The 54,689-nt window shown below is 73.2% G+C and carries 55 protein-coding genes and 1 riboswitch (2 of these 56 cut by a window edge); of the genes, 26 read left to right on the top strand and 29 right to left on the bottom strand.

The genetic code is table 11. The features are described 5' to 3' along the window. Positions 1-363 carry the final stretch of a S8 family serine peptidase gene (locus tag FHS39_RS10430; RefSeq protein WP_184348606.1) on the top strand. It extends 1,188 nt beyond the left edge of the window, so 363 of the gene's 1,551 nt are visible here — the last part of the coding sequence; its start codon lies beyond the left edge, outside the window; the stop codon is at positions 361-363. On the opposite strand, the gene FHS39_RS10425 is transcribed toward FHS39_RS10430, so the two are convergent. Both FHS39_RS10425 and FHS39_RS10420 read right to left on the bottom strand, forming a co-directional pair. Further along, positions 318-1,031, bottom strand: a complete 714-nt coding sequence (locus FHS39_RS10425; protein WP_184348605.1) for a lysoplasmalogenase family protein — start codon at positions 1,029-1,031, stop codon at positions 318-320. The two genes, FHS39_RS10430 and FHS39_RS10425, sit on opposite strands and share 46 nt — an antisense overlap. Then, a complete protein-coding gene (locus FHS39_RS10420) occupies positions 1,028-1,909 on the bottom strand; it encodes a sterol desaturase family protein (RefSeq protein ID WP_184348603.1) in 882 nt (293 codons plus the stop codon). Before FHS39_RS10420 ends, FHS39_RS10425 begins: the two co-directional genes overlap by 4 nt. Before the next feature lie 198 nt (positions 1,910-2,107). Here FHS39_RS10420 and FHS39_RS10415 point away from each other — a divergent pair, with 198 nt between their 5' ends. From FHS39_RS10415 to FHS39_RS10400, 4 genes are all read left to right on the top strand, one after another. Then, complete coding sequence (locus tag FHS39_RS10415) at positions 2,108-4,780, top strand: MXAN_6230/SCO0854 family RING domain-containing protein (protein WP_184348601.1); 2,673 nt, start codon at positions 2,108-2,110, stop codon at positions 4,778-4,780. A 154-nt stretch (positions 4,781-4,934) separates the two neighbouring features. After that, the gene (locus tag FHS39_RS10410) at positions 4,935-5,942 is read left to right on the top strand and encodes a DEDDh family exonuclease (RefSeq protein ID WP_184348599.1); all 1,008 of its coding nucleotides are present in this window, start codon (positions 4,935-4,937) and stop codon (positions 5,940-5,942) included. Positions 5,943-5,997: 55 nt separating this feature from the next. Next, positions 5,998-6,807 (top strand): SURF1 family cytochrome oxidase biogenesis protein, encoded by an 810-nt coding sequence (locus tag FHS39_RS10405; protein ID WP_184348597.1) that lies wholly within the window; start codon positions 5,998-6,000, stop codon positions 6,805-6,807. Between the two features lie 91 nt (positions 6,808-6,898). Next, a complete protein-coding gene (locus FHS39_RS10400) occupies positions 6,899-7,654 on the top strand; it encodes an SDR family oxidoreductase (protein WP_045933238.1) in 756 nt (251 codons plus the stop codon). 9 nt (positions 7,655-7,663) lie between these two features. Here the strand turns inward: FHS39_RS10400 and amaP are convergent, their stop codons facing one another. From amaP to FHS39_RS10375, 5 genes are read right to left on the bottom strand one after another with little or no spacing between them, the layout of a single operon-like run. Beyond that, a complete protein-coding gene (amaP, locus tag FHS39_RS10395; protein ID WP_184348595.1) occupies positions 7,664-8,260 on the bottom strand; it encodes an alkaline shock response membrane anchor protein AmaP in 597 nt (198 codons plus the stop codon). 15 nt (positions 8,261-8,275) lie between these two features. Next, positions 8,276-8,899 carry a DUF6286 domain-containing protein gene (locus FHS39_RS10390; RefSeq protein ID WP_184348585.1) on the bottom strand — a complete coding sequence of 208 codons (624 nt, stop codon included), beginning with the start codon at positions 8,897-8,899 and terminating at the stop codon, positions 8,276-8,278. Further along, positions 8,896-9,309, bottom strand: coding sequence for an Asp23/Gls24 family envelope stress response protein (locus tag FHS39_RS10385; protein ID WP_221462500.1), 414 nt, complete (start codon positions 9,307-9,309; stop codon positions 8,896-8,898). Before FHS39_RS10385 ends, FHS39_RS10390 begins: the two co-directional genes overlap by 4 nt. Beyond that, positions 9,254-9,445 carry a hypothetical protein gene (locus FHS39_RS10380; RefSeq protein ID WP_184348583.1) on the bottom strand — a complete coding sequence of 64 codons (192 nt, stop codon included), beginning with the start codon at positions 9,443-9,445 and terminating at the stop codon, positions 9,254-9,256. Before FHS39_RS10380 ends, FHS39_RS10385 begins: the two co-directional genes overlap by 56 nt. A gap of 11 nt (positions 9,446-9,456) precedes the next feature. Next, complete coding sequence (locus FHS39_RS10375; RefSeq protein ID WP_045933233.1) at positions 9,457-9,912, bottom strand: Asp23/Gls24 family envelope stress response protein; 456 nt, start codon at positions 9,910-9,912, stop codon at positions 9,457-9,459. A gap of 82 nt (positions 9,913-9,994) precedes the next feature. Between FHS39_RS10375 and FHS39_RS10370 the strand changes: the two genes are divergently transcribed. Next, the gene (locus FHS39_RS10370) at positions 9,995-10,555 is read left to right on the top strand and encodes a nucleopolyhedrovirus P10 family protein (RefSeq protein ID WP_343069474.1); all 561 of its coding nucleotides are present in this window, start codon (positions 9,995-9,997) and stop codon (positions 10,553-10,555) included. A 65-nt stretch (positions 10,556-10,620) separates the two neighbouring features. Here FHS39_RS10370 and FHS39_RS10365 read toward each other — a convergent pair whose 3' ends face one another. The 3 genes from FHS39_RS10365 to FHS39_RS10355 all read right to left on the bottom strand — a co-directional run bounded on the left by FHS39_RS10365 (position 10,621) and on the right by FHS39_RS10355 (position 13,720). Continuing rightward, a complete protein-coding gene (locus FHS39_RS10365; RefSeq protein ID WP_184348579.1) occupies positions 10,621-11,418 on the bottom strand; it encodes an enoyl-CoA hydratase/isomerase family protein in 798 nt (265 codons plus the stop codon). A 124-nt stretch (positions 11,419-11,542) separates the two neighbouring features. Continuing rightward, positions 11,543-11,764 carry a helix-turn-helix domain-containing protein gene (locus FHS39_RS10360; protein WP_030366669.1) on the bottom strand — a complete coding sequence of 74 codons (222 nt, stop codon included), beginning with the start codon at positions 11,762-11,764 and terminating at the stop codon, positions 11,543-11,545. A gap of 357 nt (positions 11,765-12,121) precedes the next feature. Further along, positions 12,122-13,720, bottom strand: a complete 1,599-nt coding sequence (locus FHS39_RS10355) for an ATP-binding cassette domain-containing protein (protein WP_184348577.1) — start codon at positions 13,718-13,720, stop codon at positions 12,122-12,124. Positions 13,721-13,943: 223 nt separating this feature from the next. On the opposite strand from FHS39_RS10355, the gene FHS39_RS10350 reads away from it, so the two are divergent. Beyond that, positions 13,944-14,378 (top strand): VOC family protein, encoded by a 435-nt coding sequence (locus FHS39_RS10350; protein ID WP_184348575.1) that lies wholly within the window; start codon positions 13,944-13,946, stop codon positions 14,376-14,378. A gap of 19 nt (positions 14,379-14,397) precedes the next feature. Here the strand turns inward: FHS39_RS10350 and FHS39_RS10345 are convergent, their stop codons facing one another. From FHS39_RS10345 to FHS39_RS10335, 3 genes are all read right to left on the bottom strand, one after another. Continuing rightward, a complete protein-coding gene (locus FHS39_RS10345) occupies positions 14,398-15,810 on the bottom strand; it encodes a hypothetical protein (protein WP_184348573.1) in 1,413 nt (470 codons plus the stop codon). A gap of 122 nt (positions 15,811-15,932) precedes the next feature. Further along, positions 15,933-17,057, bottom strand: a complete 1,125-nt coding sequence (locus FHS39_RS10340) for an alpha/beta hydrolase (protein WP_184348571.1) — start codon at positions 17,055-17,057, stop codon at positions 15,933-15,935. Between the two features lie 61 nt (positions 17,058-17,118). Beyond that, a complete protein-coding gene (locus FHS39_RS10335) occupies positions 17,119-17,754 on the bottom strand; it encodes a class II aldolase/adducin family protein (RefSeq protein WP_246470098.1) in 636 nt (211 codons plus the stop codon). A gap of 163 nt (positions 17,755-17,917) precedes the next feature. On the opposite strand from FHS39_RS10335, the gene FHS39_RS10330 reads away from it, so the two are divergent. From FHS39_RS10330 to cobC, 9 genes are all read left to right on the top strand, one after another. Further along, positions 17,918-19,150, top strand: a complete 1,233-nt coding sequence (locus tag FHS39_RS10330) for an inorganic phosphate transporter (RefSeq protein ID WP_184348568.1) — start codon at positions 17,918-17,920, stop codon at positions 19,148-19,150. A gap of 13 nt (positions 19,151-19,163) precedes the next feature. Then, entirely contained in the window at positions 19,164-19,406 is a 243-nt protein-coding gene (locus tag FHS39_RS10325) for a hypothetical protein (RefSeq protein ID WP_184348566.1), read from the top strand. 140 nt (positions 19,407-19,546) lie between these two features. Further along, positions 19,547-19,680: riboswitch (cobalamin riboswitch) on the top strand. A gap of 140 nt (positions 19,681-19,820) precedes the next feature. Next, complete coding sequence (locus FHS39_RS10320; protein WP_184348564.1) at positions 19,821-20,798, top strand: cobalamin biosynthesis protein; 978 nt, start codon at positions 19,821-19,823, stop codon at positions 20,796-20,798. A gap of 29 nt (positions 20,799-20,827) precedes the next feature. Further along, on the top strand, positions 20,828-22,336 hold the full coding sequence (locus FHS39_RS10315; RefSeq protein ID WP_184348870.1) for a cobyric acid synthase: 1,509 nt from the start codon (positions 20,828-20,830) through the stop codon (positions 22,334-22,336). A 166-nt stretch (positions 22,337-22,502) separates the two neighbouring features. Beyond that, positions 22,503-24,587, top strand: a complete 2,085-nt coding sequence (locus FHS39_RS10310; RefSeq protein WP_184348562.1) for a putative cobaltochelatase — start codon at positions 22,503-22,505, stop codon at positions 24,585-24,587. Next, positions 24,587-25,186: a cob(I)yrinic acid a,c-diamide adenosyltransferase gene (gene cobO, locus FHS39_RS10305; RefSeq protein ID WP_184348560.1), complete on the top strand. Its 600-nt coding sequence runs from the start codon at positions 24,587-24,589 to the stop codon at positions 25,184-25,186. The genes FHS39_RS10310 and cobO overlap by 1 nt, the downstream gene beginning before the upstream one ends. Then, positions 25,183-26,586 (top strand): cobyrinic acid a,c-diamide synthase CobB, encoded by a 1,404-nt coding sequence (locus FHS39_RS10300; protein ID WP_184348558.1) that lies wholly within the window; start codon positions 25,183-25,185, stop codon positions 26,584-26,586. The genes cobO and FHS39_RS10300 overlap by 4 nt, the downstream gene beginning before the upstream one ends. Continuing rightward, positions 26,583-26,963, top strand: a complete 381-nt coding sequence (locus FHS39_RS10295) for a cobalamin biosynthesis protein (RefSeq protein WP_184348876.1) — start codon at positions 26,583-26,585, stop codon at positions 26,961-26,963. Before FHS39_RS10300 ends, FHS39_RS10295 begins: the two co-directional genes overlap by 4 nt. A gap of 34 nt (positions 26,964-26,997) precedes the next feature. Beyond that, positions 26,998-28,050: an Rv2231c family histidinol phosphate aminotransferase CobC gene (gene cobC / locus FHS39_RS10290; RefSeq protein ID WP_045932612.1), complete on the top strand. Its 1,053-nt coding sequence runs from the start codon at positions 26,998-27,000 to the stop codon at positions 28,048-28,050. 36 nt (positions 28,051-28,086) lie between these two features. Here cobC and FHS39_RS10285 read toward each other — a convergent pair whose 3' ends face one another. The 3 genes from FHS39_RS10285 to FHS39_RS10275 all read right to left on the bottom strand — a co-directional run bounded on the left by FHS39_RS10285 (position 28,087) and on the right by FHS39_RS10275 (position 31,461). Further along, the gene (locus FHS39_RS10285) at positions 28,087-29,010 is read right to left on the bottom strand and encodes an SCO1860 family LAETG-anchored protein (protein ID WP_184348868.1); all 924 of its coding nucleotides are present in this window, start codon (positions 29,008-29,010) and stop codon (positions 28,087-28,089) included. A 247-nt stretch (positions 29,011-29,257) separates the two neighbouring features. Further along, complete coding sequence (locus FHS39_RS10280; protein WP_184348556.1) at positions 29,258-30,358, bottom strand: amidohydrolase family protein; 1,101 nt, start codon at positions 30,356-30,358, stop codon at positions 29,258-29,260. Positions 30,359-30,381: 23 nt separating this feature from the next. After that, positions 30,382-31,461, bottom strand: coding sequence for an aminotransferase class V-fold PLP-dependent enzyme (locus FHS39_RS10275; RefSeq protein WP_184348547.1), 1,080 nt, complete (start codon positions 31,459-31,461; stop codon positions 30,382-30,384). Between the two features lie 58 nt (positions 31,462-31,519). Here FHS39_RS10275 and FHS39_RS10270 point away from each other — a divergent pair, with 58 nt between their 5' ends. From FHS39_RS10270 to FHS39_RS10255, 4 genes are all read left to right on the top strand, one after another. Further along, on the top strand, positions 31,520-32,173 hold the full coding sequence (locus tag FHS39_RS10270) for a class I SAM-dependent methyltransferase (protein ID WP_184348545.1): 654 nt from the start codon (positions 31,520-31,522) through the stop codon (positions 32,171-32,173). 298 nt (positions 32,174-32,471) lie between these two features. Further along, positions 32,472-33,731, top strand: a complete 1,260-nt coding sequence (locus tag FHS39_RS10265) for a sensor histidine kinase (protein WP_343069472.1) — start codon at positions 32,472-32,474, stop codon at positions 33,729-33,731. After that, positions 33,728-34,396 carry a response regulator transcription factor gene (locus tag FHS39_RS10260; protein ID WP_184348543.1) on the top strand — a complete coding sequence of 223 codons (669 nt, stop codon included), beginning with the start codon at positions 33,728-33,730 and terminating at the stop codon, positions 34,394-34,396. The genes FHS39_RS10265 and FHS39_RS10260 overlap by 4 nt, the downstream gene beginning before the upstream one ends. A gap of 96 nt (positions 34,397-34,492) precedes the next feature. Beyond that, the gene (locus tag FHS39_RS10255; RefSeq protein ID WP_184348864.1) at positions 34,493-35,698 is read left to right on the top strand and encodes a TerD family protein; all 1,206 of its coding nucleotides are present in this window, start codon (positions 34,493-34,495) and stop codon (positions 35,696-35,698) included. 65 nt (positions 35,699-35,763) lie between these two features. Here the strand turns inward: FHS39_RS10255 and FHS39_RS10250 are convergent, their stop codons facing one another. After that, positions 35,764-37,260, bottom strand: coding sequence for a hypothetical protein (locus FHS39_RS10250; RefSeq protein ID WP_184348541.1), 1,497 nt, complete (start codon positions 37,258-37,260; stop codon positions 35,764-35,766). A 247-nt stretch (positions 37,261-37,507) separates the two neighbouring features. Between FHS39_RS10250 and FHS39_RS10245 the strand changes: the two genes are divergently transcribed. Both FHS39_RS10245 and dapA read left to right on the top strand, forming a co-directional pair. After that, positions 37,508-39,379, top strand: a complete 1,872-nt coding sequence (locus FHS39_RS10245) for an endonuclease/exonuclease/phosphatase family protein (RefSeq protein ID WP_184348539.1) — start codon at positions 37,508-37,510, stop codon at positions 39,377-39,379. Positions 39,380-39,489: 110 nt separating this feature from the next. After that, positions 39,490-40,380, top strand: coding sequence for a 4-hydroxy-tetrahydrodipicolinate synthase (gene dapA, locus FHS39_RS10240; protein ID WP_184348537.1), 891 nt, complete (start codon positions 39,490-39,492; stop codon positions 40,378-40,380). Between the two features lie 45 nt (positions 40,381-40,425). On the opposite strand, the gene dapD is transcribed toward dapA, so the two are convergent. After that, positions 40,426-41,415 (bottom strand): 2,3,4,5-tetrahydropyridine-2,6-dicarboxylate N-succinyltransferase, encoded by a 990-nt coding sequence (gene dapD / locus FHS39_RS10235; RefSeq protein WP_184348535.1) that lies wholly within the window; start codon positions 41,413-41,415, stop codon positions 40,426-40,428. Positions 41,416-41,579: 164 nt separating this feature from the next. Between dapD and FHS39_RS10230 the strand changes: the two genes are divergently transcribed. Next, positions 41,580-42,827 carry a S8 family peptidase gene (locus FHS39_RS10230; RefSeq protein ID WP_184348533.1) on the top strand — a complete coding sequence of 416 codons (1,248 nt, stop codon included), beginning with the start codon at positions 41,580-41,582 and terminating at the stop codon, positions 42,825-42,827. A gap of 102 nt (positions 42,828-42,929) precedes the next feature. On the opposite strand, the gene FHS39_RS10225 is transcribed toward FHS39_RS10230, so the two are convergent. The 8 genes from FHS39_RS10225 to FHS39_RS10190 form a co-directional block, all read right to left on the bottom strand. After that, complete coding sequence (locus FHS39_RS10225; protein WP_045932602.1) at positions 42,930-43,268, bottom strand: metal-sulfur cluster assembly factor; 339 nt, start codon at positions 43,266-43,268, stop codon at positions 42,930-42,932. Beyond that, positions 43,265-43,720 (bottom strand): Fe-S cluster assembly sulfur transfer protein SufU, encoded by a 456-nt coding sequence (gene sufU / locus FHS39_RS10220; protein WP_078847704.1) that lies wholly within the window; start codon positions 43,718-43,720, stop codon positions 43,265-43,267. Before sufU ends, FHS39_RS10225 begins: the two co-directional genes overlap by 4 nt. 12 nt (positions 43,721-43,732) lie before the next feature. Then, positions 43,733-44,986, bottom strand: a complete 1,254-nt coding sequence (locus tag FHS39_RS10215) for a cysteine desulfurase (protein WP_045932616.1) — start codon at positions 44,984-44,986, stop codon at positions 43,733-43,735. 2 nt (positions 44,987-44,988) lie between these two features. Beyond that, complete coding sequence (sufC, locus tag FHS39_RS10210; protein WP_045932604.1) at positions 44,989-45,756, bottom strand: Fe-S cluster assembly ATPase SufC; 768 nt, start codon at positions 45,754-45,756, stop codon at positions 44,989-44,991. A 7-nt stretch (positions 45,757-45,763) separates the two neighbouring features. After that, positions 45,764-46,090 carry a non-heme iron oxygenase ferredoxin subunit gene (locus tag FHS39_RS10205; protein ID WP_045932605.1) on the bottom strand — a complete coding sequence of 109 codons (327 nt, stop codon included), beginning with the start codon at positions 46,088-46,090 and terminating at the stop codon, positions 45,764-45,766. Continuing rightward, positions 46,087-47,268 carry a Fe-S cluster assembly protein SufD gene (gene sufD, locus FHS39_RS10200; protein ID WP_184348531.1) on the bottom strand — a complete coding sequence of 394 codons (1,182 nt, stop codon included), beginning with the start codon at positions 47,266-47,268 and terminating at the stop codon, positions 46,087-46,089. The genes FHS39_RS10205 and sufD overlap by 4 nt, the downstream gene beginning before the upstream one ends. Positions 47,269-47,333: 65 nt before the next feature. Beyond that, positions 47,334-48,755 carry a Fe-S cluster assembly protein SufB gene (gene sufB, locus FHS39_RS10195; RefSeq protein WP_045932607.1) on the bottom strand — a complete coding sequence of 474 codons (1,422 nt, stop codon included), beginning with the start codon at positions 48,753-48,755 and terminating at the stop codon, positions 47,334-47,336. Next, entirely contained in the window at positions 48,752-49,534 is a 783-nt protein-coding gene (locus FHS39_RS10190; RefSeq protein ID WP_184348528.1) for an ArsR family transcriptional regulator, read from the bottom strand. The genes sufB and FHS39_RS10190 overlap by 4 nt, the downstream gene beginning before the upstream one ends. Before the next feature lie 138 nt (positions 49,535-49,672). On the opposite strand from FHS39_RS10190, the gene FHS39_RS10185 reads away from it, so the two are divergent. From FHS39_RS10185 to FHS39_RS10175, 3 genes are all read left to right on the top strand, one after another. Next, positions 49,673-50,635 carry an ABC transporter ATP-binding protein gene (locus tag FHS39_RS10185; RefSeq protein ID WP_184348526.1) on the top strand — a complete coding sequence of 321 codons (963 nt, stop codon included), beginning with the start codon at positions 49,673-49,675 and terminating at the stop codon, positions 50,633-50,635. Continuing rightward, positions 50,632-51,399, top strand: coding sequence for an ABC transporter permease (locus tag FHS39_RS10180; protein WP_184348524.1), 768 nt, complete (start codon positions 50,632-50,634; stop codon positions 51,397-51,399). Before FHS39_RS10185 ends, FHS39_RS10180 begins: the two co-directional genes overlap by 4 nt. Before the next feature lie 74 nt (positions 51,400-51,473). Next, complete coding sequence (locus tag FHS39_RS10175) at positions 51,474-52,472, top strand: COX15/CtaA family protein (RefSeq protein WP_184348522.1); 999 nt, start codon at positions 51,474-51,476, stop codon at positions 52,470-52,472. On the opposite strand, the gene FHS39_RS10170 is transcribed toward FHS39_RS10175, so the two are convergent. From FHS39_RS10170 to FHS39_RS10160, 3 genes are all read right to left on the bottom strand, one after another. After that, complete coding sequence (locus FHS39_RS10170) at positions 52,445-53,491, bottom strand: amidohydrolase (RefSeq protein ID WP_184348520.1); 1,047 nt, start codon at positions 53,489-53,491, stop codon at positions 52,445-52,447. The genes FHS39_RS10175 and FHS39_RS10170 overlap by 28 nt on opposite strands. Positions 53,492-53,566: 75 nt before the next feature. After that, a complete protein-coding gene (locus FHS39_RS10165; RefSeq protein WP_184348519.1) occupies positions 53,567-53,890 on the bottom strand; it encodes a hypothetical protein in 324 nt (107 codons plus the stop codon). 104 nt (positions 53,891-53,994) lie between these two features. Next, positions 53,995-54,689: the 3' portion of a heme o synthase gene (locus FHS39_RS10160; RefSeq protein WP_184348517.1), read on the bottom strand. 253 nt of this gene lie beyond the right edge of the window; only the last 695 of its 948 coding nucleotides appear in the window; its start codon lies off the right edge, out of view — the gene reads right to left on this strand; its stop codon occupies positions 53,995-53,997.

Raw genomic sequence — 54,689 nt, 5'->3', positions numbered from 1 at the left:
CTGAACGCGGTCGACGTCGCGGCCCCCGGCGGCGACAGCATGCAGGTCCCCGACCTGCCCGCCAAGGACGGACGCATCCTCTCCACGATGCCGGGCGGGGACTACGCCTACCTGCAGGGCACCTCGATGGCCGGCCCGCACGTGGCGGGCGTGGCGGCACTGCTGAAGAGCGCCCACCCCAAGTCGAGCCCGCAGGAGATCCAGTGGCTCCTCAAGGCCCAGGCGAAGAACCCGGGCTGCCCCACGGCCGCGTACGACCCTGACGGCAAGGGCACCTGGAAGGCCGCCTGCACCGGCACCCGGCACGTCAACAGCTTCTACGGCTTCGGCATCGTCGACGCCTTGGCAGCGGTCCGGGACTGAGTCTGCTGTTTACGGGCCACGAGGGGGCCGGACGGCACTGCCGCGGCCCCTTCGCGGCACCGTAGCAACCCGGCGGCCAGCAGGCACTGGGCGGCGGTGTAGGTGAGCATCACCCAGAACTGCGGCCGCGGTGCCTGCGGCCACCCGGCGAGGCCGCCGGCGAGGAGCGAGTCGGACAGCAGGAAGAGCACCCCGCCCGCGGCCGCCAGGGCACCGGCCCGGGTGGCGCCGAGCGCCATGGCCGTCAGCAGCAGGCTGTACAGCGCCACCGGCACCCGCATCCCCGGCTCCAGGTCCGGCCAGAGCAGCACGACCGTGCCCAGCCAGGCCGCCGCGTACACCCCCGCCCAGCGGTGGGTGTACGCGGCGGCACGGCCGTGCCGGGCGAAGAGCGCCAGGTAGCAGATGTGACCCGCGGCGAACGCCCCCATGCCCAGCAGGAAGGCGGTGTCCCCGCCGACCTGGAGCAGCGTGTCGCCCGCGCATCCGAGGAGCAGCGCGACGGCGAGCAGCCGGGGCGCGCCGCGGACCAGCACGCACACGGCGAGCAGCGGCATCAGCACGGGCTTGGTCACGTGCACGACGGCCGGGGCGGCGGCGAGGATCGCTCCGAGGTGGACGCCCGCCACCGCGGCGAAAGCGGCCGGGAGCGCACGCGCCCCTTTCACGCGACCCGCTCGGGGACGGCGGCGGGCGCACCGGCCGCCTGCTGGTTCCGCCCTGGCTGCCAGCCCGGCCCGCGGAAGATCCGTCCGGCCCGCTCCCGCCAGCTTGCGGCCGCCTTCAGGTCACGGGCGATGGCGGCGTATTCGTGGGTGGCGACCTGCAGCGGGTTGTAGGTGTCGATGTTCTTCGTCAGCCCGTAGACGGGCCGCTCGCCCTCGGGGACGAAGGACCCGAAGAGCCGGTCCCAGACGATCAGGATGCCGCCGAAGTTGCGGTCCAGGTAGCCGCCCTGCGAGGCGTGGTGCACCCGGTGGTGGGAGGGGGTGTTGAGCACGTACTCGAAGGGCCGGGGCAGCTTGCCGACCCGCTCGGTGTGCACCCAGAACTGGTAGACGAGGTTCGTCCCCGAGCAGAAGGCCACCGCCGCCGGGTGCACCCCGAGCAGGATCATCGGCACGTAGAACGGCCATACGGTCCACGTGGTCCAGGGCTGGCGCAGCGCGGTGGTGAAGTTGAACTTGCGGCTGGAGTGGTGCACCACGTGGCAGGCCCACAGGATCCGCACGACGTGGTGCCCGCGGTGCGACCAGTAGTAGCAGAAGTCCTGGGCGAGCAGCATCAGCGGCAGCGTCCACCACAGCACGGGCACGCGCAGCGGCGTGAGCTCGTAGAGGGCGGTGTAGACGGCGACGATGGGTATCTTCCACAGCGCGTCGAAGACCAGGCTGCCCAGCCCCATGCCGACGCTGGTCGCCGCGTCCTTGGCCGCGTACCCCTCGGCCTCGTCGTCGGGGTGCAGCCGGTAGCTCACCACCTCCACCACGGTGAGCAGGACGAAGGCGGGCACGGACCACAACACGACATCGGGAAGGTGCGGCATGGCGGCACCATAAGCGGGCCACGGGGGCGGCCGCTAGGGGTTGTTACCCTCGGGTACCGAACTGTGTTACCTCGGGTTCCGCGACGGCGGTGCCGGCGGTGCCCGGAGGGCGGTTAATTCGCTCGCGGCCTTGATCGGGCGCTCGTTAGGATCCCCGTGCGGGGGCGGCTCCGCGGCGTGCTTCCTTCTCCCCTTCCGATGAGTCCAGTGCGCCCACTCTCCGCCCCCGTTCGCTTTTCTCCAGGGGGATTCTTCGTGCCGACTCTGCATGCCGTGCTGCTCCGCCGCGCCCGGACCGTCTACGTGGACCACGAGCCCGCGACGGGCTCCGCCCCGTCCGAGCCGCGGGTCGCAGCCGGACTGGCCGCGCTGGAGGCGGAGTTGATGGACCGCGGGCACGCGCTGACCGGTCCGCTGCGGGCGGCGCTGGGTGCGGCGGGCGCCGGGGCGCTCGCGGACAGCGGCCGGAGCCTGCTGCGGGCCGTCGACGCCCAACTCGGCGCGGACCGCACGCACATGCCGCTCTTCCAGGGGTTCCCGCACTCTGTGCCGGACGACACCTTCGCGCTCTATGTGGACCGCGTCTTCGCCCTGCTGCTGCAGGAGCCGGAGCAGCCGTGCGTGCTCTGCGCCGAGGTGGGCAGCGTGCGGCCGGTCTCCCCGTGCGCGCATCTGGTGTGCGGTAGGTGCTGGGACGGCGCGGACTACACCGGCTGCCCGCTGTGCCACCGCCGCATCGACCGTACGGACCCCTTCCTGCGGCCCGCCGGGGACGGGCCCGCCGCGCCCGCGGCGGCGCGCGGGCCGCTGCGGCTGCTCGTCCTCGGCACCTCGCGGACCGCCGACGCCGCCGCGGAGCTGGCGGGCCTGCTGGCCCGGCGCACGCCGCTGTCGCCGCAGGACCGCGAGGACGTCCGGGTGCTCGTCGCGCACGCCGCGCCCGGGGGCCTCGGCTGGCTGCCCGACGACGTGCCGGTGCGCGAGACCAAGGCGCTGGTGCTGGGCACGCTGCTGCGCGAGGGCGGCCCGGTGACGGCTTCGGCGGTGCGCCACCGGCTGCCGGCCACGCTGACGACCGCCACGGACGTGCTGCGGCTGCTGTACGCGCACTCGGGCGGCGAGGGCGACCTGCTGGAGCTGCCGCGGCTGCGCAGTGTGCCGCGCGCGCTGCGCCGCGAACTGCTCGCCGTGCTCGACGCGTTCGACGTCTCCTCACTTGTCGAGGACCTGCTGCGCCACCCGCGCGCGGCCAAGCGCGCCGCCGAGGTCCTGCACCCCTTCGAGGGGCACGCCCGGCATCCGCGCGCGGCGCTCGCCTTCGCCGCGCTGCGCGGCACGGACGTGTCGGAGTGCGGGGCGGGGTCGCTCGGCGAGGCGCTGCTGCGCACGGCGGCGGAGCATCCGCACGCGGTGGTGGTGCGCAAGGGTACGAGCGCCGTGCGGATCGTGGCGCGGACGTGGGGCGCGCGCGTGGAAGAGGCCCTGCGCACGGGTGACCTGGGTGCCGCGACGGCCCTGCTGCGGCAGCGGCCCGGCGAGCTGGTGCGGCGGCTGGACCATCTGCTGCGGCGGTACGGGAGCGAGGCGCTGCCGCCGGAGCTGGCCGAGGCACTGGAGCGCGGGCTGCCCGAGGTGGGGCCGGGGCCGCTGCTGTCCGCGCTGGGGGAGCTGCGCGGCCGCCATCTGCGGTCGCCGCGGCGGGTGTTCTTCCCGCGCGGTCAGGTGGCGCACGCGTATGCCGTGCCGGACGAGCGTGCACCGCTTCCGGCGCCGCTCGTGGCGCGGGTGTGCGCGCTGCTGGAGGCGGAGGTGCTGCGGCGGCTCGGTGGCGCGTCCGGTTACGAGCTCGCGGTGCTCGATCCGGCGCTGGCCAGGCTTGCCGTGCCGTTCGCCGAGCGCACGGCGGCCGCCTCCCTGGTCTCCGTGCCGCGCGGCAGCGAGCTGCCGCTGCCGGAGGGATGGCTGCTGCGGCTCTTCCTGCACTGGGTGGAGCCGGAGGGCACCCGGGTGGACCTGGACCTGTCGGTGGCCTTCTTCGACGACGACTGGAACCGGGTCGGCCACTGCGACTACACCACCCTCCGGCACAGCGGGGACGCCGCCGTGCACTCCGGCGACCTCACGTCCGCCCCGGCCCCGCTCGGCGCCACCGAGTACGTGGACCTGGACCTGGCCGCGCTGATGGCGGGCGGGGCGCGGTTCGCCGTGCCGGTGGTCTTCAGCTTCGACAACATCCCGTTCGAGGAGCTGCCGGATGCCTTCGCGGGCTTCATGGCCCTGCCCGACTCCGGGGCGCGTGACTCCGCGTACCACCCGGGGGCCGTGCGGCAGCGCTTCGACCTGTCGGGGCAGTCGCGGATCTGCGTGCCGATGGTGATCGACCTGGCCGACTGCCGTGCGCTGTGGACGGACGTCCACCTTCCGAGTGATACGGGGCTGCACAGCGTGGGCCGGCACGGCGGCGGTCTGGGCCGCCTGGGCCGGGAGCTGTGGGACTGCTTCACCGGCGGCTCCCGCCTGACCCTGTGGGACGTCGCCTGCTGGCACGCGGCGGCCCGGGCCGGGGAGAGCGCGGTGCTCCGGCCGGACGGGCTGTGGTTCTACCGGCGCCGGGAAGGCGAGGACACGGCCGCCTTCGCGGCGCGGCTGCGCGGGCTCCTGGAGCCCGACCGCCGGGAGGAGGCCGAGGACACGGCGGCCGCGGCGGCCCGGGCGGCGGAGGGCAGGCACGTCTTCCTGGCGCTCGTCGACGGCGACGTCTGCCCGCGGGAGGCGACCGGCGCGGTCTACCGCCTCTTCCCCGGCGCCGTCGACGCCTGCACGGGCACGGCCCGCGTCACGGCGGGCGGCCTCTTGGCGGACCTGGCCTGACCGGGCGGCGGCGTAATTCCGATCTGTCCCACTATGCCCCAGTCTCATCCCGGGTCAGGGCCCCCCTTCCGGGCGGCCGGATCCCGGTCCGCGCCGGGGTCGCCGTACCGGCCGGATCCCGCGTTGTCAGCGGGGGCCCGTAAGCTCTGTGACCATGCTCGAAGACCGCACCGCAGCCGCATCGCCCGCCCCGTGGCCGGCCGCGTATCCCCAGGGATACGCGGTCGTCGACGTGGAGACCACGGGACTGGCCCGCGACGACCGCATAGTGTCGGCTGCCGTCTATCAGCTGGACGCCCGGGGCCGCGTGGAGGATCAGTGGTACACACTGGTCAACCCCGAGCGCGACCCCGGTCCGGTGTGGATCCACGGGCTCACCTCCGAAGTCCTCGACGGCGCCCCGCTGTTCGGGGAGATCGCCGGGGAGTTCGCCCAGCGGCTCGACGGCCGGGTGCTCGTCGCGCACAACGCCGCCTTCGACTGGTCGATGATCGCGCGCGAGTACGCGCGGGCCCGGGCCGACGTACCCGTGCGCCAACGGCTGTGCACCATCGCGCTCTCCAAGGACCTGGGGCTTCCGCTGCCCAACCACAAGCTGGAGTCGCTGGCCGCGCACTACGGCGTCGTGCAGCAGCGCGCCCACCACGCGCTCGACGACGCGCGGGTGCTGGCCGAAGCCTTCCGGCCGAGCCTGCACCTGGCGGCCGAGGCGGGGCTGCGGCTGCCGCTGCTGGCCTGCCAGCCGCTGACGGAGTGGTCCGACGGGCCGTCGCCCGCCCGTTCGGCCGGGATCGGTTATCAGCCGTCCTCCTCCTACCGGCCCGCCACCTGGCGGCCCAGCCGGAAGCGGCCCGCCTGCCCGTATCCCAACCCCGGGCGCTACGCGCCGGGCGGCCAGCTCGTCCAGGGCATGCGGGTGGCGTTCTCCGGCGACACCTCCATCGACCGCGAGCTGCTGGAGGACCGCGCCATCGACGCCGGGCTGCACATCGCCACGAGCGTCTCGCGCCTGACCAGCCTGCTGGTCACCAATGACCCCGACTCCCCCACCTCCAAGACCGCCAAGGCCCGCTCCTTCGGCACACCGGTGGTCGACGAGGCGGCCTTCGTCCAGCTGCTGTCCCATGTCACCCCGGCGCCAACCGGAGCAAACAGGGCATAGCGGAACGGCTCCACCCGATGGTCCGGGGGCGAAACCCACCAGGTACCGTCAAAGCGTGTACCGCTTCCTGTTGTCCCGGCAGTGGGTGATCACCACGATCGTGGCGCTCGCCCTCATCCCGGTGATGATCAAACTGGGCTTCTGGCAGCTGCATCGCCACGAGAGCCGGGTCGCGCGCAACGACCGGATCGGCCACAGCCTTGCCGCCACCCCGGTCCCCGTGTCCGAGCTCACCCGGCCGGGCCGTCCCGTGCCGGGCGAGGACGTCTGGCGCCGGGTCACCGCCAGCGGTACGTACGACACCAAGGGCGAGGTCGTGGTCCGGATGCGGACCGACGACGAAGGCAAGCCGGGCTACTGGGTGCTCACCCCGCTGGTGCTCGACGACGGCAAGGCCGTGCTCGTCAACCGCGGCTGGATCCCGGCCAACGGCGCCCAGACGCAGTTCCCGGACGTGCCCGCCGCCCCTTCCGGCAAGGTCACCATCACCGGCCGCCTCAAGGCGGACGAGCAGCCGGGCGAAGGCGTCAAAGACACCAAGGGCCTGCCGCCGCGCCAGATCATGCTCATCAACAGCGAGCGCCAGGCCGCCCAGCTGCACCGCCCGCTGCTCGGCGGCTACGTCGAGCTCGCCGAGGCGGTCGGCAAGGACCAGCCGCAGACCGTCGCGCCCCCGGACCACTCCAGCATCGGCCCGCACATGGCCTATGCGATCCAGTGGTGGCTGTTCTCGGCCTTCGTGCCCGTCGGCTGGTTCATCCTGGTCCGCCGCGAGCGCCGCGACCGCGCGGCGGCCGCCTCTGCGGAGGCATCGGAGACCGAGACCGCCTCTGCAGAGGCAGCAGAGGCCGGGACCCACGCCTGACCGGCCGCACCAAGGAGAACCGCGTCCTGTTCGATCGGTCCGGTGGGCACGGCCCTTCTGCTCGACGGTGTGCGCACGGCAGACTGAACCCATGGATCTTGGGCTGAAGGACCGGGTGTACGTACTGACCGGCGCGAGCCGCGGGCTGGGCAACGCCACCGCGCGCGAACTGGCCGCCGACGGCGCCCGGGTGGTCATCTCCGGGCGGGACGAGAAGTCGGCGCAGGCCGCGGCCGCGGAGCTCGGCGAGGGCGCCGTGGGGATCGCCGTCGACAACGCCGACCCGACCACGGGCGACCGGCTCATCGCCGCCGCGCGCGAACGCTTCGGCCGCTTCGACGGCATCCTCATCAGCGTCGGCGGACCGCCGCCCGGCTCGGCCGCCGAGAACAACGACAGCCAGTGGCGGGCGGCCTTCGAGTCCGTCTTCCTGGGCGCGGTCCGCCTGGCCCGTACCGCGGCGGCCGAGCTCTCCGACGGCGGGGTGATCGGCTTCGTCCTCTCCAGCTCCGTCCACGAGCCGGTCCCGGGGCTGACGATCTCCAACGGGCTGCGGCCGGGGCTGGCCGGGTTCGCCAAGTCGCTGTCGCTGGAGGTCGCGCCGCGCGGCATCCGCGTGGTCGGGCTGCTGCCCGCGCGCATCGACACCGACCGGGTGCGCGAGCTCGACGCGCTCTCCGGCGACGACGCCGCGGCGCGGGCCCGCCACTCGGCCCGGATCCCGCTGGGCCGGTACGGCACGCCGCAGGAGTTCGGCAAGGCGGCCGCGTTCCTGCTCTCCCCCGCCGCCTCCTACCTGACGGGCGTCATGCTGCCCGTGGACGGCGGCGCCCGGCACGGCTTCTGACCCCGGCGGCTACTCCACGCGCTCCGCGCGGTGGCGCACCGCGCGGAGCCGGACCTCCACCGGAAGGCTGTCCAGCCCCGTCGAGACCATGGCCCGCGACAGCACCTCGGCGCGCAGCCGGTGCAGCGCCGAGGCCGGGGCCGCATGCGGGGCGAGGGTCAGGCCGAAGCGCGCCTGCGGGGCCGTGCGCCGCCCGCCGAGCGTGACCCGGGCGTGGTCCACGCCCTCCAGCGCGCCCGACTCGGCCGCCAGCGCCTCCTCCAGCGCCCGCCCACGCACCACGGCCGCCTCGCCGTCGCCGGTGTCGACGACCACCTCGCCCAGCCGTCGCCGCCGCAGCTGCGCGAGCAGCCACCACAGCGCCAGCAGCACGGCCACGGCGAGCACCGCGATCACCACGGGCCACCACCAGGCGCGCCCGCGGTACCTGCGACGGTCCGCGGCCGACAGCAGGACGCCATGCGGCCCGTCGAACGGCCACGCCGACGACAGCGAGAAGCCCCAGCGCCGCTGCAGGTCCAGCGAGCCGACCAGCACCGCGGCGCCCAGCACCACCAGCACCACCCCGGCCAGCCCCACCAGTACCCGGTTGACGGTCCTCAACACCCCGCGCTCACCTCGTCACTTCTTCGCCGGCCGGCTGACGTGCACCGACAGCCGGGGCTGCCGGGCCAGCCCCAACTCCCGTACGCTCTCGGCCAATGCGGCGCCGACATCCCTGCGCACGTCGTCCAGATCACGGAAGTGCGACTGCGCCCGGACCCGGATGCGCCGGCGGCCGACATCGGCCCGCACCGACTGCACGCCCGGCACCTCCATCGCCCGGTCGCGCAGCACCAGCGCCGCCGCCCTGCGGTCGAGCCCGGCCCGGACGCCCGGTTCGTCGCGCCGCATGGGCAGCACCCCGCGCAGCCCGGGGGTGAGCGCCAGCGCGATCAGCCAGACGCCGGCCAGCACCGCGACCACCGCACCGGTGATCACCCACGGGTCGCCGAGGGAACGGGTGGCCAGCTCATGGGCGAGGCCGCGCCGCCAGTGCATGGCGGGCCGGCCCGCGCGAACGGCGGCGACGTCGTAGACGAACACCCCCACGAGGCCGAGCACGACCGCGGCGACGAGCACGGCGGGCAGGCGGCGGCCCGACCAGAAACGGCGGGCGTGCACGGGCCCGGCCGGGTCGGGTGCGGATCCCTCCGGCAGGTTCTCCGGCGGTGTCTTCTCCAGAGAGACCGGGCCGCCGCTCATCGCACCCGCTCCCCGCCCGTGCGGTCCATGTGCGGCGAGTGCAGCCGCTCCACCGAGATCACCACCTCCGGTACGTCCATACCGGCCAGCCCGTGGACCCGCTCGACGATCCGGCTGCGCACGGCCCGGCAGCGGGCCCCGATGTCGACGGGGTAGGCCAGCTCCAGCGAGACGCGTACCCGCGCCGCACCCTCGTGCACGGCGACAGTGGCGTGCGGGGGCTCGATGTCCTCCGCACGGGCGCCGTCCAGCGCCTCGCGCGCCGCCTGCGAGGCGATCTTCGCCACGACGCGGTCGGCGATGCGGGTCGCGCCGCGCTCTCCCGGCTCCACCGCTCGGCGGCCCCCCACCGCGCTACTTCCCGCGTCCGTCGCGCTCGCGCGGGCGGAAGAAGGCGCCCGGCTCCACATCGCCGTCGAGGAACCGGCCCGCCACGAAACCGAGGGCGCCCAACGCCGCCACCAGCAGGAATGCCCCGAACCCACCGAAGTACCCGGCGAATCCGAGCGCCATGCCGGCCCACAGACCGACCACGGCCATGCTCATGAGTGCGCTCCTCACTGGAGCCTGGGCTCCGGCTCTTCCTCTTCCTCGTCCGGCAGCTTCACGTCGCTCACCGCGATGTTGACCTCGACGACTTCGAGGCCGGTCATGCGTTCCACCGCCGCAATGACGTTTTCCCGCACGGCGCGGGCCACATCCGCGATCGCCACTCCGTAATCGACGACGATTTCGAGGTCGAGTGCGGTCTGTACCTCGCCGACCTCCGCCTTCACCCCGCGGCTGACGGCCTTGCCGCCGCCCGGGACGCGGTCGCGCACCGCGCCGAAGGTCCGGGAGAGGCCGCTGCCCATGGCGTGGACACCGACCACGTCCCTCGCCGCCAGGCCGGCGATCTTCTCCACCACACCGTCGGCGATGGTGGTGCGGCCTCGGTCGCCGGGCGCGACCTTGGGGTCCTTGGAGTGGTGGGTCGAGTGGGTCTGGTTGGTCGGGCTTGCGGTGTCGGTCATCTCGGTCGCCTCTCTTCCAGTCCTTTTGCCACCTTAGGCGGCGTTACGGGCCGCCGCCGCCCGGATGGGGCAGGCTGGGCATGTGGCGGCTGAAGACCAGGACCGATGGGCAGAGGCGGTACGGCGGCAGCTGGCGGCGGGGCGGGTGCTCCTGCTCGGCGGCCCGTCCGACGAGGGTCTGTGGATCACGGAGGCGGCGGTCGCGGCGGCGCTGCGGCGGTCCGCTTCCGCGGCCGGGCTGGGCGTACGCCTCGGGGACGTGCGGATCGTCGAGACCGGGCACATCGAGGCCGGGTTCGCGGCACCGCCCGGTCCGCCCCTGCGGGAGCTCGCGGAGCGGCTCCGGGGCGTGCTGTGGGAGACGGCCGAGGGGGTGGGACTGAGGGTGTCCGGGGTGGATCTGCAGGTGACGGAGCTGCTGGACGCGCGGGCACCGGGGGTGGCGGCGGGGGACGCTCCGATTCCGGGCCCGCCGCCCGCCGGCCTCCCCGTGCCGGGGGTGGCCGAGGTGGCCACGGTGCTGGGCGGGCGGTATGCGGGCTGGAAGCAGATCGCCGTCGCGGCGGGTCACCGGGCGGTGGACGTGGCGCGGGCGGTGCGCGCGGCGACGTCGATGGACGTGCTGGTCACCGAGGCGGGCTGATCCGGCGAGCTCACCGGGCGGACCGAATCGAGCCCGCCCGGTGAGATCAAGGGGACAGGGCCCGGCTACTCCCCGAGCCCCGCCAGATCCCGCAAGCGCCGCGCCTGCGCCGCGCGCTCGGCGATGCGCTGCTCCTCGTACGTACGCTCCACTGCACCCCGCAGCAGCGCCTTCGTCTCCACGACGGCATCGCGCGGCGCGGCCAGCAGCGCCGCCGTCAAGTCCTCGACCGCCGCGCCCAGTTCCGCCGCGGGAACGACCAGGTTGGCCAGGCCCACCCGCTCGGCCTCCTCGGCGCCGACGAACCGGCCCGTGGCGCAGATTTCCAGGGCGCGGGCGTAGCCCACGAGCGAGACCAGGGGGTGGGTGCCACCCAGGTCCGGCACCAGGCCCAGGCTGGTCTCGCGCATCGCGAACTGCGCGTCGTCCGCGCACACGCGCACGTCGCAACCGAGCGCGAGCTGGAAGCCCGCACCGATCGCATGGCCCTGGACGGCGGCTATGGAGACGATGTCGTTCCGCCGCCACCAGGTGAAAGCCTCCTGGTAGGTGGCGATTTCGGCATCGAGCGCCTCGTCGGAGCCGCGCGCCAGGTCCAGGAACGACGGCTCGCCGTCGAAGCCCTCGGGCGTGAACGCCTGCCGGTCGAGGCCCGCGGAGAAGGACTTGCCCTCGCCGCGCAGCACCACCACCCGCACGCTGCCCGGAAGCAGCCGCCCCGCCTCGGTCAGCGCCCGCCACAGCGCGGGCGACTGCGCGTTGCGCTTGGCGGGGTTGGTGAGCGTGACGGTGGCGACGGCATCCGCGTGATCGACGGTGAGCTGTACGCCGTCCTGGTCGAGCAGGGTCTTGCCGGCAGTCATGGGGGCCTCCGAATGGCCGCAGTCACTTTGGTTAACTGCACAGTAACCACCCGGACGGCCGGTCGGCCGACCGGGTGGTTACCGCCCACACTGCTTGCGTTCCTTAGCTCCTCGGAGCGCGGCGTCAGGCCGAGGCGGCCTTCTTGCCGCGCGTCGCTCCGCCGCGACCTCGCAGGATCACGCCGGATTCGCTGAGCATCCGGTGGACGAAGCCGTAGGAGCGACCGGTCTCTTCGGCCAGCGCCCTGATGCTCGCACCGGAGTCGTACTTCTTCTTCAGGTCTGCCGCGAGCTTTTCGCGCGCGGCGCCGGTCACCCGGCTGCCCTTCTTCAGAGTCTCGGCCACCCGTGCCTCCTCATGGGAGATGCGCCTCTTGACTCTCATGATCACCCCTAGGCGGCCTCCTGGCCACCCATTCGGCAAGGTCCATGGGAAGTCCGAGGGAAGAAGGCACCGCGTTTTCCGGCCGCGGCACCGCCCGGAACAGCGGAATCCATCCGATCAAGCTCGTACGGCCGTACGGGTGGCGCGGCGAAGGAGCAGGTCAGGCGGGGCCCCGTCACGCGCGGCGCGAACGGCGCCCCGCATCCCGTACAGCGCGTGCGCCGGGGCACTCGGCGGCTCGGCGGTACGAGCCCTCCTCACTCAGATGATGGATCACCCGTCGGCCGAATGATCGGGACGACACTGATCAAGAGCCGGTCAGGCCAGCGCGACCAGGTCCGCGTAGTCCGGGCCCCACAGGTCCTCGACGCCGTCGGGCAGCAGGATGATGCGCTCGGGCTCGAGGGCCTCCACCGCGCCCTCGTCGTGGGTGACCAGCACGACCGCGCCCTTGTAGGTGCGCAGCGCGCCCAGGATCTCCTCGCGGCTGGCCGGGTCCAGGTTGTTGGTGGGCTCGTCGAGCAGCAGCACGTTGGCGGACGAGACGACGAGGGTGGCCAGCGCCAGCCGGGTCTTCTCGCCACCGGACAGCACGCCCGCCGGCTTGTCCACGTCGTCGCCGGAGAAGAGGAACGATCCGAGCGTCTTGCGGACCTCGACCAGGTCCAGGTCGGGGGCGGAGGAGCGCATGTTCTCCAGGACCGTGCGGTCCGGGTCGAGCGTCTCGTGCTCCTGGGCGTAGTAGCCGAGCTTGAGGCCGTGGCCGGGGGTGACCTGGCCGGTGTCGGGCTTCTCCGAGCCCGCGAGCAGGCGCAGCAGCGTGGTCTTGCCCGCGCCGTTGAGGCCCAGGATGACCACGCGCGAGCCCTTGTCGATGGCCAGGTCGACGTCGGTGAAGATCTCCAGCGAGCCGTAGGACTTCGAGAGGCCCTCGGCCGTCAGCGGGGTCTTGCCGCAGGGCGCGGGCTCGGGGAAGCGCAGCTTGGCGACCTTGTCGGAGACGCGCTCGGCCTCCAGGCCGGACAGCAGCTTCTCGGCGCGGCGGGCCATGTTCTGCGCGGCGACGGTCTTGGTGGCCTTGGCGCGCATCTTGTCGGCCTGCGAATTGAGGGCCGCGGCCTTCTTCTCGGCGTTCTGCCGCTCGCGCTTGCGGCGCTTCTCGTCGGCCTCGCGCTGCTGCTGGTAGAGCTTCCAGCCCATGTTGTAGACGTCGATGGTCGAGCGGTTGGCGTCGAGGTAGAAGACCTTGTTGACGACGGTCTCGACGAGGTCGACGTCGTGGGAGATCACGATGAAGCCGCCGCGGTAGGTCTTGAGGTAGTCCCGCAGCCAGACGATGGAGTCGGCGTCGAGGTGGTTGGTGGGCTCGTCCAGGAGGAGCGTGTCGGCGTCCGAGAAGAGGATCCGGGCCAGCTCGACGCGGCGGCGCTGGCCGCCGGAGAGGGTGTGCAGCGGCTGGGTCAGGATGCGGTCGGGCAGGCCGAGACTGGCGGCGATGGTCGCGGCCTCCGCCTCGGCGGCGTAACCGCCCTTGGTCAGGAACTCCGTCTCCAGGCGCTCGTACTTCTTCATCGCCTTGTCGCGAGTGGCGCCCTGGCCGTTCGCCATCCGGTCCTCGTTCTCGCGCATCTTGCGGAGCACGGAGTCCAGGCCGCGGGCGGACAGGATGCGGTCGCGGGCGAGCACGTCGAGGTCGCCGGTGCGGGGGTCCTGCGGGAGGTAGCCGACCTCGCCGGAGCGGGCGATGGTGCCGCCGGCGGGGATGCCCTCGCCGGCGAGGCACTTGGTGAGGGTGGTCTTGCCGGCGCCGTTGCGGCCGACGAGGCCGACGCGGTCGCCCTTGGCGATGCGGAAGGTGGCGGACTCGATGAGGACGCGTGCGCCGGCGCGCAGCTCGATGCCGGAGGCGGTGATCACGGGGTGCTACTCCTGGGCAGGGTGGACGGCGATGGACGGACTGAGGTCGCTATGACGCCGTCTAATGCACGAGGAGAAATGCCATGCGGACCAGTCTAACGGGGGTGTGCAAGCAGATTTCCCGACCGCGGCGGCGGGGCCGGGCGGTGGGAAAGGCGTGCCGGGGGTGATTCGCGGATACTCGGGGCGACACGTTCCGCCGGCACCACGAGGAGTGAGCGTCATGACGGACACCTCCACCGCCACCCCCACCGCTGCGCCGACGATCTGCCCGGCGCTGCTGTACGACGACGCGAAGGCCGCGATGCGGCAGCTGACCGAGGCCTTCGGCTTCACCCGGACCGCGCTCTACGAGAGCGAGGAGGGGGTGGTGCTGCACGCCGAGCTGGTCTACGGAAACGGTCTGGTGATGCTCGGCTCCAGGGGCCGGGGCGGGGTCTTCGACGACGCGATGTCCGAGGCGGGGCCGAGCGGGGTGTACGTGGTCGTCGAGGACGCGGACGCGCATCACGCACGGGCCGCGGAACACGGCGTGGAGGTGCTGTCCACGCCGGTGGACCGGCCCTACGGGTCCCGGGACTACATGGCCCGGGACCTGGAGGGCAACATCTGGACGTTCGGCACGTACGCCCCGCAGGGCCCCGAGGCGGCGGGCTGAGGTCCGTCCGGGAGCCGGTCTACGCCCCGCCGCGGTGCACCTGGAACGCGGCGCGGCGCACCGCCTTGGCCAGGGCCGGGTCCGGGTGCGCCGCGGCCAGCGCGACCAGGACCTGCACGGTGCGGGGATGGCCCACGGCCCGCACCTCCTCCAGCAGGCGGGGCACGGTGCCCTGGACGGCCGAGTCCAGGTGCCGCACCAGCAGCCGGCTCTCGCCGTGGTCGGCGACGGCCGCCGCCGTGTCGACCCACAGCCACGTGGCCTCCTCGCGGGTGAGCACCTCGGTGGCCTCCTCGGGGTCGCAGCCCTCGTGCTCGGCGATCCACAGCAGCGCGTAGGGGCGCAGGCAGTCCTCCTCGACGGCGCCGCGCACGGCGGGCTCGGCGGGGGCGCCGACGGCCCGCAGCGCTTCGAAGGCCAGGCCGCGGACCATGGCGTCGTCGCCGCGGGCGGCGTCGAGGAGCTCGTCGACGGCGCTGCGCACGGGCCGGGCGGCCAGCCAGGCCCGGTATTCGGCGCGGGCCGGGCCGGGGGTGAGGTCGGCGCAGCCGCGGAGCATGGCCTCGGCGGACAGCTCGATGTGGCCGGCCGGGCTCTGGGCGGCCACACAGATCTGTTCGAGCTTGACCCACACCGCCCAGTTGCCCAGCGGGGTGAGGACGGCCTCCGCCCGGGGGCCGGCGCCGCCGCGCATGACGAGGGCCCCCACCGAGGCGAGCCCGGCGAGCGCCCAGTCGAGCAGGGCGGCCAGCGGCTCGCCTCCGGCGGGCGGGGCGGGGGGCTGCGGCAGGGCGAGGTCGTCGCAGGGGATCTCGCAGCGCTCGGCGCGGATCTCGGCGACGCGCTGCTGGAGCAGGTCGAGCAGCATGGCCACGGAGACCGGGCCGGCCGACAGGTGCATGACGGACAGCAGTTGCGGTGCGGCCTCGACGACCTCGGCGGCGATCGTGGCGTCGGTGCCGGCGGGCTCGGGGTGGGCCAGGGACCAGGCGTCGAAGAGGGCGACCCAGCCGCGCAGGACGGCGCTGTCGTCGCGGTCCCAGGCCTGCAGGCGCCAGCCGGGGCGGGCGCTGCCGCCGTGCAGTTCGAGGAGTCCGGCGAGCCGTGCCCGGTCCCAGTCGCAGCGCACCTGTCCGGCCGTCAGTCCCAGGGCGGCGGCGGCCCGCTCGGCCGTGGCGTCGCACAGTCCCCCTTCGGCCCCGGGCCGCAGGGTGGCGCCGCGGCCGCACTCCTCGGCCGCCCAGCGGGCCAGCCGGACCGCGCCGGTGAGCCCGGCTCTTGCCTGCCGGGCGAGTTCGGGCCGGGCCGGCGTGCCTGCGGGCGGGCGGGGCGCCGGGCGCGAGGCCCGGCCCGCCACGGCCCGGCGGGCGGCGGCGATCGGCTGTCGGGGGACGAGTCTGAGCCGGGAGTCGCGCGGAGTACGGGACGTCACAGGAGCAGTCTTGCCGTTCACGCTCCGAAAACCCAATCGGAATCAACTATCCGCTCGCCGGGGGCTCGTTGCGGGAGGTCACGAAGCCCCGGGCCGGGCCCGGTTCGGGCCGGACGGGCGGGCTACATCAGCGGTATGAGGAACCGTCGGAGCGCTTCTTCGTAGCGTTGCGGGTCCGCGTTCCAGGAACCTGCGTGCCCGGCGCCGCGGACCGTGCGCAGGGTGAACAGGGCCGGCTTGCGCGCGGCGAGTTCGCGGGAGCGTTCCGGGGGTGCGAGGGGGTCCTCGGTGCCGTGCACGATCAGCGCCGGTACGGACAGCCGGGCGGGGTCGGCGGCGGCCAGCAGGGCGTCGGGGGTGAGTCCGGTGCGGCCCTCGGCGGCGCGGACGGCGAGCGGTATCAGGGCGGCGGGGGCGCGGTGCCCGGCGAGGGCGCGCAGCGCGGCGGGCCAGTCGAGGACCGGGGAGTCCAGGACGACTCCGGCGATGCGGTCGCCGTGTGCGCCGTTCACGGCGGCGAGGAGCGCCATGGTGGCGCCGGTCGACCAGCCGTGCAGCACCACGCGGCGTGCGCCCCGGCGCACGGCGTAGTCGACGGCCGCATCGAGATCGCGCCATTCGTGGGCGCCGAGGTGGCTGATTCCGTGCGGCGTCCCGGGTGCTCCGGGGTCGTTCCGGTAGGCCGGGGCGAGCACGGGGAGCCGCAGGCCGTGCAGGAAGGGCAGGACGTTCATGGGGTGCTCGCGGGTGGTGCCCAGCCCGTGCACGGTAATGACCCAGGTGTCGCGGGCGGCGGGCACGAACCAGGCGGGCAGCGCTCCGAGCTCGCCGGGCACTTCGACGTCGGTGTGGTCCAGGCCGAGGGCGTCGCGCGGGTTGCCGATGTGCACCTGCGGGGTGAGCCAGACCCGCCGGCCGGGGGCCGGGCTGCCGTGGGTGACGCGCTCGATCCGCCGCACGACGCAGTCGTAGGGGTGCGAGACGTCGGCGACGACGGGTCCGACGACGGCGTGCAGGCCCTTGCCGACCAGTCCGTAGGTGCCGGGGAGCAGCGTGGCCGGGGTGCGGGTGAGGGTGATCCTGGCGGCGTCGGCGTCGTGCACGGTCACGGCGTGCTCGCCCGGCAGCGGGCGGTCCGGCCTGGTTTTGAGGACGGCGTCGGCGGCGTACCGCCCGGCCGCCACCGCGGCCGCTCCGGCAACTGTCACGCTCGTGGCGGCCACGGCCGCCGCTCTGCCCAGGGCCATCGCTTCCAGTGTGGGCACAAGCGGCGGCAGGGGCCAGCGGGCAGGACTCAGGAGCCAGGGCTCAAGGGGTCTGGCCGTAGCCGCGGAGCTTGTCGGCGGCCTCCGTGAGCCGGGCGGGGGGAAGGAGGGAGGGGGTGTGGCCGGGGACGGCCGAGGCCGTGAGCCAGACCCGGCACATCCACTCCAGCTGGGCGGTGCGGTCGTAGGCCTGGTCGAGGGTGGCGCCGTGGGTGAGGGTGCCGTGGTTCTGCAGGAGGCAGCCGGTGCGGCCGTCGAGGGCGCGCAGGACGCCCTCGGCCAGTTCGTCGGAGCCGTAGAGGGCGTAGGGGGCGACCCGGACGGGCCCGCCGAGGGCGGCGGTCATGTAGTGGATCGGGGGCACCTCCGTGACCAGGGTGGAGACGGCGGTGGCATGGACGGCGTGGGTGTGGACGATCGCCGCGGCGTCGGTGGTGCGGTAGACGGCGAGGTGCATGGGCAGCTCGCTGGTGGGGGCCAGTTCGCCGATGACCCGGCGGCCGTCGAGGGTGACGCCCACGGCGTCCTCGGGGCCCAGCCGGTCGTAGGGGACGCCGCTGGGCGTGACAAGGACCACGTCGCCGACCCTGGCGGAGACGTTGCCGGAGGTGCCGACGACCAGCCCGTCGGCGGTGCTGCGGCGGGCAGTGCCGACCACGTCCGCCCAGGTCTGCTCCATCCGCTCACGTACGTCCTCGGATATCCCGGCCGCCTTCGCGTACTGCCTCATCGCCACCCGCCTCCGGTTCGCGTCATCACTCGGTCCGACCCAGTTCACCTTCCGTTCACCCAGGCTCCCTACGGTCGCCGCGTACTGACCATCGAGCTGATTGCCTGGGTGAATGGAACACATCACGCTTCTCATCGGGATCGTGATCGTCACGGCCTTGGTGTTCGACTTTACGAACGGCTTCCACGACACGGCCAATGCCATGGCCACCACCATCTCGACCGGGGCCCTCAGGCCCAAGACCGCGGTGGCCATGTCGGCTGTGCTGAACCTCGTCGGCGCATTCCTCTCCGTCGAGGTCGCCAAGACCATTTCCGGCGGCATCATCGACGAAAAGGCCGGCATCCGACCCGAAGTGATCTTCGCGGGTCTGGTCGGCGCGATCGTCTGGAACCTGCTGACCTGGCTGGCGGGCCTGCCCTCCAGCTCCTCGCACGCCCTCTTCGGCGGCCTGATCGGCGCGACGCTGGTCTCGGTCGGTACCGGAGGCGTCCACGGCGACGCCATCGTCATGAAGGTCCTCATCCCGGCGGTCTGCGCCCCGATCGTGGCCGGCCTCGCTGCCATGGCCGCGACGCGCCTGACCTACCGGCTCTCCCGGGGCCGCGACGAGCAGGACACCGCCAAGGGCTACCGCGCCGGGCAGATCGCCTCGGCCGCCCTGGTCTCCCTCGCCCACGGCACCAACGACGCGCAGAAGACCATGGGCGTGATCACGCTGGCGCTGGTCACCGGCGGCGTCATCGCCCCGCACTCCGACCCGCCGCTGTGGGTCGTCGTCTCCGCGGGCCTGGCCATCGCGCTCGGCACGTACCTGGGCGGCTGGCGCATCATCCAGACGCTCGGCAAGGGTCTGACCGACATCAAGCCGGCGCAGGGCTTCGCCGCCCAGACCGGTGCGGCCACGGTCATCCTCGCCTCCTCGCACATCGGCTTCGCGCTCTCCACCACCCAGGTCTGCTCCGGCTCGATCATGGGCTCCGGCCTGGGCCGCAAGGGCGGCGTGGTGCGCTGGTCGACCGCCGGGCGCATGGTCATCGCCTGGTGCCTCACGCTCCCGGCCGCGGGCCTCGTCGCGGGCGGCGCGGCCTTCCTCGCCGACCAGGGCGACTGGGGCGTGGCCGCGGTCGCGGTGCTCGGCCTGGGCGTGTGCGGTGCCATCTGGGCCGCCTCCCGCCGCAAGCCGGTCACGCAGGACAACGTCAACGTGCCGGACGCCGAGCCCGCCGGTGTGGTGACCGCCGCCCTGCAGGCCGTCGCCCCGCCGCCCGCCGGCCCCCTGGCCGCCCCCACGGCCTCCGCGGCCCAGGCCGCCGCCCCCGCCCCCGCCGCGGCGACGAGCTAAGGAAACCCCCGCCATGCACATCAACTGGGAAGCCCTCGGCCAGGTCTTCGGCGTCAGCCTCGTGGTGACGGTCGCCCTCGTGGGCGTCTTCACCCTCGGCATCGTCGGCACCTCGCCCCGCAAGCAGCAGCAGCCGGACGGCACCGTGACCGCCGGCACGGTGCCCACGGCCCTCGGACGCACCGGCGCGTACGCCTGCTTCGCGCTGTGCGCGGCCGCGGTCGGCTACGGCATCTACCTGATCGTCGCCAAGTAGCACACCGCGCACGGAGCATCCGGCTCCCCGCGAAACATCCCCCATACCGCCCCCACGGCCCGGGAAGGCCGCAGGTCAACAGCGAGTTGACGGCCCTTCCCGGGCCGTGGTGGACTTCCGGAGCCAAACGGCGACAGCAGAGGAAGCCGGTGCGAGTCCGGCGCGGTCCCGCCACTGTCACCGGGGAGCGTGCCCCCAATCGGCACAGGCCACGGCCCGCGCAGTCGGCGGGCTGGAAGGCCGGGGGCGACGTCGATCCGGGAGCCAGGAGACTCTGGTCGCCGGTCACGTCGAGCCAGGGCGCGGACCCTGAGTGAGGACACATCACCATGCCCGGCTGCCGCCGACCACTGCCCCTTTCCCCGGGTTTCCCGGAGCATGCGTCCCGCCGAGGCGTGACGGCAGGCTGAGCCGATGCGTGCGAAGCGTGTCGATCACCTCGGTTTCGCGTGTGGCGCCGCCCTCGGCTACCTCGGCGACCTCGCGCTGGGCGACCCGCGCCGCGGGCACCCCGTCGCCGCCTTCGGGCGCGCCGCGGGCGCCGTCGAGCGCAGGCTGTGGCGCGACCACCGCGGCTCCGGCGCCCTGCACACCCTGCTGTGCGCGGGCGGCGCCGCCGCCGGGGCCGCCCTGCTGGCCCGTACCGCGCGCCCGTCCCGCACCGCCGGTGTCGCGCTGACCGCCGCCGCCACCTGGGCGGTGCTGGGCGGCACCTCGCTGGGCCGCGAGGCGCGGGCCGTGGGCGGGGCGCTGGCCGCGGGCGACCTGGACGTCGCCCGGGAGCGGCTGCCGCACCTGTGCGGGCGCGACCCGCAGGCACTGGACCACCAGCAGATCGCACGGGCCGTGGTGGAGTCCGTCGCCGAGAACACCTCCGACGCCGTGGTGGGCGCGCTGGTGTGGGGCGCGCTGGCCGGGGTGCCCGGCCTCGTGGGCTTCCGCGCCGTCAACACCCTGGACGCGATGGTCGGCCACAAGTCGCCGCGCCACCGGCGGTTCGGCTGGGCCTCGGCCCGGCTCGACGACGTCGTGGGCTGGCCCGGCGCCCGGCTGACCGCCGTCCTCGCCGTCCTCGCAGGGCCCGACCCGCGCCGCGCCTGGCGCGTGGCCCGGCGCGACGCCTCCCGGCACCCGAGCCCCAACGCTGGCCCGGTCGAGGCCGCCTTCGCCGGCGCCCTCGGCGTCCGCCTCGGCGGCACCCTCGCCTATGCGGGCCGCGTAGAGGAACGCCCCGTGCTGGGTGCGGAGCTGCGCCCGGTCGAGGTCGGGGACATCGAGCGCGCGGTGCGGCTCTCGCGCCGTGTTTCGCTGCTCGCGCTGGGCACCGCGCTGGCGGGCCGCGCAGTGGGCAGCCTGTTGGGCAAGAGCATCGCGACAAGGAGGAGCCGGTGACGACCGACGGGAGCGGGCGAGGGGGCCCGCTGGGCGGGGGCCTGCTGGTGGCCGGGACCACCTCGGACGCGGGCAAGAGCGTGGTGACCGCCGGCATCTGCCGCTGGCTGGTCCGCAAGGGCGTCAAGGTCGCGCCGTTCAAGGCGCAGAACATGTCGCTCAACTCCTATGTGACGCGCGAGGGCGCGGAGATAGGGCGCGCGCAGGCCATGCAGGCGGCGGCCGCCCGGGTGGAGCCGAGCGCGCTGATGAACCCGGTGCTGCTCAAGCCCGGCGGGGACCGCAGCAGCCAGGTGGTGCTGATGGGCAAGCCGGTGGGTGAACTCAGCGCCCGCGGCTACCACTCGGGGCGCCAGGAGCAGCTCTTCGGCACCGTGACCGAGTGCCTCGAGGAGCTGCGGCGCACCCACGACGCGGTGATCTGCGAGGGGGCCGGCAGCCCCGCCGAGATCAACCTGCGGCGGACCGACATCGTCAACATGGGCATCGCGCGGGCCGCCCGCCTGCCCGTCGTCGTGGTCGGCGACATCGACCGGGGCGGCGTCTTCGCGTCCTTCTTCGGCACGACCGCGCTGCTCTCCCGGGAGGACCAGGCGCTGATAGCGGGCTACCTGGTCAACAAGTTCCGCGGTGACGTGACGCTGCTGGAACCCGGCCTGGAGATGCTGCGCGGGCTCACCGGCCGCCCCACGGTGGGCGTCCTGCCGTTCGCGCACGGGCTCGGCATCGACGAGGAGGACGGTCTGCGGGTCTCCCTGCGGGGCACGGTGCGGGAGTCGGTGGTGGCCCCGCCGTACGGCTCGGACGTGCTGCGGGTGGCCGTCTGCGCGGTGCCGCTGATGTCCAACTTCACGGACGTGGACGCGCTGGCCGCCGAGCCGGGCGTGGTGGTGCGCTTCGTCGACCGCCCCGAGGAGCTGGCCGACGCGGATCTGGTGGTGGTGCCCGGCACCCGCGGCACGGTGCGCGCCCTGGCGTGGCTGCGCGAGCGCGGGCTTGCCGAGGCGCTGCGGCGCCGGGCGGCGGAGGGCCGGCCGGTGCTGGGCATCTGCGGCGGCTTCCAGGTGCTGGGCGAGCGCATCGACGACGAGGTGGAGTCCCGGGCCGGAGTGGTCGAGGGGCTCGGACTGCTGCCGGTGCGGGTGCGGTTCGCGGCGGAGAAGACCCTGGCCCGGCCCGTCGGCAAGGCCCTGGGCGAGCCCGTCGAGGGCTACGAGATCCACCACGGGGTGGCCGAAGTGCTGGGCGGGGACGAGCCGTTCCTCGACGGCTGCCGGACCGGCTCGGTGTGGGGCACGCACTGGCACGGCTCGCTGGAGAGCGACGGCTTCCGGCGGGCGTTCCTGCGCGAGGTGGCGCGCGCGGCCGGCAGGGCGTTCGTACCGGCGCCCGACACGTCCTTCGCCGCGCTGCGGGAGGAACAGCTGGACCGGCTGGGCGACCTGATCGAGGAGCACGCGGACACGGACGCGCTGCTGCGGCTCATCGAGGACGGGGTGCCGGCCGGCTTCCCGTTCATCCCGCCGGGGGCGCCGTGAGGATGAGTACCCCCGCATGCGCGGGGACCACAGCAGCGACTCCACCAAGTGGTCGCCAAGCAACGGAACACCCCCGCAGGAGCGGGGCCGACGGCCACACCATTGCACACAGCCCGGCTGCAGAAGCGCCTGCCCGAACCAATTGCCTCGAAAGGGGTACCAGCTGATGCCCTCGGCCCCCTACCCGCTCACCGCAATCGTCGGCATGGAGGACCTACGGCTCGCGTTGCTCCTCAACGCAGTGAGTCCCGCAGTGGGTGGCGTGCTCATCCGCGGCGAGAAAGGCACGGCGAAAAGCACCATGGTGCGTGCCCTGGCCACCGTCCTCCCGGACGTGCTGGTTGTCGCGGGGTGCCGGTTCAACTGTGACCCCTGCGCACCCGACCCGCAGTGCCCTGACGGCCCTCACCAGGCCGAAACCGGCACCGCACGGCCGACTCGAATGGTCGAACTTCCAGTCGGGGCCTCCGAGGACCGGCTGGTCGGCGCCCTCGACATCGAGCGAGCGCTGGCGGAGGGCGTTAAGGCGTTCGAACCTGGTCTGCTGGCCGACGCGCACCGGGGCGTGCTCTACGTCGACGAGGTCAACCTCCTCCACGACCACCTCGTGGACCTGCTCCTCGACGCCGCCGCCATGGGCGCCGCCCACGTCGAGCGCGAAGGCGTCTCCGTCCGGCACGCCTCCCGCTTCCTGCTCGTCGGCACCATGAACCCCGAAGAGGGCGAGCTGCGCCCGCAGTTGCTCGACCGGTTCGGGCTGACCGTCGAGGTCGCCGCCTCCCGGGACACCGAGGAGCGGGTGGAGGTCGTGCGCCGCCGGCTGGCCTACGACGAGGACCCGGCCGCGTTCGCCGCCAAGTGGGCCGCCGAGGAGGAGACGCTGCGCGAGCGGATCGCCGCCGCGCGGGCGCTGCTGCCCCACGTGCGGCTGGGCGACGGCGCGCTGCGCCGCATCGCCGCGGTGTGCGCCGAGTTCGAGGTGGACGGCATGCGCGCCGACATCGTGACCGCGCGCGCCGCGACGGCGCTGGCCGCCTGGGCGGGGCGCACGGACGTGACGGCCGAGGACGTACGGCAGGCGGCGCTGCTGTCGCTGCCGCACCGTCGGCGCCGGGCACCGTTCGACGCGCCCGGTCTGGACGAGGACAAACTCGACGAGATCCTCAGCCGGTTCGAGGACGACGAGCCGGAGCCCGAGCCCGACCCGGACCCGGAGCCGGAGGGCCCGGACGGCGGCCCCGGCGACGACGGTCCCGGCGGCGGGCAGCCCCCGCAAGGCGGGCCGGGCCCCGACACCGCTCCGGACGTGCCGCGGCAGCGGCAGGAGAAGTCCGCCCCCGACGGGCAGGGCTCCCCCGCCCCGCAGGAGGGCGCGGCCGAGACGGACGGCGCACCCGGCGGCGCGGCCGAGGCGCCCGCCGTCGCGGCGGCGCAGCCGTTCCGCACCCGCAAGTTCGACGTCCCCGGCCTCGGTGAGGGTGCCGACGGCCGCCGCTCCCGGGCGCGCACCGCGCACGGCCGTACGACGGGGGCGCGCCGCCCGCGGGGCGCCCTGTCGAAGCTGCACCTGGCGGCGACCGTGCAGGCCGCGGCGCCGCATCAGCGGGCGCGCGGCCGCTCGGGCGCCGGGCTGCTCGTCCGCCGGGACGATCTGCGGGAGTCGGTGCGCGAGGGCCGCGAGGGCAACCTCGTGCTGTTCGTCGTGGACGCCTCCGGGTCGATGGCGGCGCGCAAACGGATGGGCGCGGTCAAGGGCGCGGTGCTCTCACTGCTGCTCGACGCCTACCAGCGCCGGGACAAGGTCGGGCTGATCACCTTCCGGGGCACGGGCGCGGAGCTGGCGCTGCCGCCGACCTCGTCCGTGGACGCGGGCGCGGCGCGGCTGGAGAAGCTGCCGACGGGCGGCCGTACGCCGCTGGCGGCCGGGCTGCTGCAGGCGCACGAGGTGCTGCGTGTGGAGCGGCTGCGCGATCCGGCGCGGCGCCCGCTGCTGGTCGTGGTGACCGACGGGCGGGCCACCGGCGGCCCGGAGCCGCTGGTGCGGGCGCGCCGGGCGGCGGGGCTGCTGGCGGCCGACGGCACGGCGTCCGTGGTCGTGGACTGCGAGTCGGGGCCGGTGCGGCTCGGGCTGGCGGGCGAGCTGGGCCGGGCCCTCGGCGGACCGGTGGTCACGCTCGACGAGCTGCGCGCGGACAACGTCTCCGCGCTGGTACGTACCGTAAGGAACACTCACTCCAGGAGGGCCGCTTAATGCCCAAGGGACAGCCGACCGTCGTTCCCGAAGACGGTCTCACCACGCGCCAGCGCCGCAACCGGCCGCTGGTCTTCGTCCACACCGGCATCGGCAAGGGCAAGTCGACGGCCGCCTTCGGCCTGGCGCTGCGGGCGTGGAACCAGGGCTGGCCGATCGGGGTGTTCCAGTTCGTGAAGTCCGCGAAGTGGAAGGTCGGCGAGGAGAACGCGCTGCGCGTGCTGGGCGACTCGGGCGAGGGCGGCACGGTCGACTGGCACAAGATGGGCGAGGGCTGGTCCTGGATCCAGCGCGACAGCGAACTCAGCAACGAGGAGAAGGCGCGCGAGGGCTGGGAGCAGGTCAAGCGCGATCTGGCGGCCGAGCGGTACAAGCTGTACGTGCTCGACGAGTTCGCCTACCCGATGCACTGGGGCTGGGTGGACACCGACGAGGTGATCGAGGTGCTGCGCGACCGTCCCGGGACGCAGCACGTGGTGATCACCGGTCGCAACGCGCCGGAGAAGCTGGTGGAGTTCGCGGATCTGGTGACGGACATGTCGAAGGTGAAGCACCCGATGGACACGGGACAGAAGGGCCAGCGGGGAATCGAGTGGTGAGTACGCACGTCCCCCGGCTGGTCATCGCCGCGCCCTCCTCGGGCAGTGGGAAGACGACCGTCGCCACCGGGCTGATGCGGGTCTTCGCCGATGCGGGGCTCGCGGTGTCCCCGCACAAGGTGGGCCCGGACTACATCGATCCGGGCTACCACGCCCTGGCGACGGGCCGTCCCGGCCGCAACCTCGACGCGTACCTGTGCGGGCCCGAGCGGATCGCGCCGCTCTTCCTGCACGGTGCCGCGGGCTGTGATCTGGCGGTCGTCGAGGGCGTGATGGGCCTGTACGACGGCGCGAGCGGTCAGGGCGAGCTGGCGTCGACGGCGCACGTGGCGAAGCTGCTGAAGGCGCCGGTGGTGCTGGTCGTCGACGCGTCCTCGCAGTCGCGGTCGGTGGCCGCGCTGGTGCACGGCTTCGCGTCCTGGGACCCCGAGGTGCGGATCGGCGGAGTGATCCTCAACAAGGTCGGCTCGGACCGCCACGAGGTGCTGCTGCGCGAGGCGCTGGAGGAGTCGGGCGTCCCGGTACTCGGCGCCGTGCGGCGGGCCGGGCAGGTGCATACGCCGTCGCGCCACCTCGGTCTGGTGCCGGTCGCCGAACGACGGACGGACGCGGTCGACGCGGTGGCGGCCCAGGCGGCGCAGGTCCGGCAGGGGTGCGACCTGGAGGCCCTCATGGCCCTGGCCCGCACGGCACCCCCACTGGAGGGCCCGGCGTGGGACCCGGCCCCGCCCGGGTTGTGGGCAGGCGTTCCGCAGGGCGGAACAGGTGGGCACAACCCGACCACCGGGCCGCACCCGAACCGTCCCCCCACGATCGCCGTCGCCGGCGGACCGGCGTTCACGTTCTCGTACGCCGAACACACAGAACTCCTCACCGCCGCCGGCGCAGAAGTCGTCCCCTTCGACCCCCTCCGCGACGAGCAGCTCCCCGCCGAAACGGCCGGCATCGTCATAGGCGGCGGCTTCCCCGAGGTCTACGCCCCGGAGCTCTCCGCCAACGAGCCCCTGCGCAAGGCCGTCGCCGCCTTCGCCGCCTCGGGCGGCACCGTGGCGGCGGAGTGCGCGGGCCTGCTCTACCTCTGCCGTTCCCTGGACGGCAAGCCCATGTGCGACGTCCTCCCCGCGGACGCCCGGATGTCCGAGCGGCTGACGCTCGGCTACCGCGAGGCCGTGGCGATCGGCGACAACGTCCTCGCCCCCGCGGGCGCCCGGCTGCGCGGGCACGAGTTCCACCGCACGGTCGTCGAACCGGGCGCGGGCACCACGCCCGCCTGGGGCATGACGCACCCGGAACGCCGTGTGGAGGGCTTCGTCCAGGGCGGCGTGCACGCCTCGTACCTGCACGTCCACTGGGCGGGAGCCCCCGGCACGGCGGCCCGCTTCGTGGCGGGCCTGCGGTGAGGTCGCTCCACCTCGGCCTGGGTGCCCGCCGCGGCGTCCCGGCCGCCGAGGTGCTCGCCCTCGTACGGCAGGCCCTGGCCGAAGCGGGCGCGGGCGACGCCGCCGTCGTCACCCTGGCGACCGCCGAGGTCAAGGCCGGCGAGCCGGGCCTGCTGGCGGCCGCGGCCGCCCTGGGCGTGCCCCTGACCACGTACGGCGCCCACGAGCTCGCCGCCCAGGCGGTCCCGCATCCGGGCGAAGCCGCCCGCCGTGCCGTCGGCGCCCCCGGCGTCGCCGAGGCCGCCGCCCTGCTGGCCGCGGGGCCGGGCGCGGTGCTGCTCGTACCGAAGCGGAAGTCGCCGCGGGCCACCTGCGCGATTGCGCACCGACCCGGCTGAACGGGACGTTGCGGCCCTCAGTACCGTCTATCGCATGCACAAGTCCACCGAGCCCGACCTGCGGCACCACGGCGACTCCGAAGTCCGCGGCATGGGCGCGGAATTGACGGACCTCGCCGTCAACGTGCGCTCCGGCACGCCGCCCCAGTGGCTGCGCGAGCGGATAGCCGACTCGCTCGGCACGCTGGCCGCCTACCCCGACGGCCGGGCCGCCCGGCGGGCGGTGGCCGAGCGGCACGGGCTGCCGGAGGAGCGGGTGCTGCTCACCTCCGGCGCGGCGGAGGCGTTCGTGCTGCTGGCCAGGGCGGTGCCGGCGCGGCGGCCGGTGGTGGTGCACCCGCAGTTCACCGAGCCGGAGGCCGCGCTGCGGGACGCCGGGCACAGCGTGGAGCGGGTGCTGCTGGACGCGGCGGACGGTTTCCGCTTCGACCCGCGGGCGGTGCCGGGCGACGCGGACCTGGTGATCGTCGGCAACCCGACCAACCCCACCTCCGTGCTGCACCCGGCCACCACCCTCGCCACGCTCGCCCGGCCCGGGCGGACGCTGGTGGTGGACGAGGCGTTCATGGACGCGGTGCCGGGCGAGCGCGAGTCGCTCGCCGCGCGGACCGATCTGCCGGGCCTGGTCGTCCTGCGCAGCCTCACCAAGACCTGGGGCCTGGCGGGGCTGCGCGTGGGCTACGTCCTGGCCTCGCCCGGCACGGTGGCCCGTCTGGAGCGGGCGCAGCCGCTGTGGCCGGTGTCCTCCCCGGCGCTGGCGGCGGCGGAGGCGTGCAGCACGCCCGAGGCGCTGGCGGAGGCCGAGGAGGCCGCGCGGGGGATCGCCGTGGACCGGGCCCATCTGCAGGCGCGGCTGGCGGAGTTCGAGCAGATCACGGTGTGCGGTCCGGCGGCCGGGCCGTTCCTGCTGATCCGCCTGGAGGGGGCCGCGGCCGTGCGGAGCCGGCTGCGCGGCCTGGGCTTCGCGGTCCGGCGGGGCGACACCTTCCCGGGCCTGGGCCCGGACTATCTGCGGCTGGCGGTCCGGGACCGGACGGTCACGGACCGCTTCGTCGCCGCCCTGGAGAAGGCGCTCGCGGACGGCTGAGCCCCGACCGGCCCGGCCGTCCGCTCCCCCGCCGCCTCAGCCGCGCTCGCGGGCGGACTTGCGGCGCCGTGCGGCGACGACCGCGCCGCCGCCCGCGACGACGAGCAGCCCGGCCGCCCCTGCGAGGTACGGGGTGGCGGAGGAGCCACCGGTCTCGGCGAGGTCCGTCTTCCCGGGCCGGGCGTCCGGGTGGGCGGCGGCCTGCTGTTTGACGTCCGTCCCCGTGCCGGGGGCCGCCGTACCGGAGGTGTCCTGGCCCGGCCCGGCCGGGGTCCGGCAGCCGGCCCGGACGAGCGTGACACGGCCTCGTACGTGGGCGACGCCCAGCTTGAGGGGGTCGACGTCGACGTCCAGGTCCAGTGCGGTGGCCGCCGCCGTGCTCGAGGTGATGGCGGTCCTGGACAGGTCGAGCCGTACGTCGCCGACACCGGGCACGGAGACCTTGGTGGTGCCCGCGGTGGTGACCGTGACCTTCTTGCCGAGCACCGAGACGCTGCCGAGCACGTTGGAGGAGGCGGTGGGCTTCTTGCCCGCCTCGCACACCGCTTCCGAGGTGACCTGGCGGACCTCGATCAGCGAGAGCAGCGGCAGTCCGGGGACGTGCACCTTGGCGTGGACGAGGTTGGCGTAGCCCTTGGCCGCGCGGTGGTCGGCGGTGGCACGGGCGGTGGCGGTCTCGGCGCTCAGGATGCTGACGGGCTTGCCCGCCTCGACGCCGTCGAGGGTGACGGTGAGCGCCGTCTTGTCCGCGTCGGCCGGTGCGTGGACGTCGTTGAGCGTGGCGTTGACGGGCACGCGGGCGGTGCCGCCGAGCAGGGAGACGTCGAGGCCGGTGCGCAGGACGGTCGCGTCAGCCGTGCCGTCGTCGGTGGCGTGGGCGGGCGCCGCCGCCAGGGCCAGCGCGGTGGCGGTGACCGTCGCGGAGGTGACGGCCGCGGCCGCGAGCCTGCGTGCGGGCATGCCGAAGGAAGAGCCGGTGGTGCTGAACACGTGTGTGGAACCCCCACGGGAGAAAGGAGCCGCCGGCGCACCAATGGGGGACATCGCGCGCCGGCGGCCTCGACTCCGCAATGTTCGAGGCGCGGGATGATGAACGGACAGTATCCCGGCGTCAGTTCACTCCAAAGGATGGGTTTCGCATCTGTATTCGACTAAAGAGGCGCAGAGATGGTTTCCCGCCACCCTCACCCCACGGGAGCGGCGCGGTTCAGCTCACCACGCGGCCGCGCAGCACCACCCTGCGGGGCGTGCCCAGGACCCGGACGTCCGCCCGCGGGTCGGCGTCGTAGACGACGAAGTCCGCCGGAGCGCCCTCTTCCAGACCCGGCCGGCCCAGCCACTCCCGCGCGCCCCAGGCCGTCGCCGCGAGCGCGGCGGATGCCGGGATGCCCGCCTTGACCAGCTCCGCCACCTCCTGGGCGACCAGGCCGTGCGGCAGCGAGCCGCCCGCGTCGGTGCCGACGTAGACCGGGATCCCGGCGTCGTAGGCGGCCCGCACGGTCTCGTAGCGGCGCGCGTGCAGCCGGCGCATATGGTCGGCCCAGCGGGGGAACTTGCCCTCGCCCCGCTCGGCGAGCTTGGGGAAGGTGGCGATGTTGACCAGCGTCGGCACGATCGCCACCCCGCGCTCGGCGAACAGCGGAATCGTCTCCTCGGTCAGCCCGGTGGCGTGCTCGATGCAGTCGATGCCCGCCTCCACCAGCGGCGCGAGCGACTCCTCGGCGAAGCAGTGCGCGGTGACGCGCGCGCCCAGCCGGTGGGCCTCGGCGATCGCCGCCTCGACCTCGCCGCGCGGCCAGCACAGGCCCAGGTCGCCGGTCTCGCGGTCTATCCAGTCGCCCACCAGCTTGACCCAGCCGTCGCCGCGGCGCGCCTCCCGCGCCACGTACGCCACCAGGTCCGCGGGCTCGATCTCATGGGCGTAGTTGCGGATGTAACGGCGGGTGCGGGCGATGTGGCGGCCGGCGCGGATGATGCGCGGCAGGTCCTCGCGGTCGTCGATCCAGTGCGTGTCGGAGGGCGAGCCCGCGTCCCGCAGCAGCAGCGCCCCGGCGTCGCGCTCGGTCAACGCCTGCTTCTCGCTCGTCGATTCGTCGACCGCGCCGTGCGCGTCGAGCCCCACGTGGCAGTGCGCGTCCACCAGGCCGGGCAGCACCCAGCCCTCGACGGTGGTGACGTCCCGCGCCCCGCCCGGCCGGTCGAAGGTGATCCGCCCGCCGACCACCCACAGCTCGTCGCGCACCCCGTCCACCGGGTCCGCGCCGACGAGAATGCGTCCCTTGATGTGCAGCACCGCTTCGTCGTCCATGGGGGCACTGTACGAGCCCGCCGTCAGGTGCCGGCGATCACCTCCAGGAGCCGGTCCACGTCAGCGGCGGTGTTGTAGAGGTGGAAGGCGGCGCGCAGGCCGCCGGCCCGGCTGCTGACGCGTACGCCCGCTGCCGCCAGCCGCCCGGCGGCGGTGCCGAGCCCGGGGACGGCGACGATCGCGGAGCCGGGGGCCGGTACGGGCGTGCGGCCGAGGTCCGCGAGCCCCGCGCGGAAGCGGTCGGCGAGGGCGACGTCGTGGCGGCCGATGCGCTCGACGCCGAGCTCCTCGACGAGGGCGAGGGAGTGCCGGGCGCCCACGTAGGAGAAGAAGGCGGGCGTCTCGTCGAAGCGGCGCGCGCAGTCCGCGAGGCGGGTCACCTGCCCGTAGCAGCTGCCCCAGGGGTCCTCGCCCGCGACCCAGCCTGCGAAGACGGGGGTGAGCCCGCCGAGGTCCTCGGGGACGACGAGGAAGGAGGTGCCCTTGGGGGCGAGCAGCCACTTGTAGCCCACGACGAGGGTGAAGTCGTACGCCCCGGCGTCGAGGGGCAGCCAGCCGGCGGACTGGCTGGCGTCGACGAGGGTGCGGGCGCCGTGGGCACGGGCGGCGGCCGCGATCCGGTCGAGGTCGGCGAGCCGCCCGTCGGCGGACTGGACGGCGCTGACGGCGACGAGGGCGGTGCCGGGCCGGACGCCGTCGGCGAGCCGCTCCAGCGGGACGGTGCGCACCCGCAGGTCCGGCCGGACGTGGAAGGGGTTGACGAGGGAGGCGAAGTCGCCGTCGGCGACGAGGACTTCGGATCCGGCGGGCAGGGACTGGGCGATCAGGCCAGTGTGCACAGCGGCCGATGCGGAGATCGCGACCCGGCCGGGCGCCACTCCCACCAGGCGGGCGAAGCGGGCGCGGGCGTCGGCGGCGGCCTCGAAGTAGCCGCCGACGGTGGCCGTGCCGCGGGAGGCGGCCGTCAGGGCCGAGGTGATGGCGGTGACGGCCTCTGCGGGCGGCAACCCGGCGGAGGCGGTGTCGAGATAGGCGGTCTCGGGGGCGAAGTGCCCGGGGGCAAGCCCCTTTTCACATCCCTCACTCGCGCTTATACTCGTCATTTCCTCACTATGCGGGTGCGGCGCCGCTACCGGTAGCACCGCGGCGTACCGTACGGCCATGACGCACTCCGCCGGCACGGACGGCTACTGGGAGACCACCGGTGCGGACCGCACCTTCACGCACGCGCTCGACCGGGAGCTGCTCTCCCTCCATGTCCCCCTGAACGCACGGGTGCTGGACTACGGCTGCGGCTACGGACGGCTGCTGGCGGAGCTCGACGCGCTGGGCCACGCGGACGTGCAGGGTGTGGAGCCGTCGGCGGCGCTCGTCGCCCGGTGCCGCAAGGAGAACCCGGGGCTGCGCATCACCCGTGCCGAGTCGCTGCCGCTGCCCTTCGCGGAGGCGTCGTTCGACGCGGCCCTGCTCTTCGCCGTGCTGACGTCCGTCCCGCAGGAGGAGGAGCGCGAGCGTGCGGTCGCGGAGCTGGCGCGGCTGGTGCGTCCGGGCGGGGTGCTGTACGTCAGCGACGTGCCGCTGCAGACCGACGAGGCCAGCATCGAGCGCTACCGCACGGGTGAGGCGGAGACCGGGGTGTACGGCACGTTCCGCATGCCCGACGGCGGGGTGTTCGTGCACCAGCGGCCGGAGGACTTCCACGCGCTGCTGGAGCGGCACGGCTTCGCGGTGGCGGAGGAACGGCAGGACGTCACGCCCACGCTGCACGGGGGCACGAACGTGCGGCTCCAGATCGTGGCACGGCGCGGCCGCTGAGCTGCGCGGAGATCCTTGAGGCGGAGGCCGCGGCGATCGCGTCTGGCGCGAGGACGAGAGGCGTCTCCGCCGTACGGCGGAGACGGTTCGCCGTACGGGCCGAGGCGCGGGGCGGCGCCGGACGGGAGGCTGTGCGTATGAGCCGTACGAGACAGCCTCCGCCCCCGAAGTCCGGGATGCGACGGGCCCACGGCGCCGCGTGCCCGCCAGCGTCCGTCGCCTACGCTGGGCGAATGATGTCCGGTACCTGCCAGGCGGCCCCGCGCGCCGCGCGCCCGCGCGTCCCCGCCGGTGCCCGGTGACGGGCGCACGCCGGCGGCAGGCGCTGACGCGGTGGACGCATCTGCTGCTGGGCGGCGCACTGTTGATGCCGTACTACCTGCTGGCCAATGTGCTCGTGTCGTTCTTCGTGCCCACCGGGAACGTGTTCGCCCTCCCCACGGTGACCTGGCAGATCGCCACCCCCCTGATGGCGCTCGTGCCCGCGGCGATCACGGCGCTGTCGCCCATGACCCGGCCCCTGGAGGTCACCGCCGCACGGGCGTTGTGCGACATCCCCGGTGCCGAGCTGGCCTCCGGCCCCGCCGAGTCCTGGGCCGCGCGCGGCCGCGCGGCCGCCTGGTACACCCTGCACCTGGGGGTCGGCGGCGTCGTCAGCGGCATCTCGCTGGCGGCACCGCCCGCGGCCCTGATGCTGCTGATCCTGCCGCTCATCCGCTCGTCCGAGCGCCTGAAGGAGGCGGGCTGGGTCCAGTTCTTCGCCGGGTCGCGGCAGCTGCTGGCGCCGTTCTGCGGCCTGGCGCTGTTCGGGCTGGTCGTGGCCGTCTCGTGGGCGGCCGGTGCGCTGCTGGCCCGCTGTGCGCCCGTCCTTCTGGGCCCGACGGCCGCCGACCGGCTCGCGGCCGCCGAACAGCACGCCATGCGGCTGGCGTTGCGCAACAGGCTGGCCCGCGAGCTGCACGACTCGGTGGGGCACGCCCTGAGCGCGGTGACCTTGCAGGCCGGTGCCGCGCGCAGGGTCCTCGACAGCGACCCGGCCTTCGCCCGGCAGGCCCTGCTGGCCATCGAGGAGACGACGCGCGATGCGGTGGGCGAACTCGACACGGTGCTGGGGCTGCTGCGCGAGGACGGCACCGCGTCCACCGCCCCCGCGCCGACCCTCTGCGATCTGGACGCGCTGCTGGCCCGTACCCGCGCGGCGGGCGGCACCGTCACTTTCACGACCGGCACCGCGCTGGACCGGATACCGCCGGTCGTCTCCCGCGAGGCCTACCGGATCGTGCAGGAAGGACTCGGCAACGCGCTGCGCCACGCGGGACGGGTACCGGTGCAGCTGGACATCGCCGTACGTCAAGAGGACTTGGAGGTCACTGTGGAGAACCCCCTCGGCACGGAACCCCCGGCCGTCGCCGGCTCCGCGCGCCGGACCGGCGGCGGGCACGGGCTGCGCGGCATCGCCGAGCGCGCCCGGCTGCTGCGCGGCGACAGCGACTGGGGCGAACGGGACGGCGTGTGGCGGCTGTCGGTACGGCTGCCCCTGGGAGGCGGAGCGAGATGACGGACACGCCGATACGGATCGTCCTCGCCGACGACGAGCACCTCGTACGCACCGCCCTGCGCGCCATCCTCGGCGCCGAAGCGGACCTGGAGGTGGTCGGCGAGGCCACGACGGGCGCCGAGGCGGTGTCGCTCGTCCGCGCCCTGCGCCCCGACATCGTGCTGATGGACGTGCGGATGCCGGACGTCGACGGCATCCGCGCCACCGAGCAGATCCTGGCCGGGGTCGACCCCCCGCCGCGCATCATCGTCGTCACCACCTTCGAGAACGACAGCTACGTCTACGACGCGCTGCGGGTGGGCGCGCGGGGCTTCCTGCTCAAGCGCTCGGGCGCCGACGAACTCGTGCAGGCCGTACGGATGATGGCGCACAGCGACTCGCTGCTCTTCCCCGCGGCGGTGCGGGAGCTGGCCGCGGCCCACGCCGGGCGGGGCACGCCGCAGGCGGGGGCGGCGGGGCTCCAAGCGCGGCTGTCGGAGCGGGAGGCGGAGGTGCTGCGGCTGATGACGAAGGGCCTGTCGAACGCGGAGATCGCCCAGCGGCTCATGCTGGGCCCGGCGACGGTCAAGACGCATGTGGCGAGCGTGCTGGCCAAGCTGGGTGTGCGGGACCGCACGCAGGCGGTCATCGCCGCGTACGAGTGCGGGTTCGTCGCGCCGAGGTGAGCGCGGCACTCCGTGTTCGAATACCCCGGGGCGGATTCGGCCTTCCGGTCATGGAACCGTAAAGCCGGACCGCTCGTTATCCGGGGCATGACCGCTATGACACCTGGCTCGAACATCCCGCTCTCCGTCACCCGTGTGACGGTGGACGTCACCGCTCCGGTGCGGCTCGACGTCTCGGGCCTGCTGCTCACCGCCGACGGCAAGGTGCGCTCCGACGCCGACTTCGTCTTCTACAACCAGCCCAGCGGCCCCGGCGTCGCGCACCGCGCCGCGAGCGGCGCCTCGCCCGACGCGATCACCGTCGACACCTCGGCCGTCCCGGAGGACATCGAGAAGATCGTGGTCACGGCCAGCCCGGACGCCCAGGGCGCCACCTTCGCGGGGATCGAGCCCACCGCGACCGTGCGCGGCGCGGACGACGGCGCGGTGCTCGCCACCTTCACGCCGCCCCGGCTGGCCACGGAGACGGCACTGGTGATCGTGGAGGTCTACCGGCGCAACGGCGCGTGGAAGGTCCGCGCGGTCGGCCAGGGTTATGCGAACGGGCTGGCCGGGATCGCCACGGACTTCGGGGTGAGCGTCGAGGAGCCCGCGGCGGCCCCCGTGCCCGCAGCTCCGATGGCTGCCCCTGCCATCCCTGCCGCGCCCGCGATGCCTGCTGCTGCACCCGCGATGCCTGCCGCGCCCGCGGTGCCGCCCCCGCCTGCCGCTCCCCCCGCCGCCGGGAAGATCAGCCTGGACAAGGGCCGGGTGAGCCTGCAGAAGAACCAGACGGTGTCGCTCGTCAAGGGTGGCCGGCCGCTGACCCGCTCGGTGACGATGGGCCTGGGCTGGGAGCCCGCCTACAGCAGCCGCGCCATCGACCTCGACGCCTCGGTCATCGCCTTCGGCCCCGACCGCAACATGATCGACGCCTGCTACTTCGGCCGCCTGATGATCCTGAACGGCACCGTCCAGCACTCCGGCGACAACCTCACCGGCGAGGGCTCCGGCGACGACGAGTCCATCACCGTCCACCTGGGCGGGCTGCCGCCGGAGGTCACGGGCCTGGTCTTCACGGTCAGTTCGTTCAACGGCCAGAAGTTCACGGAGGTCGCCAAGGCCTACTGCCGCCTGCTGGACGCCCAGACCGGCGAGGAGCTCGTCCGCTTCGACCTCACCGGCTCCGAGTCCACGACGGGCGTGCTCATGTGCAAGTTCATCCGCCAGTACACCGGCGAGTGGGAGATGACGGCCATGGGTGACTACGTCAAGGCGAAGACCGTGCGCGACCTGGTGCAGCCCGCGGCCCAGTCGCTGTAACCCTCCCGCGCCATACGGGCCGGGCGCTGCCGGCCCGTACGGCCACGGGGGATCCGTGAAGTCCCTCAGGCGCGCGAGCGCGCCTTGAAGGCCGCCTTGCGCGCCTGCTTGGCCACCTTCTTGTCCGGGTGCAGCCGTCCCATCGCCTCCAGGACGTCCGCGGTGGCCGGGTGGTCGCAGCGCCACGCCGAGTCGAAGAAGCCGCTGTGCCCGCCGACCAGGCCCTCCACCAGCTCGCGCAGCTCCTCCGAGTCGCCCTCGCCCGCCAGTTGTGCCGCGATCGTGTCGATGGTCAGCCAGAACACCATGGCCTCCCCCGGCTCGGGGACGTCCGTGGCGCCGTGCTCGGCCAGCCACACCCGCGCCAGCCCGCCCAGCTGGGGGTCGTCGAGGACCTCGCGCAGCGCGGGCTCCGCCTCGGATCCCAGCAGCGAGAGCGCCTGCTGGCACACCAGGCGCCGCCCGGGGGCGTCCTCGTCGTCGCCGCGCGCCGCGGCCAGCAGCTCGCGGGCGGCGTCCAGCGGCGCCCGCCGCCCCAGCCACAGCTCCGTCTCGGCGTGGGCCGCGGGCGCGGGGTGTCCGGGCAGCGCGTCGAGCAGGGCGTCCGCCCCCTTGTCGGCGAGGTCGCCGACCAGCGGCACGTCGATGCCCGCGTCCAGCATCCGGGCGCGGACCGCGAAGAGGCCGAGCGGGGTGAGGGCCACCATGCCGTAGCGGGTGACGTCCTCCTCCTCCGGCACGTCGGAGATCACCCCGTCGACGGACTCGCGGATGTGGCCCTCGCCGTCGACCTCCTCGATGAGCGCCTCGTCGACGGGCTGGTAGGCCAGCAGGCCGGTCGGCGCGAGCACCCGGAACTGGTCGTCCAGGCGCATCATCGCGTCCGAGACCTCTTCGAGGACGTCGTCCGTCGGCTCGTCCATGTCGTCCGGGACGATCATGGAGGCGGCGAGCGCGGGAAGCGGCACGGGCCGCTCCGTCGAACCCTCGCCCACGGCGGTCAGCAAGTAGAGGTTGCCGAGGACGCCGTCGAGGAAGTCCGCCTCCTCCTCCGGGTTCCAGTCGAGCGCGTCGATGTCGAGCTCGCCCTCGACCGAGGTGAGCTGGTCGGCGAGTTCGCTCAGGTCCGGCGCGGCGGCGTCGGCCAGGACGGTCTCCAGGCCGGCCAGCCACAGCTCCAGGACGTCCTGCGGGCTGCCGGAGGTGAGCACGGCCAGCTCCTCGCCCGCCGCGGCCGTTCCCGCCGGCCCCTCGGCCTCCGCGCCCTCCCCCTCTTCCTCCTCATGCTCGGTGAACTCGACCAGGCCGGTGTCCAGCGCGAGCTGCCACGCCTCGGCGGCGTAGGCCGGCCCGTCCTCGTCGTCCGCCAGCTCCAGCAGGCCCGCGGCCGTGGCCAGTTGATCGGCGAGCAGACCGCCGTCGATGCCGACCGGCATGCCCTCACCGGCCCAGCGGGCGAGCTTCACGGCGCGGGCGAACAGCGGTGCGGACAGCGCGTCCCGCGCGAGCTCCGCATCGGAGGGCAGCCGCACCGGCGGCATGGTCGGACGGTCTCCGGACATCAGGGGGGTCATCTCCTCGTTGGCGGCGCACGCCGGGCGTGGTGGATCAGTGACGCACGGCCCAAGCCTAGACGTGTTTCGTCCCCTGCCACCCGGTTCACGAATCCGTCGCCCGCCGTATACCCACGGGCCCTTGACAACTGCCATGGACACGCAAGAGATTGACGCGCGTAGATCATTCAGCCGAAACGCACCGTACGTTTTCGGCGGATCGCACCAAAGCACAGCACCTTCACGCACCACCCCCATGCAGGTCCCACCACTCCACCCGGAGGCTTCCGTGCCCACTAGCCGTCCCACCCCGCACAGACGCTCCGCGTCCACCGGCGCCGTCATAGCCGTCGCGCTCGCGGCCGGACTGCTCGCCCCCGCCCAGTCCGCGAGCGCCGAAGGCACCGGCGTGCGGATCCACGACATCCAGGGCACCACCCGGATATCCCCGCTCGCCGGACACCAGGTGAAGGACGTCCCCGGCATCGTCACCGCCGTCAAGGCCTTCGGCCCGGCCCGCGGCTTCTGGTTCCAGGACCCCAACCCGGACGACAACCCGGCCACCAGCGAGGGCATCTTCGTCTTCACCGGCTCCACCACCCCGGCCGTCGCCGCGGGCGACTCCGTACTCGTCTCCGGCACGGTCGGCGAGTACTACCCGGGCGGACAGGACGCGGGCCTGCAGTCGGTCACCCAGCTGACCAAGGCCGCCTGGACCGTGCAGTCCTCCGGCAACGCCCTGCCCGCCGCCGTCAAGCTGCGCCCCTCCGCCGTCCCGGCCCGCTACGCCCCGGACGTGCACGGCTCCATCGAGAAGCTGCCGCTCAAGCCGGACCGTTACGCCCTGGACTACTTCGAGTCCCTGGAGGGCATGCGGGTCTCCGTCGACAACGCCCCCGTCGTCGGCCCCACCAACCCGCACAACGAGCTGTGGGTCACCGCCGACCCCCGCCACGACCGCACCGCGCGCGGCGGGACGCTCTACGGCTCGTACCGCGACCCGAACTCCGCCCGGGTGAAGGTCGCCTCGCTGATCCCCTTCAAGCAGCGCCCCTTCCCGGTCGCGAACGTCGGCGACGAGCTGACCGGCACCACCGCGGGCCCGCTGGACTACGACAACTTCGGCGGCTACACCCTCCAGGCCACCGAACTGGGCACGCTCGCCGACCACAAGCTCGCCCGCGAGAGCACCCGCAAGCAGAAGAACGACGAGCTGGCCGTCGCCACCTACAACCTGGAGAACCTCTCCCCCAAGGCTCCGCAGGCCAAGTTCGACCGGCTGGCGGGCGCGCTGGTGCACAACCTCGCCGCGCCCGACATCGTCGCCCTGGAGGAGGTCCAGGACGACGACGGCGCGACAGACGACGGCGTGGTGGACGCCGGGCAGACGCTGAAGAAGCTCACCGACGCCATCGCGGCGGCCGGCGGTCCGGCCTACCAGTGGCGGCAGATCAACCCCGTCAACGACCAGGACGGCGGCCAGCCGGGCGGCAACATCCGCACGGCCTTCCTCTTCAACCCCGCCCGCGTCTCTTTCACGGACACGCCCGGCGGTGACTCCACCACGCCGGTGCGGGTCCTGCGCGAGGGCGGCAAGGCGAAGCTGTCCGCCTCCCCCGGCCGCGTCCAGCCGGCCGACGCGGCCTGGAAGACCAGCCGCAAGCCGCTGGCGGGCCAGTTCACCTTCCGGGGCAAGGACGTCTTCGTCGTCGCCAACCACTTCAACTCCAAGGGCGGCGACCAGGGCCTCGACAGCCGCATCCAGCCCCCGGCTCGCACCTCCGAGGTGCAGCGCAACCAGCAGGCGCGGATCGTCAACACCTTCGTCAAGCAGCTCCTGGCGGTCGACAAGAACGCCAACGTGATCGTCGCCGGCGACCTCAACGACTACCAGTTCTCGTCCGCCCTGAAGACCCTCACGTCGGGCGGCGTACTCACCGACCAGGTCGGCCGACTGCCGAAGAAGGAGCGTTACGGCTACGTCTACCAGGGCAACTCCCAGGTGCTCGACCACATCCTGACGAGCCGTCACATCAGCCGCCCGGATTACGACATCGTGCACATCAACGCGGAGTTCGCCGACCAGGCCAGCGACCACGACCCGCAGGTGCTGCGCTGGAAGCCGTAGCAACTCTTAGCGATTTCAGCGAGAACAATTAAATAGACCTGTACGGTCGAGGGGGCCCAGACTTCATGGAGTCCGTATGAGCCCGATACACACTTCCGGAGTGTGAACGCATGCCGTCCACCAGCCCCTTCGGCCGTACCCTCTGCGCGATGGTCACCCCCTTCACCTCCGAGGGGGGACTCGACCTCGACGGCGCACAGCGCCTCGCCGACCACCTCGTCACGCACGGCGGCTGCGACGGGCTCGTGCTGAGCGGCACCACGGGCGAATCCCCCACCACGAGCGACGTGGAGAAGACCGCGCTCATCAGGGCCGTCGTCGAGGCCGTCGGGGACCGGGCCCGGATCACCGCGGGCATCGGCTCGGCCGACACCCGGCACACGGCCACGCTGGCCCGCGCCGCCGAGACGGCGGGCGCGCACGGCGTGCTGGTGGTGACGCCGTACTACAGCAAGCCGCCGCAGGAGGACATCGCCGAGCACTTCCGCACCGTCGCCGACGCGAGCGGCCTGCCGGTGATGCTGTACGACATCCCCGGCCGCACCGGCACCCGCATCGAGCCCGAGACGATGCTGCGCCTCGCCGAACACCCGCGCATCGCCGGGGTGAAGGACTGCGCGTACGACCTGCTGGGCAGCTCGCACGTCATCGCACAGACGGACCTCGCCTACTACTCCGGCTGCGAGGAACTCAACCTTCCGCTGCGGGCGGTGGGCGGGACCGGCTACATCAGCACGGTCGCGAACGTGGCGGGCTCGCTGCTGGCGGCCGTCCTCGACACCTTCGACCGCGGCGCGAACGCCGAGGCCACGGCGCTCCACCAGCGGGCGCTGCCGCTGGTCCGGGAAATGATGGCCGCAGGCCTGCCGGGCACGGTCACGGCAAAGGCACTGCTGGGCACCCTGGGCCTCCCGGCGGGCCGGGTCCGCCCGCCCCTACGGGCGGCGGACCCGGCCCGCACCAAGGCACTCATGGCGGCCTACGAAGCCGCCACCGCCTAGGACGAGCCCGACGCTGTGGGGCCGCAGGCAAGCGGCCCCGCAGGGTCAGTTGTGGCTGTGCAGGACCTCGTTCAGGCCGCCCCACGTGCTCTTGTACGGGCGGGCCTCGACGGCGCCCGTGGTGGAGTTGCGGCGGAAGAGGATGTTGTCGGCGCCGGAGAGTTCCAGTGCCTTGACGATCTCGCCGTCCGGCAGGGTGACCCGGGTGCCCGCGGTCACGTACAGGCCGGCCTCGACGACGCACTCGTCGCCCAGCGCGATGCCGATGCCGGACTCGGCGCCGAGCAGGCAGCGCTCGCCGATCGCGATGATCTGCTTGCCGCCGCCGGAGAGGGTGCCCATGGTGGAGGCGCCGCCGCCGATGTCGGAGCCGTCTCCGATGACGACGCCCGCGCTGATGCGGCCCTCGATCATGGAGGTGCCCAGCGTGCCGGCGTTGAAGTTGACGAAGCCCTCGTGCATGACGGTGGTGCCGGGGGCGAGGTGCGCGCCGAGGCGGACCCGGTCGGCGTCGGCGATGCGGACGCCGGAGGGGGCCACGTAGTCGGTCATGCGGGGGAACTTGTCGACACTGGTCACCTGCAGGTGCAGGCCCTCGGCACGGGCGTTGAGACGCACGGTCTCCAGCTGGTCGACGGCGACGGGGCCGAGCGACGTCCAGGCGACGTTGGCGAGCAGGCCGAAGATGCCGTCCAGGTTCTGGCCGTGCGGCTTGACCAGGCGGTGGGAGAGCAGGTGCAGACGCAGGTAGGCATCGTGCGCGTCGAGCGGCTTGTCGTCGAGCGAGGCGATGACCGTGCGGACGGCCACCACGTTGACACCGCGGCGCGGGTCCGGGCCGACGGCCTTGAGGGCGGCCTCGCCGAGCAGCTCGGCGGTCAGGTCGGCGGTGAGCGTCTCGGTGCCGGCCGGGCCGGGGGCCGGGCCGAGTTCGGGGGCCGGGAACCAGGTGTCGAGGACGGTACCGTCCGCGGCGAGCGTGGCGAGGCCGGCGGCGACGGCGCCGGTGGTACGGGGGGCAACAGCATCGGTCATGCCCGAAAACCTAACCGCAGCCGGTGCCTCAAGGCGAACCGGCCACCGGACGGACGCGCGGCGCCACGTTTGGCCCGCCGCCGGTGGTGTGAGGCGCCTACGGGACGTATCCAGGTGAGTACGGCTCGTCATCGAGCGACCGACGACGGAAACGGGAACCGCACATGAAACGGCTCGCCCGCTATGCCACCGCGGCGCTGATCTTCCTCGCCCCGCTGGCCCCGATGGCACCACTGGCGGCGGCTACGGCCTCCTCGGCCGAGCCCGACCCGGTGAAGAGCCACTCGCTGGCACCGCTCCACAAGACCTCGGGGCACTCCATACCCGGGCACTACATCGTGATCCTGCGCCAGGGCGCCGCGATCCCGCGGTCGCTGGCGTCCCGGCTGGGGGTGACCCCCGACATCGTCTACTCGCACGCCATCCACGGCTTCGCGGCCACGCTGACGCCGGCGCAGCTGGAGGCCGTGCGCAAGGCGCCCGACGTCGAGTCCGTCGAGGAGGACGCGGTGTTCAAGGCCTCGCAGGACGCGCCGCGGGCCCGGGGGCCGTCGGCTCAGTGGCCGCGGGAGATCACGGACGCCTGGGGCCTGGACCGCATCGACCAGAAGAAGCTGCCGCTGGACGGGCAGTTCGACGTCGCCGGTACGGGTGAGGGCGTGACCGCCTTCATCGTGGACACCGGCATCGACTACTCCCACGCCGAGTTCGGCGGCCGCGCCAAGCCGGGCGTCGACCTCGTCGACGCCTCGGGCGACGGCCGGGACTGCCCCGGGGGCACCGGCCACGGCACGCACGTGGCGGGCATCGTCGGCGGCGCGCAGCACGGCGTGGCCCGGAAGGCGTCGCTGGTCAGCGTGCGCGTCCTGGACTGCAACGGCGACGCCCCGACGTCCCGCTTCGTGAGCGGCCTGGACTGGGTGGCGTCGAACGTCCCCCAGGCTCCCGCGGTCCTCAACGCCTCGGTGAACGGCCCCCTGTCGCCCGCGACGAACAGCTCGGTGAGCGCCGTGGCCACCAAGGGCATCCTCCCGGTCGTCGCGGCCGGCAACGACAACGCCGACGCCTGCCTGAACTCCCCGGCGAGCGCGAAGGGCGCACTGCCCGTCGAGGCGACCAACCGGCTGGACCAGCTGTCGGCCTTCAGCAACTGGGGTTCGTGCGTCAAGCTCGCGGCCCCCGGCGAGGACATCCCCTCGGCCCTGAACGGCGGCGGCACCGTCACCAAGAGCGGCACCTCCCAGGCGTCCCCGCACGTAGCGGGCGTGGCGGCCCTCTACAAGCAGCGGAACCCCTCGGCGTCCCCGTCCGCGGTCGCCGGCTGGCTGGAAGACCGGTCCACCAAGAACGTCCTGACGGGCCTGCGCGGCGCGGGCACCCCCAACAAGCTGCTGTACACCGACGGCCTTTAAGACGAACCTGTGAGGCGGCGGACACAACGAAGGCCCCCGGCATGATGCCGGGGGCCTCGCCGAAAGCGACCGCGTCAAGCCGCGTCAGACCACGTCGGAACGTCAGACGTTGAAGCCCAGCGCCCGGAGCTGCTCGCGGCCCTCGTCGGTGATCTTGTCCGGGCCCCACGGGGGCATCCAGACCCAGTTGATGCGCAGTTCGTTGACGATGCCTTCGGTGGCGGACTTCGCCTGGTCCTCGATGACATCGGTCAGCGGGCAGGCCGCGGACGTCAGGGTCATGTCGAGGGTGGCGATGTTCGCGTCGTCGATGTGGATGCCGTAGATGAGGCCGAGGTTGACGACGTCGATGCCCAGCTCGGGGTCGACCACGTCGTAGAGGGCCTCGCGGACCTCTTCCTCCGTGGCCGGCTTGGTGGTGGTCTCAGCGTTCTCGCTCATGCGGTCTTCCCTTCGGACAGCGCTTTGGCCGTCGCGTCCTTCCACGCCATCCAGCTCAGCAGAGCACACTTCACGCGCGCCGGGTACTTGGAGACGCCGGCGAACGCGACCGCGTCCTCCAGCACCTCCTCCATCGCGTCGTCCGGCTCGATGCGGCCCTTGGACTGCATCAGCTCCAGGAAGGTCTCCTGGATGCGGCGGGCCTCGTCGAGGTCCTTGCCGACGAGCAACTCGTTGAGGACGGAGGCGCTGGCCTGGCTGATGGAGCAGCCCTGGCCCTCGTAGGAGACGTCCTCGATCGTCTCGCCGGCGAGCCGCACGCGCAGTGTGATCTCGTCGCCGCAGGTGGGGTTGACGTGGTGCACTTCGGCATCGCCGTCCCGCAGGCCGCGCCCGTGCGGATTCTTGTAGTGGTCCAGGATGACGTCCTGGTACATGGAATCAAGCTTCACAGTCAGCCCTCGTCACCCGAAGAAGTTCCGTACGTGCTCCAGGCCCTCGATCAGCGCGTCGACCTCGCCGGGGGTGGAGTACAGGTAGAACGACGCTCGCGTGGTCGCCGGAATTCCGTAGCGCAGGCAGACGGGGCGGGCGCAGTGGTGGCCCACCCGGACCGCGATGCCCTGCTCGTCGAGGACCTGGCCCACGTCGTGCGGGTGGATGTCGCCGAGCGTGAAGGAGACGGCGGCGCCGCGGTCCTCAGCCGTGGTGGGGCCGATGATGCGCAGGTCGGGGACCTCCTGGAGCCTGCGGATCGCGTATTCCGTGATCGCGTGCTCGTGCCGGGCGATGTTCTCCATGCCGATCGAGGTGAGGTAGTCCACGGCCGCGCCGAGGCCGACGGCCTGGGCGATCGGGGGCGTACCGGCCTCGAACTTGTGCGGCGCGGGGGCGTAGGTGGAGGAGTGCATCGAGACGGTCTCGATCATCTCGCCGCCGCCGAGGAACGGCGGGAGGTCCTCCAGCAGCTCCTGGCGGCCCCACAGGACGCCGATGCCGTCCGGGCCGCACATCTTGTGGCCGGTGAAGGCCACGAAGTCGGCCTGCAGGGCCTGGACGTCCAGCGGCATGTGCGGGGCGGCCTGGGAGGCGTCGATGACGACGAGCGCACCGACCTCCTGGGCGCGGCGGACGATCGCCTCGACGGGGTTGACCGTGCCCAGGATGTTGGAGACCAGCACGAAGGAGACGACCTTGGTCTTCTCGGTGATGATCTCTTCGATGTTGGACAGGTCGAGCCGGCCGTCGTCGGTGAGGCCGAACCACTTCAGCTTCGCGCCCGAGCGCTGCGCGAGCAGCTGCCACGGCACGATGTTGGAGTGGTGCTCCATCTCCGTGATGACGATCTCGGTGTCGTGGTCCACCCGGTAGGGCTCGTCGGCCCAGGCGAGCATGTTCGCCACGAGGTTGAGCGACTCGGAGGCGTTCTTGGTGAAGATCACCTCGTCGCGGCTGGGGGCGTTGACGAAGGCGGCGACCTTGTCGCGGGCGCCCTCGTAGAGCGCCGTGGCCTCCTCGGCGAGCACGTGCACGCCGCGGTGGACATTGGCGTTGTGCCGCTCGTAGTGCGCGTTGAGCACGTCGAGGACCTGGCGCGGCTTCTGGGAAGTGGCCGCGTTGTCCAGGTAGACGAGCTTCTTCCCGTCGTGGACCACGCGGTCCAGGATCGGGAAGTCCTTGCGGATCGCGTCGGTGTCGAGGAGGCCCGGCAGCAGTATGGTCACGCCGTTACGCCACCCTTCGTCACATAGGCCTCGTAGCCCTCTTCCTCCAGCTTGTCGGCGAGCTCGGCGCCGCCGGACTCGGCGATGCGGCCGTTCGCGAAGACGTGCACGAAGTCGGGCTTGATGTAGCGCAGGATGCGCGTGTAGTGCGTGATCAGCAGGGTGCCGACCTCGCCGGTCTCGCGGACGCGGTTGACGCCCTCGGAGACGATGCGCAGCGCGTCGACGTCCAGGCCGGAGTCGGTCTCGTCGAGGATGGCGATCTTCGGCTTGAGCAGCTCGAGCTGGAGGATCTCGTGGCGCTTCTTCTCACCGCCGGAGAAGCCCTCGTTGACGTTGCGCTCGGCGAAGGCGGGGTCCATCTGGAGACGCTCCATGGCTCCCTTGACCTCCTTCACCCAGGTGCGCAGCTTGGGGGCCTCGCCGCGGACGGCGGTGGCGGAGGTGCGCAGGAAGTTGGAGACCGAGACTCCGGGGACCTCGACCGGGTACTGCATGGCGAGGAAGACGCCGGCGCGGGCGCGCTCGTCGACGGACATCTCCAGGACGTTCTCGCCGTCCAGGGTGACGGTGCCGCCGGTGATCGTGTACTTGGGGTGGCCGGCCAGGGAGTACGCCAGGGTCGACTTGCCGGAGCCGTTGGGGCCCATGATGGCGTGGGTCTCGCCCTGCTTCACGGTCAGGTCGACGCCGCGCAGGATCTCCCGGGGGCCGTTCTCGGCCTCGACGGAGACGTGCAGGTCGTGGATCTCAAGCGTTGCCATGGGGAACTCAGGACTCCTGGGTGACGGAGACGAGCACGTCGTCCCCTTCGATCTTGACGGGGTATACGGGGACGGGGCGCGTGGCGGGGAGGCCGGAGGGCTTTCCGGTGCGCAGGTCGAAGCGGGAGCCGTGCAGCCAGCACTCGATGGCGCAGTCCTCCACCTCGCCCTCGGACAGCGAGACGTTCGCGTGCGAGCAGATGTCGTTGACCGCGAACACCTCGCCCTCGGTCTTGACGAGGGCGACGGGGGTGCCGTCGAGCTCGACTCGCTTGGGGGTGTCCTCTTCCAGCTCGCTCAGCGCGGCAGCGCGGACGTAGGTCGTTTCGCTCATGCCACCGACGCCCCCAGCTCGGCCTCGATCTTGGCGAGGAGGCGCTCTTCGACGTCCGGCAGGCCGATCTGCTGGACGAGCTCGGCGAAGAAGCCGCGGACGACCAGCCGGCGGGCCTCGTCGGCGGGGATGCCGCGGGCCATCAGGTAGAACAGCTGCTCGTCCTCGAAGCGGCCGGTCGCCGAGGCGTGTCCGGCGCCGACGATCTCACCGGTCTCGATCTCCAGGTTGGGGACCGAGTCGACCCGGGCGCCGTCGGTGAGCACCAGGTTGCGGTTGAGCTCGTAGGTGTCGGTGCCCTCGGCCTCGGCGCGGATGAGCACGTCGCCGATCCAGACGGCGTGCGCGTCCTTGCCCTGCAGCGCGCCCTTGTAGGCGACGTTGCTGCGGCAGTGCGGGGTGTCGTGGTCGACGAAGAGGCGGTGCTCCTGGTGCTGGCCGCGGTCGGTGAAGTACAGACCGTAGAGCTCGGCCTCGCCGCCGGGGGCGCCGTAGACGACCCGGGGGTGGAGGCGGACCAGGTCGCCGCCGAAGGTGACGATCACGGACTTGAAGGAGGCGTCGCGGCCGACGAGCGCGGTGTGCTGCGCGGCGTGCACGGCGCTCGCGTCCCAGTCCTGGACGGAGACGACGGTGAGCTTGGCGCCGTCGCCGAGCAGGTACTCGACGTTGGCGGCGAGCGTGGCGTCACCGGTGTGGTCGAGGACGACGACGGCCTCGGAGAAGGCGCCGACCTCCACGACCTGGTGGCCGAAGGCGACGCCGCCCTCGCCGTGCACGGAGATCCGCACCGGCTCGGTGAGCTGCGTCTCCTTGGGGATCGAGACGACCGAGGCCTTCTCGAAGGAGCTGTAGGCCTGGGCGGCGACCCGGTCGACCGGCTTGCCCGCCTTGCCGAGCCGGGCGTCGTCCCGGCCGACGGTCTCCACGGTGACGCCTTCGGGGGCCTCGACCTCGACCTTCACACCTGCGCCGGTGGCCACTGCCGTGCCGTCGTGCAGACCGCGCAGGCGCTCCAGCGGGGTGAACCGCCACTCCTCCTCGCGGCCGTGCGGCACGGGGAAGTCCGCCACGTCGTACGAGGCGGGGGCGCTGACCCGCGCGTCGATGGGCTGCTTGGGCCCGCCCACCTGGATGGCGCCGTCGGTCGTGCTGCCGGCGGGAGTGTTGTCAGCCATGGCTGTCGTCGTGCTCTCTTCCTGTCACAAAGGGTTCGCTGCGGTTGGGGGTGGCGGGACCGACGTCAGCCGACCGCGCCTTCCATCTGCAGCTCGATCAGCCGGTTGAGCTCCAGCGCGTACTCCATCGGCAGCTCACGGGCGATCGGCTCGACGAAGCCGCGCACGATCATCGCCATGGCCTCGAACTCCGTCAGACCGCGGCTCATCAGGTAGAAGAGCTGGTCGTCGCTGACCTTGGAGACGGTCGCCTCGTGGCCCATGGAGACGTCGTCCTCGCGGACGTCGACGTAGGGGTAGGTGTCCGAGCGGGAGATGGTGTCCACCAGCAGCGCATCGCAGAGCACGTTCGACTTGGAGCCATGGGCGCCCTCGCCGATCTCGATCAGGCCCCGGTAGGAGGTCCGGCCGCCGCCTCGCGCCACCGACTTGGAGACGATGTTGGAGGAGGTGTTCGGCGCCATGTGGACCATCTTCGCGCCGGCGTCCTGGTGCTGGCCCTCGCCGGAGAAGGCGATGGAGAGGGTCTCGCCCTTGGCGTGCTCGCCCATCAGGTAGACAGCCGGGTACTTCATGGTCACCTTGGAGCCGATGTTGCCGTCGACCCACTCCATGGTCGCGCCCTCGTAGGCCACGGCGCGCTTGGTGACCAGGTTGTAGACGTTGTTCGACCAGTTCTGGATCGTCGTGTAGCGGCAGCGGCCGCCCTTCTTGACGATGATCTCCACGACGGCGCTGTGCAGCGAGTCGGAGGAGTAGATCGGGGCGGTGCAGCCCTCGACGTAGTGGACGTAGGCGTCCTCGTCGACGATGATCAGCGTCCGCTCGAACTGGCCCATGTTCTCCGTGTTGATACGGAAGTAGGCCTGGAGCGGGATGTCGACGTGGACACCCTTCGGGACGTAGATGAAGGAGCCACCGGACCACACGGCGGTGTTCAGCGAGGCGAACTTGTTGTCGCCGACGGGGATCACCGTGCCGAAGTACTCCTGGAAGATCTCCGGGTGCTCCTTGAGCGCGGTGTCGGTGTCCAGGAAGATGACGCCCTGCTCCTCCAGGTCCTCGCGGATCTGGTGGTAGACGACCTCGGACTCGTACTGCGCGGCGACACCGGCGACCAGGCGCTGCTTCTCGGCCTCGGGGATACCCAGCTTGTCGTACGTGTTCTTGATGTCCTCGGGCAGGTCCTCCCAGCTGGCGGCCTGCTTCTCCGTGGAACGCACGAAGTACTTGATGTTGTCGAAGTCGATGCCGGTCAGGTCGGAGCCCCAGGTCGGCATGGGCTTCTTGTCGAAGAGCCGGAGGCCCTTGAGGCGGAGCTTGAGCATCCACTCGGGCTCGGACTTCTTGGCCGAGATGTCACGGACGACGTCCTCGGAGAGGCCACGCTTCGCCGCGGCACCGGCCTCGTCGGAGTCGGCCCAGCCGTATTCGTACGTGCCCAGGCCCTCGAGCTCAGGGTGGGCAGTCTCCGTGGGGAGAGTCATGCGGGGTTCCTCCCGGCCGTGCTGGTGGATGCGGTGGTGGTCTTCTTGGGGATGAACGTCGTGCACACGCCGTCGCCGTGGGCGATGGTGGCAAGACGCTGCACATGAGTCCCCAGCAGGCGGGAGAAGACCTCGGTCTCCGCCTCGCACAGCTGCGGGAACTGCTCGGCGACATGGGCAACCGGGCAGTGGTGCTGGCAGAGCTGTTCGCCGACCGGTGCGCTACGCGCCGTAGCAGCGTACCCGTCCGCGGTCAATGCCCGGGCGAGGGCCTCCGTGCGGTCCTGCGGCGGCACGGCGTCCAGCGCCTCGCGGTAGGCCTCGGCCTGGGCGGCCATCCGGGCCCGCGCGAAGTCCGCGACCGCGGCCTCGCCCCGCTCGCCGCCGCCCGCGGACTCGGCGATCCAGCGCATGGCGTCCTGGGCGAGCTTGTCGTACGCCTGGTCGAAGGCGTCCCGGCCGCAGTCGGTGAGCGCGAACATCTTGGCCGGGCGGCCGCGGGTACGGGCGCCGTAGACGCGCTTCTCGCGGGGCTCGACGACACCCTCGGCGACGAGGCCGTCGAGGTGGCGGCGGACGGCCGCCTGGGTGAGCTCCAGGCGCAGCGCGAGCTCGGCGGCGGTGGAAGGGCCGTGGTCGAGGATGGACCGGGCGACGCGATTGCGGGTGCCGGACTGCTCGTCGTGGACACGGTGCTCATCGCGTGCGGGCAGCGGCGACGCGCCCTCGGCGGCCGGGTCGGCCGCGGGGCCTCGGTGAGCCTCGCCCGCGTATTTCACAACACCATTGTTGCGTAATTGCCCGAGCCCGGACAAGCCCGGCCTGGATCACCCAACGGTGGTTTCAGTCACTAAGGGTCACCTAACCGCCCTACCCGCCGGGCCCGGCCCCCGCGCCGGGTTCGTAGACTTCCGGGCATGCGCAGCGCCTCCCCGGGGGACACCCCCCGACCCTCCGGCCGAGAGCCCGCGGTCGAAATCCACGGCCTGGTCAAGCGGTACGGGCCGAAGACCGCGGTGGACGGGCTGGACCTGACCGTCGCCACCGGCGGCGTGACCGCCGTCCTGGGCCCCAACGGCGCGGGCAAGACCACCACCATCGAGACCTGCGAGGGCTATCGCCGCCCCGACGCGGGCACGGTCCGGGTGCTGGGCCTCGACCCCGTCGCCGACTCGGCCGCCCTGCGCCCGCGCGTCGGCGTGATGCTGCAGAGCGGCGGAATCTACGCCGGGGCCCGTGCGGAGGAGATGCTCCGTCACACCGCGTCACTGCACGCCCACCCCCTGGACGTCGACGCGCTGGTCGAGCGGCTCGGGCTGGGCAGCTGCGGGCGCACGGCCTACCGGCGGCTGTCCGGCGGGCAGCAGCAGCGCCTCTCGCTCGCGATGGCCGTCGTCGGCCGCCCCGAGCTGGTCTTCCTGGACGAGCCGACCGCGGGCCTCGACCCGCAGGCCCGGCACGCCACCTGGGACCTGGTCCGCGAGCTGCGCACGGACGGCGTCACCGTCGTGCTGACCACGCACTACATGGACGAGGCCGAGCAGCTGGCGGACGACGTCGCGATCGTCGACGGCGGCAAGGTCATTGCCCAGGGCACCCCCGAGGAGCTGTGCCGGGGCGGGGCCGAGAACAGCCTGCGCTTCACCGGCCGCGCCGGCCTGGACGTCGCCTCGCTCCTGAAGGCCCTGCCCGACGGCTCGGCGGCCGTGGAGCTCGCCCCGGGCGCGTACCGCGTCAACGGCACCATCGACCCCCAGCTGCTCGCCACGGTGACGTCCTGGTGCGCCCAGCACGGCGTGATGCCGGACCGCATAACCGTGGAGCGGCACACACTCGAAGACGTCTTCTTGGAATTGACCGGCAGGGAGCTGCGCGCATGACCACGGGTACGTTCACCCCCCGGCCCGGGGCCGCGCCGCTGTCGCGGATGATCCGGGCGCAGGCCGCGCTGGAGACGCGGATGCTGCTGCGCAACGGCGAGCAGCTGCTGCTGACCGTCGTCATCCCGACGCTGCTGCTCGTCCTCTTCAGCGCCGTCGACATCGTCGACACCGGCGGGGGGAAGGCCGTGGACTTCCTGGCCCCCGGCGTCCTCGCCCTGGCCGTGATGTCCACGGCCTTCACCGGGCAGGCCATCGCCACCGGCTTCGAGCGCCGCTACGGCGTGCTCAAGCGGCTGGGCGCGTCCCCGCTGCCGCGGTGGGGGCTGATGACGGCGAAGACGTGTTCGGTGCTGGTGACGGAGGTCCTGCAGATCGCGCTGCTGACGGCCATCGCCTTCGCGCTCGGCTGGTCGCCGCACGGCAACCCGCTCTCCGCCGCCCTGCTGCTCCTCCTCGGCACGGCCGCCTTCTCCGGGCTCGGCCTGCTGATGGCGGGCACACTGAAGGCGGAGGCGACGCTGGCCGCGGCCAACCTCGTCTTCCTCCTGCTGCTGGTCGGCGGCGGGGTGATCGTGCCGCTGGAGAAGTTCCCGGATGCCGCCCGGGCGGTGCTGGAGCTGCTGCCGATCTCAGCCCTCTCCGGCGGGCTGCGGGACGTCCTGCGGGATGGCGCGGGCGTGCCCTGGGCCGACCTCGGCATCCTGGCCGCGTGGGCCGCGGCGGGCCTGGGCGCGGCGGGCCGCTTCTTCCGCTGGGAGTAAGGCCGGGCGGCGGGACATTTCGCCACGCACCCCCCTCGTGAATCCATGCACAAGCTGGCGCTTACGATGGCCGGGTGCCGAACATGCCGAACCCCATGCAGCTCATCGCCGACCGTTGGCAGCCCTCCGCGCGCTGGGTCCAACGGGCCGCGCTCGCCTGCGTCGTCATGGCGGTGGTCATCGTCGTGACGGGCGGTGCGGTCCGGCTCACCCAGTCCGGGCTGGGCTGCCCGACCTGGCCGACCTGTACCGAGGACAGCCTGACGCCGACGCCCGCGATGGGCATCAACGGCGTCATCGAGTTCACCAACCGCATGCTGACGTACGTGCTGTGCGCGGTCATCGGCGTGACGATCATCGCGGCACGCGCGCGTGCCCCGCGCCGCCGCAGCCTCACCCGGCTGGGGTGGGCGCAGTTCTGGATCGTCATGGGCAACGCGGTGGTCGGCGGCATAACGGTCCTGACGGGCCTGAACCCCTACATCGTCAGCGCGCACTTCCTGCTGTCGACCGCCCTGCTGACGGTCGCCGTGCTGATGTGGCAGCGCTCCCGCGAGGGCGACGAGGCCCCCCGTGAGCTGGTGGTCCGTCCGGTCCGTCAGCTGGCCGGGGTGCTGGTGGCCGCGACCGCGCTGCTGATAGTGATCGGCACGGTGGTCACGGGCGCGGGCAAGCACGCGGGCGACGCCTCCAAGAACGTCCGCCGCATTCCGCTGGACTGGCACGAGATCACCCAGCTGCACGTGGACTTCGTCTACATCGTCATCGGCCTGACCGTGGCCCTGTGGTTCACGCTGCGTGCCGTGAAGGCGCCGGCGGTCCCCCGCCGCACGGTGGCCGAGCTGTTCGCCGTGCTGATGCTCCAGGGCGTCATCGGCTACGTGCAGTACTTCAACGATTCGCCGGAGTTCGTGGTCGGCACGCACATGTTCGGCTCCTGCCTGGTGTGGATCGCCGTGCTGCGGGTCCTGCTGTCGCTGCGCGAGCGCGGCGAGGCGCCGGCGGTGCCCTCGCCGTCGGCCGGGCACGAGGCCCTCGGCGCCGGTCAGCCCGCGGCGGCGTCCAACCGGTAGACCCGGCGCGCGGTGCCGGCCGCCACGAGCGAGGCGATCCGCCCCGCCTCGGGCCGTCGGCACCAGCCGTCCGCGACCCAGTCGCCCATCAGCCGCTCCATGGCCCGTACGAACAGCCGGGCGGCCACCACGTACAGCTCGGCCAGCGCCCGTGCCCCGGTGGAGAACAGCAGCTTGCCGAACGGCGCCTCGCGCAGGGTCTCCTCCGGCCGGGCGCCGACGTCCGCGTAGACATGCGGGAAGGCGGCGGCCAGCCGGGCGGCCTGCCAGTGGTGCCAGGTGTCCGGGAGCAGCACCAGATCCACGCCCCGCCCCGCCGTGGCCCGCAGGAAGCCGGTCAGCGGCCGGGGGTCGGCGCAGTGCAGCTGCACGGGCAGTCCGGTGGCCACCGCGCTCCACAGCAGGTGCCGGACGAGCACCGGCTCCTCGGGCAGCTCACCCTTTCGACGGGTTCTCAGCCAGCGCCCCGCGGCGTCGCGGACCGTCGCGGCCGCGGGCGGGCTGCCGTCGCAGGCGGGGGCGCCGCAGGAGAAGGCGGTGGCGCTCCGGGCGGCCGCGTAGAGCGCTTCCGCGGCGTAGGCGAGGAAGGAGTCCACGCTGCCGGAGGTGTCGGCGATCTGCGCGGCGAGCGGTTCGAGCCGTACGACCTCGTGGGCGCGGCCCTCGGCCGCGCGGGCCAGCTCGGCGGGCGAGGTGAGGCCCTCGGGCACCCCCGCTTCCAGCAGGAAGGTGCCGATGCCCGCGCCGCGCAGCAGCAGGTGCCCCGCGCGGTAGGCGCCCAGCTCGCGGCGGCGGGCCAGGTAGCGCACGGGCGCGCAGTGCGGCTCCAGGCCGAGCAGGGGCGGGCACCAGCGGCGGACGGCGAGTCCGGCCCTGCTGTCGAAGAAGGTGGTGCCGGCCGGCGCGAGCCCGGTGGCCCCGGCGGCCCCGCCCAGATGCGTCTCGAACTCCCCCAGACCCAGCTCGCCGTGGACCGCCCCGTGGCTGTACTGGTCGACGAGCGGCGGTATGCCGTCCATCCGGTCCTCCTCGCCGGTCCCCCACCGCGCGGCGCGGCGCGCCGCTCCCGGTGGGTCTAACGGGCGAAGGGGCCGTCAGTTATCGGCGGGGCCGTTGCCCGGTCCGCCGATCTGGATGCCGGCCATCCGGGACCACTCGTAGGGCCCGGTGCGCACCTTCGCGGCCATCTCGCCGTCGAAGTCGTCGTGCAGGGTGATCCCGGCCAGTTCGGCGGCCTGCTTCGCGGTCTCGTGGGAGCGGGCGACGAGGTTGCCCCACTCGCCGTTGGCGCCGACCAGGGCGATGCGGGTGGTGCCGCGAGCGATGTGCGCGAGCTGGCCTTCGGCGCTGCCGCCGTGGCTCTGGGCGAAGGCGGTGATCTGCTTCGCCAGTTTCGCTGCCTGCTTGTTGTCTGCCATGGCCAGGATGCTACCGACGAGTAGTACATATGGCGACGGGCGGCCGCGTGGCCTGTGCCACGCGGCCGCCCGTCGGCGGATCAAGGTCTCTGGTGTCTGGGTGTCTAGCGCAGGAAGGGGTCGATGGCGACGGCCACGAACAGCAGCGACACGTACGTGATCGACCAGTGGAACAGGCGCATCTCCTTGAGCTTGGCGCCCGTGATGCCCGCCTTGGCCCGCGCCTGCAGCGCGTGCGCCTCCTTGAGCCAGAAGCCGCCGCACGCCAGGGCGACGACCGTGTAGAACCAGCCGGTGTAGCCGAGCGGGGTGAGCAGCAGCGACACGCCGACCATCACCCAGCTGTAGATGACGATCTGCTTGGCGACCGCCTTGTTGCCCGAGATCACCGGCAGCATCGGCACGCCGGCCCGCGCGTAGTCGTCCTTCACCTTCATCGACAGCGGCCAGTAGTGCGGCGGCGTCCAGAAGAACATGACCAGGAAGAGGACGAGCGCGGCCCAGGAGACCGAGTTGGTGACGGCGGACCAGCCGATGATGACCGGCAGGCAGCCGGCGATGCCGCCCCAGACGATGTTCTGCGCGGTGCGGCGCTTGAGGAGCATCGTGTAGATGACGACGTAGAAGGCGTTGGCCCCGAGCGCCAGCATCGCCGACAGCGGGTTGACCAGGAACCAGAACCACAGGGTGGAGCCCACGGTCAGGGCCGTGGCGAAGGCCAGGCACTCCTTCGGCGAGACCATCCCAGTGACCAGGGGGCGCTGGGCGGTGCGCTCCATCAGCGCGTCGATGTCCCGGT

This window comes from Streptomyces olivoverticillatus, assembly GCF_014203555.1.
Taxonomy (GTDB): domain Bacteria; phylum Actinomycetota; class Actinomycetes; order Streptomycetales; family Streptomycetaceae; genus Streptomyces; species Streptomyces olivoverticillatus.
This window is presented reverse-complemented; position numbering and strand designations above follow the sequence as displayed.

What these genes read in the sequence shown, in the direction of transcription:
- FHS39_RS10400 (WP_045933238.1), top strand. Translation starts at nt 6,899, where the DNA reads ATGGATCTTGGGCTGAAGGACCGGGTGTACGTACTGACCGGCGCGAGC.
- sufC (WP_045932604.1), bottom strand. Translation starts at nt 45,756, where the DNA reads ATGGCAACGCTTGAGATCCACGACCTGCACGTCTCCGTCGAGGCCGAG.
- FHS39_RS10380 (WP_184348583.1), bottom strand. Translation starts at nt 9,445, where the DNA reads ATGAGCATGGCCGTGGTCGGTCTGTGGGCCGGCATGGCGCTCGGATTC.
- FHS39_RS10230 (WP_184348533.1), top strand. Translation starts at nt 41,580, where the DNA reads ATGAAACGGCTCGCCCGCTATGCCACCGCGGCGCTGATCTTCCTCGCC.
- FHS39_RS10180 (WP_184348524.1), top strand. Translation starts at nt 50,632, where the DNA reads ATGACCACGGGTACGTTCACCCCCCGGCCCGGGGCCGCGCCGCTGTCG.
- FHS39_RS10245 (WP_184348539.1), top strand. Translation starts at nt 37,508, where the DNA reads ATGCAGGTCCCACCACTCCACCCGGAGGCTTCCGTGCCCACTAGCCGT.
- FHS39_RS10270 (WP_184348545.1), top strand. Translation starts at nt 31,520, where the DNA reads ATGACGCACTCCGCCGGCACGGACGGCTACTGGGAGACCACCGGTGCG.
- FHS39_RS10310 (WP_184348562.1), top strand. Translation starts at nt 22,503, where the DNA reads ATGCCCTCGGCCCCCTACCCGCTCACCGCAATCGTCGGCATGGAGGAC.
- FHS39_RS10185 (WP_184348526.1), top strand. Translation starts at nt 49,673, where the DNA reads ATGCGCAGCGCCTCCCCGGGGGACACCCCCCGACCCTCCGGCCGAGAG.
- FHS39_RS10325 (WP_184348566.1), top strand. Translation starts at nt 19,164, where the DNA reads ATGCACATCAACTGGGAAGCCCTCGGCCAGGTCTTCGGCGTCAGCCTC.
- FHS39_RS10255 (WP_184348864.1), top strand. Translation starts at nt 34,493, where the DNA reads ATGACACCTGGCTCGAACATCCCGCTCTCCGTCACCCGTGTGACGGTG.
- FHS39_RS10225 (WP_045932602.1), bottom strand. Translation starts at nt 43,268, where the DNA reads ATGAGCGAGAACGCTGAGACCACCACCAAGCCGGCCACGGAGGAAGAG.
- dapD (WP_184348535.1), bottom strand. Translation starts at nt 41,415, where the DNA reads ATGACCGATGCTGTTGCCCCCCGTACCACCGGCGCCGTCGCCGCCGGC.
- sufD (WP_184348531.1), bottom strand. Translation starts at nt 47,268, where the DNA reads ATGGCTGACAACACTCCCGCCGGCAGCACGACCGACGGCGCCATCCAG.
- dapA (WP_184348537.1), top strand. Translation starts at nt 39,490, where the DNA reads ATGCCGTCCACCAGCCCCTTCGGCCGTACCCTCTGCGCGATGGTCACC.
- cobC (WP_045932612.1), top strand. Translation starts at nt 26,998, where the DNA reads ATGCACAAGTCCACCGAGCCCGACCTGCGGCACCACGGCGACTCCGAA.
- FHS39_RS10250 (WP_184348541.1), bottom strand. Translation starts at nt 37,260, where the DNA reads ATGTCCGGAGACCGTCCGACCATGCCGCCGGTGCGGCTGCCCTCCGAT.
- sufB (WP_045932607.1), bottom strand. Translation starts at nt 48,755, where the DNA reads ATGACTCTCCCCACGGAGACTGCCCACCCTGAGCTCGAGGGCCTGGGC.
- FHS39_RS10335 (WP_246470098.1), bottom strand. Translation starts at nt 17,754, where the DNA reads ATGGAGCAGACCTGGGCGGACGTGGTCGGCACTGCCCGCCGCAGCACC.
- FHS39_RS10375 (WP_045933233.1), bottom strand. Translation starts at nt 9,912, where the DNA reads ATGACCGACACCGCAAGCCCGACCAACCAGACCCACTCGACCCACCAC.
- FHS39_RS10415 (WP_184348601.1), top strand. Translation starts at nt 2,108, where the DNA reads ATGAGTCCAGTGCGCCCACTCTCCGCCCCCGTTCGCTTTTCTCCAGGG.
- FHS39_RS10350 (WP_184348575.1), top strand. Translation starts at nt 13,944, where the DNA reads ATGACGGACACCTCCACCGCCACCCCCACCGCTGCGCCGACGATCTGC.
- FHS39_RS10285 (WP_184348868.1), bottom strand. Translation starts at nt 29,010, where the DNA reads ATGCCCGCACGCAGGCTCGCGGCCGCGGCCGTCACCTCCGCGACGGTC.
- FHS39_RS10275 (WP_184348547.1), bottom strand. Translation starts at nt 31,461, where the DNA reads ATGACGAGTATAAGCGCGAGTGAGGGATGTGAAAAGGGGCTTGCCCCC.
- FHS39_RS10280 (WP_184348556.1), bottom strand. Translation starts at nt 30,358, where the DNA reads ATGGACGACGAAGCGGTGCTGCACATCAAGGGACGCATTCTCGTCGGC.
- FHS39_RS10320 (WP_184348564.1), top strand. Translation starts at nt 19,821, where the DNA reads ATGCGTGCGAAGCGTGTCGATCACCTCGGTTTCGCGTGTGGCGCCGCC.
- FHS39_RS10165 (WP_184348519.1), bottom strand. Translation starts at nt 53,890, where the DNA reads ATGGCAGACAACAAGCAGGCAGCGAAACTGGCGAAGCAGATCACCGCC.
- FHS39_RS10260 (WP_184348543.1), top strand. Translation starts at nt 33,728, where the DNA reads ATGACGGACACGCCGATACGGATCGTCCTCGCCGACGACGAGCACCTC.
- FHS39_RS10385 (WP_221462500.1), bottom strand. Translation starts at nt 9,309, where the DNA reads ATGTGGAGCCGGGCGCCTTCTTCCGCCCGCGCGAGCGCGACGGACGCG.
- FHS39_RS10170 (WP_184348520.1), bottom strand. Translation starts at nt 53,491, where the DNA reads ATGGACGGCATACCGCCGCTCGTCGACCAGTACAGCCACGGGGCGGTC.
- FHS39_RS10410 (WP_184348599.1), top strand. Translation starts at nt 4,935, where the DNA reads ATGCTCGAAGACCGCACCGCAGCCGCATCGCCCGCCCCGTGGCCGGCC.
- FHS39_RS10365 (WP_184348579.1), bottom strand. Translation starts at nt 11,418, where the DNA reads ATGACTGCCGGCAAGACCCTGCTCGACCAGGACGGCGTACAGCTCACC.
- FHS39_RS10330 (WP_184348568.1), top strand. Translation starts at nt 17,918, where the DNA reads ATGGAACACATCACGCTTCTCATCGGGATCGTGATCGTCACGGCCTTG.
- FHS39_RS10420 (WP_184348603.1), bottom strand. Translation starts at nt 1,909, where the DNA reads ATGCCGCACCTTCCCGATGTCGTGTTGTGGTCCGTGCCCGCCTTCGTC.
- FHS39_RS10340 (WP_184348571.1), bottom strand. Translation starts at nt 17,057, where the DNA reads ATGGCCCTGGGCAGAGCGGCGGCCGTGGCCGCCACGAGCGTGACAGTT.
- FHS39_RS10390 (WP_184348585.1), bottom strand. Translation starts at nt 8,899, where the DNA reads ATGAGCGGCGGCCCGGTCTCTCTGGAGAAGACACCGCCGGAGAACCTG.
- FHS39_RS10205 (WP_045932605.1), bottom strand. Translation starts at nt 46,090, where the DNA reads ATGAGCGAAACGACCTACGTCCGCGCTGCCGCGCTGAGCGAGCTGGAA.
- cobO (WP_184348560.1), top strand. Translation starts at nt 24,587, where the DNA reads ATGCCCAAGGGACAGCCGACCGTCGTTCCCGAAGACGGTCTCACCACG.